The sequence below is a fragment of the Methylobacterium crusticola genome, from assembly GCF_003574465.1.
Lineage (GTDB): Bacteria > Pseudomonadota > Alphaproteobacteria > Rhizobiales > Beijerinckiaceae > Methylobacterium > Methylobacterium crusticola.
The window spans coordinates 1-54,122 of record NZ_QOWC01000025.1 but is presented as its reverse complement, the minus strand read 5'-3'; the positions used below and the strand labels follow the sequence as shown (position 1 = coordinate 54,122).

Sequence of the window (54,122 nt, the reverse complement as noted above, 5' to 3'; positions counted from 1 at the left end):
CCCGGCGCGGTCCCAGGCGTCGATCGACGCGAACGTGATGATCTCGTGGTCCGGAATGGCCTCGGCCAGGCACCGGCTGAAGCACTCGCGCACGAGCTGGCGAGGATCGACAAGAATGATGGCCGGAGCGCGCCGGACCGTCGCTTCGATGGCCTTCAAGTGTCCGCCGCTTCCTTCGATGGCAATCTCTCGACTGCCGGGGATATCCCGGGAAGGAGGCGACTTCTCCATGGCGAAACGCTCCCGGCGTCAGCGCGACTGTGTGCTTTCGTTCTTGATTGCCACCTTATTGGCGGACGGCGTCCGGGTCCTTAATATATATTAAGTGCGACCTGTACGGGATGGAATTTCGCGAACGAGGCGAGCGCGATGTCCTGATTGCAACTGAAAGTTGTTCATCCGACCCGGCAAAGGCAGGCCCGACCCGTCTCGCGGCGGGCGATCGGGGCCGGGCGCGCCCGGCCGGGGCTGCCCTGCGGCCGAGCCAGGTCCCTGCCGCCGCGCGCGGGATGGCCGGGCGGCGCCCGCGGTGATCGACCCGCGCGGGCGAGGCGCGCCGCCCGGACGGCACGGCGGCCTGCGCCCTTAGGGGCCGGCCGACGTCGCCGTCCGCTCGCGCTAGAGCATTTTCCGGCGAAGTGGACACCGGTTCGCCGCAGAACATGCGGCAGAGTCAAAAACCTGGAGCAGCGGCCGATTGCAGCGTGATCGGATGCTGCTCTAAGGATCGTCCGGATGACGCACTCCGACCCGGCTCACACGCGAAATACGCTCCTGATGACGGCTTCGACCTCGGCGGCGTTCGGCAGGGATACGACGTCCTGGATGGCGGAATGTCCGATGGCGCTGACGTCCTGATCGTCGAGCAGGCCCTTCTGGGCGAGCACTCTCAGCATGGTGACCTGCAGGGACAAGGCCGCGACGGCAATGTCTCGGATGTCGTGTTCTGGCATCGGTGTCTCCCGTTCACGGGGAACAACGTCCGGCTGCTGACTTCTATTCCCGGCGCGTCGCCCTCCGGCCGGCGGACCGGGCGCCCGCCGCACCGGCCGTGCGCTCACTCCCGGAGGCGCCGGAGCGGCGCGACGGTGTTGGGCGCCACGACGTTGCCGGTTCCGCCGTCGCTGTTGTCGATGCTGCTGCCGAACGGGTACCCGGCATCCTCCCCGCACGAGAGGCGCCAGCCGTTCCGGGAATTGACCACGATCGGCTCGGCCTGGAACAGGCCGCTGACCCGGAAGGTGTTGCCGGTGACCACGTTGTCGGACGGCGTCTGGTGGCGCACCGTCCCGCCCTCCCCGCAATTGCGGTAGAGGCGCACGCCGCCCCGGCCGTCGAGCGTGAAGCGGTTGCCGGTGATGCGGTTGCGCGCCGAGCCGTCGACCGCGATCGCCTCGCGCCCCGTCTGCGTCGTGACGTCGTTGTTCTCGATGCGGTTCTCCGCGCTCTCGGCGTCCAGGTACAGCGCCGTGGCGACCGAGGTGCCGGCCAGGCGCGAGTCCCGCAGGATCACCCGCGTGACGCCGGGCCCGAGGTAGAGCGGGATCGGTCCGGAGGCCGTGATCGTCGTGCCGGTGATCGTCACGCCCGTCGGCGCGGCGGCCTGGGCCCGCTCCGTATGGCCCAGGCTGCGGGAGGAGGCGCGGACCGGCGGCGCCTGCCCGTTCACGCCCATGCCCCAGATCCGGACGTGGCCGAACACCGCGCAGTCGCGGATCCGGATGTCGGCGGGACGGTCCCAGGGCTCGCCCGGCCCGGAGGGCGGCCGGGAGCGGATCGCGAGCGTGACCGCGTCGAGGCGCGCCGGCGCGTCCGGCCGCCCGATCGCGGCGCCGTCGCAGTCGATCGCGACGCCGGACGCCGCCGACCCCTCCAGCACGATGCGCTTGAGCACCTGATCGCCCCGCTCGAGGCGCAGGCTGCAGGTGAGTGCGACGCTGTCCTCGTCCGCGGTCGGCGGCGCGAGCAGCCGCGCCCGCACCGTCGCGTCGCAGGGCGCGGCGGCGGTCCGGACGAGGGCCGGCGGATCGGGCGGCATCGCGAGCGCGGGCATCGCGCCGGCTTCGCAGCCGAGCCCGGCATTTTCGGGGCGCGGCATCCGGGGGCGACCGGCCCCGCGCCGCACTTCGGTTCGCGCACGCCCCGCACCCGACGCCCGCGCCCGGCCCCCTCGCGCGACGGGCCCACGCCCGCCCGCGACCGCGGCGCGCTCCCACGGGTTCGGGCCGCCGCCGGTTGACGCCGCGCTCCGCGAGGCCATACAGAGGAACGCCCGACGAGGGCGCGCCGGAGCGGTCGCCGGACGGGTCCCCCGGGACCCCGCCGCCTCGGCGGAAAGCCGAACCCTGTCAGCGACTTGGAAGGGTGGCCGAGTGGTTTAAGGCAGCGGTCTTGAAAACCGCCGTGGGGGCGACTCCACCGTGGGTTCGAATCCCACCCCTTCCGCCAAGTTGATGTTTTCTGCTGTGTATCGTCAGTGGTTCAGCCATCTGGTGCGGCTCCCGATTCACGCGTGTGCCCCCAGCAAAACGACGCCGTCTCCCCGATCCCGAACCGGAGAACGTCGGCCTTGAGGGCGGCTGGCATCACGATCGTGCGTCTGTCCGCCCGGTCGTCGCCGTCCCCGTCGCCGTCCTCGTCCCCCGTGTACTGCTCAAGCACGTCCAGCTTGCGGGGCGCTTGGCTGGCGCGCACCGCGGGCGTCGTTGTGAATCAAGCGCGCCTGTTCGTGCTCGCGTGGCCCGTGCCGGCGAGCGTCGTCGTCCGCGAACTCCGCATTGATCCGGTTTGCGTGCCTGGTCAGCCCCTCGGCGCACAGGGCGTCCTGCCGCGGACGCTCCGCGGCCTCGCGGTCCCGCTCTTCGGCTCGGATCGCCTCAAGCTCGGGGTCGGCCGCGGGTGTCGGCTCCTCGACGAGGCTGCGGAGGGCTTGGACGCCCCACGTCAGCGAGGCGGTGGCGGTTTCGTGCCGCACCGTTGCCACCGCGTCATCGCGGCCTGAAGGCGCTCCCGCTAACCTCGGCGGGGCCGCAGGGGAGCGCGAGCCGTGCAGACCATCCGGAACTGCTTCGTGACAATCGCCGCCGATTGTCCGGCGAAGGTCGGCACGGTGCCGGGCGAGCGGGGCGGCGCGCCGAGCGTGCCCGCGATCCAGCACGCACTTCTCACGGCCGAGCCATACCGCTACGACCATGAGGGCCTGATCTGGGAGGTGCACCGGCGGCACAAGGGAGTCGCCGGGGAGGGACTCGAAGCGGCCGCGGCACGCCGCGCGCTGCTGAGCCGATCCCACCCCTGCATGCGGGCCTCAGCGCTCCCAAAGCGATACGGCTGGGGCGTGCACTACGACGACGCTGGTCGGATCGCGATATACGGCGCGGAGACCGAACGGTACCGCGAACTGGCCGCGGGTCCTGCCGTCGTGCCGGCCATGAGGAGCAGGCGAGGCTGACACGACCACTCCGCGCCCGGCAAGGCGGCGGGGGGCCTGCCGTGCCCCTGTCGCGCTCCCGTGGCGCGCGTGCCGGGGGCACCAGCGTCCCGCGGCGGGATGCGGCGCGCTGCTCGCGGTCGCGGGGCTCAGCCCCGTTGCTCCAGCACCAGCCCGACGAACGATGAGGTCGCCGCGTGGACCGCGCTACCCTCTCCGCCCCGCCTGCCTCGGCCGCGAAGACGGGCTTGGACCGGTCCCTGGTCGCGAGCGCGACATCGCCCGCGGACAGCCGCTCGCGGCACCCGCCCCCGACACGATGCGGGCGCTGCTGCCGTTGAGGAAAACCGCGCCCTCGTTGCTCTGACGGTTCTCGGCGCACGCGACACCGCGCCGGTCGGATCGGGACGCTGAGGCGCTCCGGATCCAGAGCCGGTCGCCGCAGCCCTCCCGCATGAGCCGGGATTGTTGGCTTGCAGACAAGATCACGTTGAAAATCAGCGCGCCGACCAGTTCGGTGTGCCAGCGCACATCCGAAAATTAGCCACCACAGTGAAATCGCCTTGCTACCAACTCGGATTTGCGATGGAGGTGCGAAAATGATAAAACTTGAACGTCCCAGCATGGCAATTAATGATCCGCGCTGCGATACGAAATATCAGGCTTGGAATACTTGGTATATACAGGCAACTGAGACAAGAGAACACATTCTGGAGTGGACGCGCAAGGTTGCCGTCGATGCTCCTGGTGGCAAGTTGAAAAACCTCATCATCCACTGTCACGGCTCGCCGGGAAGGATGATGCTCGGTCAAGGCTTTGATCGAAGCAATGTGGGCATGTTCACGAAATTCAATGAAGGCGGCACTCCCGTCGTTGAGAAGATTTGGCTGCACGTGTGCGAAATTGCGAAAATTGGCACCGCCGGTGGTGCCAGCGATGGTAACTTATTCTGCTCGGCGCTCGCAAAATCGGCGAACTGCTATGTCGTTGCAAGCAATCTTGTCCAATCACACAAAGGCAGCCACACCTATCCCCCCGATCAAATCGACTCTTTTGAAGGTTTGGTTATGAGTTACGGCCCGGAGGGCAACGTAACGTGGTCGAGCAGGTATGGAGACTGGAATTCAAATAAGGAATAAGCATAATAATTTTCGGTTGTCTTCTGACATTGGCAGGTCGGGCGTGCGCTTCTCGTTTATCGGCGCGCCCATTCCGTTCTGGGAGCGCCTGCATTCTACCAAGGAAAGCGGGCGAGGCACGATGCCCGTGAGAGGGCCCGCCGCGGCGGCGGCGGGCCCGTACAGATCGGTAGCAGGGTCCGGCACGCCCGGTGCCGTTCGCCCGGTTCAGGTCACCCCGCCCGATCGCTCCTTGCGCATTCCTCAAACCCCTCTCGTTCGCCCGCCCGCGTGCGTTCGCCGTCTGCATGGCCGTGGCCGGGGGGCCGGCCATCGCGGCCCTGCCCTCACGGATGAGACGGACAGGTGTGGGTTGTCTTCCAGGTTGCTGCGGATGCCCTGTTGCTGAGGATGCCATGCGCGGCAAGGGACAGGGAGTGGCCGCCGTCGTTCTTCACGCAGATGATCTGCGTGTACCAGTGCGGGCTTCGTGTATCGCCATTGTGCTCTACGGGTAGAAGCTTGAACGCCTCCCACGCCTTGCGTCGGAGTTCGTGCGATCCAGCGGGCGAGCCTGTCCTGCGTCGCCGCGTCGGACTTCGTCGCGGCTGGATCGGCAGGACGGGCTACCAACTCGCCAGCGCCGCCCGCTTCCAGGTGTTGGCTGTGACGCAAACGTAGACGAACTCCGCGTCGTAGCTGATCTGCCCCTTGGCGCAGGGGGTCGCGGCCGTCGCGGGGACGAGCGGGGTGGTCACGTAGAGGTTTCCGTTGACCGTCGCGCCGCTCATTGTCACGGCGCCCGCCGGGCTCACGTTCCACCCTGTGCCGACGATCTGCGCCCCGGAGTAGATGCCGTTGAGCGCGATCCCATTCGACGACGTCGAATGCTCCACGACCCCCGCGATCGCCTTTGCCCCTCGGATGACGAGGCCGGCCGGCGCCGTCGAGAGATCCTCGATGGCGGCGCTCGTGTAGGAGGCCGGCATGAATGCTCCGACGCCGATCGCGCGGGCGCCGCCAGTATCGATTTCGATGGCCGAGTTGGAGGCGAGTTGGGGGCTGCTGAGTATGATCCCAAAATATGATGCGAACCCGCTCTTGTTTGTGGTAGAGACCGCGACCCCGGCTGTAGATTTGTTGGTGCCAGCAGTAACTACGTACAAATTATTGCAATTCGCCACGCCGACAATGCAATCGCTGCCGCTGTCGTTCTGAAAATCAAACTCAGTGTTGACGTTGAAGGTTGGTGTGTGCCCCGGCCTCAGGTGAAAGTTGTTGGCCTGCGCCCACGAGTGTCCGCCGCCAGCGACGTTCTGAACCTCGTTGTAGAGGCCGACTTTGGCGTTGATCACGGCATCGTTGACCCAAGCCCAGCGCACCGCCCCGTCAACGATGTTGCTGCCCTTGCCGGTCGGGCCGGAACCCGAAGGCGCCGAAGTGCCAGCCTGCACGGCGCGGTAGACGCTGTTGCGGCCATCCTGCATCGACACGTTGTCGCCGGCCGCGTAGGCGGTACTGGGCGCCCAAGTCCGGGAGTAGCCGGTCTTGATGGTGGACAGGACCGCGAGTGTCTGCTCCTCCACCGCGCCGTCGACCTGCGTCTCGGCTGAGACCAGCAGCGAGGCGCGCTGATGGTCCGTTGAGGGAGCGTCGACGCACGACAGCGTCGGGCAGAAGGAGATGCGGTTGCCGCCGCCGAGCATCACGGCATTGGGCGGGTTGTGCCGCCCCGCCAGGCGCCCGGCGGCCGTCGTGTCCAGCCGCGAGAGGCCGGTGAGAGCGAGCCCGGTCGGGGTGAGCCGGAAGCCGGCGCCCGTCTCCTCGAGACAGCCGATCGGCACCATCGCGGCGCTCGCGCGGTCGCGCAGGGCGAGCTGGCGGCACGCACCGCTCGCCTGCAGCCCGATCTCCGGCGGCGCGAAGGTCTGGGCCGCGACGGGCGCCGTCAAGGCAGCGAGCAGGGTGATGGGCGCGGAGCGGATCACGGCAGGGGGTCCCTGAGAGCTGAGGGCGATGAGCGCAACGAGGCCGTCCTCGGATGGGCGTGAGGGGCGAGGGGAGCGGACCGTGCGAGGCGCGAGGCGGGGCGGACGACAACACCTATCCGCTGGAGCCGCGGTGTCGAGGATCCGTGATCAGGCCGCAGCTCGTGCGACGGGGTTCCCGTCCGTCCATCCTCGTCCCGGCTCGAAAGCATGCATCCGGGCGGACTACTTCAGGGGGCGGATCAGGGCAAGATCATCGATGCTCGTCTCAAACCTTACGACCTTGGAGGATGGTCTGCCGCAGCGCTGGCACCCGAATGGTGTGGCCGAGATCGAAAATCGGGCTGCCAACACATGCACCCGCGCAAGATGATCTGCGTCAGGCGGCAGCCGGCATGCGTACGTGCTGATGCGGTCGCCGCGGGGACGAGAGATGAGATCTGGAGTAAACACCGCGCCGCCCTGGCAACTGGTGGCGGCGTGGTACACCGCGGTGGCCGGCCTGCTGCTGATCCTGCCGCACTGGCAGCTCGGATTCCCCATCTGGCAGCTGCCCCGGTTGCAGTGGCTGCCCTTCGGCTGCCTCGCCGCGGCCTTCCTGGCGAGTGCCGGCATCACCACGCTGGTCCCCCCGGTGAGCCCGAGGCGCGGCCTCTGGCGGAACGCCGTGGCGATCACCGCCATCTTCAGCCTCGTCTTCCTGGGCTTCTACGTCACCCGGACGACCTACTCCCGGGCGATCACCCTGACGGTGTTCGCCGCCGCCGTCGCGCTCCTGCCGGCACCCTACCTCGTGCGAACCTCGCGCTCGCTGCGGGTCGCGGTGCGCGCCGCGCTCGTCGTCGCGGCCATCTCGACCCCCCTGGCACTCAGCTTCGCGCGCTACGTCACGCAGCACACCGCGGCCCTGATCAAGACCGAGTACTACAACCTCGACGTCGACATCTACGCGGGCGTCTTCCCCCGGTCCGTCATCCGCGGCGGGGCGCTGGCGCGGATCGGCGACCGCTACCTCCTCCTGACCGCCGACGGCGACCTCCACGCCTTCGCGTGGGATCCGGGAACGGAGCACCTGAAGGTCACGCCGCTCCCCTACCGGGTCCCGATCAACGGCGAGGCCTTCGCGGCGGCGGCCGGCCGGCCCTGGGCGGAGGCGGCGCCCGAGGACCAGCCCCGGGAGGAGCACAAGACGGCGGCGGGCCGCGAGCCCCTCAGCACCGACGCGTTCCGCACCTACAGCCTGCTGGTCCAGGAGATCGGGTCCGAGGCGCGGGTCCTGGTCTCGCACGCCTACTGGCACGCCGCCCGGGAATGCTGGGTCGAGCGGGTGTCGATGCTCCAGGCCGACCGCGCCGCCTTCCTGCGCGGCGCCGCCGCCGGCGGCTGGCGCACGCTCTACGAGACGGCGCCCTGCCTGCCGATCCGCGGCGCGCACAGCCGCCGCGGCCGCCCGTTCGTCGGCTACTTCGGCGGCGGCCGGATGGCGCTGCTCGACGCCGGGACGCTGCTCTTGACCGTCGGCGACTTCGGCTTCGACGGCGTGGCCTCGGACGTCGCGCAGGCCCAGGAGCCCGCGACGTCCTACGGCAAGACCCTCGCGATCAGCCTCGAGGACGGCCGCGCCACGCTCCACACGCTCGGCCACCGCAACCCGCAGGGGCTCTACGTCGATCACGCCGGAACCATCTGGTCGACGGAGCACGGCCCGCAGGGCGGCGACGAGCTCAACCGGCTGGTCGCGGGCACGAACTACGGCTGGCCCTACGCGACCGACGGCACGGATTACGGGTCGTTCTCCTGGCCCCTCAACAAGCCTCGCCCCGAGCCCGGGGAGTACCAGCCCCCGGTGTTCGCCTGGGTACCGTCCATCGGGGTCTCGAACGTGATCGGGGTCGAGCGCGGGCTGTTCCCGCAATGGCGCGGCGACCTGCTCATCGCCTCCCTCAAGGCGCAGACCCTGTTCCGGGCGCGCCTGCGGGACGGGCAGGTCGCGTATCTCGAGCCGATCGCGATCGGACGCGGGATCCGCGACCTCGTCGAGGGCCACGACGGCCGCATCATCCTGTGGACGACGGACGGCAGCCTGGTGTCGCTGCGCCCGAAGGAGGGCGCCACCGGGGAGGGGCTGTTCGCGGAGAAGTGCAGCGGCTGCCACCAGTCGGTCCGGGTGAGCGGGCCCCGGATCGGGCCGCCCCTCCGCGGCGTGGTGGGCCGGCCGGTCGCCTCCGTCAGGGATTACCCGGACTACTCGCCGGCCCTGCGCCAGCTCGGCGGGGTCTGGACCGAGGAGCGCCTCGACGCCTTCCTGCGGGCGCCGCGCGTGGCCTCCCCGGGAACCACGATGGAGTTCGCGGGCGCGGTCAGCGCCCAGGAGCGGGCGGCCGTCATCGGCTACCTCGGCACGCTCCGGTGACCCGGCGGCCTCGCCGCCCCGCGGCCGCCCGCCAGCCGGTGGTGGCGCTCATCGAGCCCCGCCGCCTGCTGCGCGAGTGCCTCGCGACCTGGCTGGCCGGGGCGTTCCCCGACCACCAGGTGGTCGCCCTTCCGTCGATCGAGGAGAGGGACGGCGTCGCCGCGGGTCTGCGCGACGGCGATCTGGTGGTGCTCTCCTGCGACCCCCGCGCCGCGCCGGATGGCGGGATGCGGGCCGCGCTGCGGGCGCGGGTCGCCCCCGGGGCGCGGCTGGTGCTGCTGGGCGACGGCGAGGATCCGGGCGAGGTCGTCGCGCACCTGAGCGAGGGCACGTGCGGCTACATCCCGACGAGCTTCAGCCTCAAGGTGGCGACCGAGGCGATGCGCCTCGTCCAGGCCGGCGGGATCTTCGTCCCTGCGGACTGCCTCCTGCGGCGGCGCGAGCCGGGCGAGCCGGGCGGGCCGACGGCCCCGGTCCCGCCGCCCCGCCCGTTCACCACCCGTCAGGCCGCCGTCCTCGAGCAGCTCAAGACGGGCAAGTCGAACAAGCGGATCGCCCTGGCGCTGGACATGAAGGAGAGCACCGTGAAGGTGCACGTGCGCAACATCATGCGCCGGGTCGGCGCGGCGAACCGGGTGGAGGCCGTGCTCCTCGCTCTGCGGTGAGCGACCGCCGCGGCGCCGGCGTGCCGCCCGGTCGCGGGCCCCCGCACATCGGATCGCCGCGGGGCACCGCCCGGTTCCCGTTCCCCCGGCGCTGAGCGCGCGGGCCGCCCGCCGCCGGCGGGAGGGCGCGCTGGCCTCGTGCCGCTGCATACGAGCCTCGCGACGGCCGTATGGCCGCGGGCGAGGCCGACCTCTATAGGAGCATCATGTCCGACAGCATCCCCCATCCCTACACCATCGAGGTTTCACCTCTCCCCAAGCCCGCCGGGCACTACCAGTGGGCCGTCCGCAGGAGCGGGCGGCTCGTCGAGCGGTCGGACCGGCCGCATCCGACCCAAGCCAAGGCCGAGGCCAGCGCGATCGCCGCCGTGGAGCGGGACATGCACTCCGTCGCGGGCGGCGGGCGGCGGTAGGGGCGCCCTGCCGGGCGATCTCCCGGCCGATCCGGATGCGATCGGCGGGCGAGGCGCCCGGCCGGTCCCCGCACATCCCGGCCGGCGCCCGCGGACCGGGCGCCGCGTCGGGGCGGGGCCGGCCCTGCATCGTTCGCGGCCGCCGCCGCGACGGCGTCGTCATGCGTCCCGTCGGACCATGAAGGCGGGCACCGTCATCTCCCGGAAAGGCTGCATCGGCTCCCCGATGCGGTCGTTCCAGCGGTGCGTGATCATCGTGTGCGCGGAGTTGCGCTGGAGCTGCGTCACCTGGATGAAGCAGCCCACGGTGCAGGGCTCGTCCGGCGTGCCTCTGCCGGAGAAGCGGGCGGCGGCGATCACCCGCTGAAGGTACTCGGCCGGGTTCCCCATGTCGAACTGCATCTGGCCGGTGAAGAGCTCGAGGCCGACCAGGGCGGCGGCCGCGTCCGTCGGGCTGGGGACGAGCACCAGGTTCGGCAATCGCGCGGCGCGGCCGTCGTCGCCCGGCATCGGGCGGCCCGCGGGCGCGCGGGTGCGGATCACGTAGAGCTCCATGCGCTGCCGGTCGTCGCTCCAGCCGGCGAGGAGGAGGCTGAGGCCGAGGCTCGGCTCATGGTGCGTCCGCGCGAGGTCGTCCTCGGCGGCCCGCGCGAGCGGCCCGCTCCCGGCGATCAGCGCGTCGAAGGACGCGATGTTCGCCAACTGCGCCCGCCGCTTGACGGCGGCAGCGGCGGCCCAGCCGGCCCCGCGGGCGGCCAGCACGCAGGACCATTCCGGACACAGCAGGACCTGGCTCGCGGCCTGCGTCAGCCTGAACGTGCGCGGCTCGCAAGCGGCGCCGTCGGACGCGATGAGGACGACCTCCGGCTCCACCAGGATTGCGATCGCGGTCATGCGGCCACCGGGGATTCAGAGGAACACCCCGTCACCATGCCCGCGCCCCGGCGAGAGCACCAGCCCGCCGCCCGGGAGCCCCGTGCGGAGCGCCTCCGGGGCCCGTGAGGACCGCCTTGTCGAACGCGGAACCGACGCGTGCCGGCCCGGCAGGGAAGCGGCGAGCCGGATGCGCCAGGGGACGGGCCGCCTCGCGCGGGGCGCCGGACGCCGCCGCGGCGATCGTGCCGGGCCGAGCCCGCGGGGGCGCCTTCGGGGCGCCCCCGAGCCCCCTCACAGGCTCGCGATCTGAAACCTGTCGACGACCCCGATCAACGCCTCCTCGCCGCGCAGGCGCTGGTGCTGATGTCGTTGCGCCGCCGCCTCGGCATCGCCCCCGAGCAGGACCGCGATCAGGCCCGAGTGACTGCGCGTCGAGGCGGCGCGGTACTCCGGCGTCTGCAGCCGGAGGGCGACCCGGTGGGCGCGCAGCACGAAGTCGCGCATCTGGCAGCCGACCTCGTGGAGCTTGCGATTGCCCGACAGCCGCATCAGCTCGCGGTGGAACGTCTCGTCGGCCTCGCCCCAGGCCCCGACGTCACCGGCCGCGATCGCGGCGTCCATGGCCGAGAGCGCGGCCCGCAGGCCGTCGAGCTCGCCCGACGACGGCCCTCTCCGCACGATCAGGGACACGGCCGTCACCTCCAGCCCGGAGATCACCTGGTACATCTCGCGCAGCGCCGCGCTCGACAGCGGCAGCACCCGGATGCCCTTGCCGCGGCCGATCTCGACGAAGCTCTCCGTCTGCAGGCGCAGCAGGGCCTCGCGGACCGGCGTGCGGGAGATGCCGAGCCGGCGGGCCGTCTCGGTCTCGTCGATCAGGTCGCCCGGCGGGATCGCTCCCCGCTGAATCAGGTCCTTGATGGCCGCGTAAGCTCGATCGGACGCCCGCGTCACCGCCCACCCCTCTGCCGCCCAGGCCCGCCGCGGGCCGGGGACATCCCGTCCCGCCTTTCTGCCGGATCGGCGGCTCCGGATTAGATATATCTGTTGATATATGTAATCGGCCGGGTTAAGTCCCTCCCTGGCGGGCGGCCGCGCTGCGGCGTCCGCGTCGCACGACGAAGGGCGGGAGCGCGATCCATGCGGGTCTACGAAATCGCGGTGGTCGACGGTGACGGGATCGGGCCCGAGGTGTGCCAGGCCGCCCTCAGCGTCGTGAAATCCCTCCCCGGCCTGGACGGCGCCTTCGCGTTCAAGGCCTACCTGGCGGGCGCGCAGGAGTACCGGCGCTCGGGCAGCGCCTATCCCGAGGAGAGCTTCCAGGGCTGCAGGAACGCCGACGCGATCCTGCACGGCGCGGCGGGCCTTCCGGGCGTGACCTATCCCGACGGCACGGAGACCGGCATCGAGTTCGGGTTGCAGACCCGCTTTCGGCTCGACCTCTACGCGAACGTGCGGCCGATCAAGCTCCGCCCGGGCGTCGCCTCGCGGCTGCGCGACCGCGTGCCGGGCGACATCGACTACGTCATCATCCGCGAGAACACCGAGGGCCTGTACGCGGCCCGCGGCAGCGGCGTCGTGCTGCGCGACGAGACGGCCGTGGACAGCCTGGTCGTGACCCGCAAGGGCGTCGAGCGCATCTCCCGCTTCGCCTTCGAACTGGCGCGCGCCCGCAACGGCGCGCCGCGCGACGGCAAGAAGCGCGTCACGCTCTGCGACAAGGCCAACGTCCTGCGCAGCTACGCCTTCTTCCGCAAGGTCTTCAACGAGGTAGCCGAGCAGTATCCCGACGTCGAGGCGGACTACGCCTACGCCGACGCCATGACCTGCCACCTCGTCGAGCGGCCGGAGTTCTACGACGTCATCGTCACCGAGAACATGTTCGGCGACATCATCTCCGACCTGGCGGCCGTGACCGTCGGCAGCATGGGGATGTCGCCCTCCGCCGAGCTCGGCGACCGCAACGGCTTCTTCCAGGCGGCGCACGGCTCGGCTCCGACCATCGCCGGCAGGAACGTCGCCAACCCGTACGGCACCATCCTGTCGGCCGCCGCGATGCTGCGCTGGCTCGGCGAGCGCCACCAGGACGGGCGCCTGGTGCGCTCGGCGGCCGCGGTCGAGGCCGCCGTCGACGCCTCGATGGCCGCGCCGGGCGGGCTCACGATGGATCTCGGCGGCCGGGCGACGACCCGCGACGTCACGCAGCGCGTGATCGACAACCTGTCGCGGGCATCGGCGGCGGCCTGAGGCGGAGCGCGCGGTCGAGGGACCGTCGCGATCCGGCCGCGCGGGCGTGCCGCCGCGCCCGACCCACCAAACCCGGAAGGCGAGGCTGCGATGCTTCCACCACTTCGTGCACGGCTCCGGGACGGGTCGCCGCTGACGGCCGTCTTCTCCATCATCCGCAGCGTCGAGGTGATCGAGATCATCGGCCTGGCCGGCTTCGACCTCGTGATCCTCGACATGGAGCACGGTCCCTACGGGATCGACGAGCTCGGGACCCTGATCCTCGCGGCGCGGGCGCGGGGCGTCCACCCGGTCGTGCGGGTGGCGCGCAACGAGGCCGCGCTGATCGGGTCGGTGCTGGATGCCGGCGCCGCCGGCATCCTGGTCCCGCAGGTGGCCGGTCCGGCCGAGGCGCGGGCCGCCGTGGCGGCGGCCCGGTTCGCCCCCGAGGGCACGCGCGGTGCCAACCCCTGGGTCCGGGCCGCCGATTTCGACGGCTCGTCCGATTGGTTCGCGCGCGCCAACGCCGAGGCCGCGGTGCTCGTCATGATCGAGGGCCGGGAGGGCGTCGAGAACGCGGGGGCCATCCTGGCGACGCCCGGGCTCGACGGCGCCTTCCTGGGGCCGGTCGACCTGTCCCACGCCCTCGGCGTGCCGGGCGAGATCGACCATCCGCTCGTGCACGAGCGGATGCGGCGGGTCCTGGCCGAGGCGCGCGGCCGGTCGCTGGCGGCCGCCGTGTTCGCGCCGACCGCGGAGGGGGCCCGCTCCTGGCTGTCGCGCGGCGCCTCGGTCGTCGCGGTCGGGGTGGAGACGAACCATCTGCTGCGAGCGCTCAGGGATCTCAACGCGGCCGCCCGCGCGGCGGCCTGAGCCCTCGCCCGCTCAACCGCGCACCGGGGCGACGCGGGACGCGCGGATCGCCGGACGCTGCGGACACAGAAGAATGCGAGATCGGGAGGAGAGCTCATGCACAGCACGTCGCTTCGCCGACGGTCGCTGCTGGGAGGCGCCGCGGGCGCCCTCGCCTGCACGATCATCACCCGGGCGGCGAGCGCGGCCGAGGTCGTGCTCAAGTTCGGCAACAACCAGCCGGCCAATTACCCGCTGAACCGGCGCATGCGGGAGGCGGGCGAGCGCATCCGCGAGCGGACGTCCGGGCGGGTCGAGCTGCAGGTCTTCCCGCAGGGGCAGCTCGGCACGGATACGGACATGCTGTCCCAGGTCCGCTCGGGCGCCGTCGAGCTCTACACCGCCTCCGGCCTGGTGCTCTCGACGCTCGTGCCGGTGACGGCCATCAACGCGGTCGGCTTCGCGTTCCCGGGCTACGACAAGGTCTGGGCGGCCATGGACGGCGACCTCGGCGCCCTGATCCGCTCACGGATCGAGAAGAGCGGGCTCGTCGTCTTCGACAGGATTTTCGACATCGGCTTCCGGCAGATCACCAGCGGGCAGAGCCCGATCCTGGCCCCGCGGGATCTCAAGGGCTTCAAGATCCGCATCCCTCCGAGCACGCTCGGCATCTCCATGTTCAAGGCCTTCGGAGCGTCGCCGACCGCCTTGAACTGGTCGGAGACCTACACGGCCCTGCAGACCCGGGTGGTGGACGGCCAGGAGAACCCGCTCTCGATCATCGATACGGGCAAGTTCTTCGAGGTGCAGAAGTGCTGCTCCCTGACGGGTCACATGTGGGACGGGTTCTGGCTGCTCGGGAACGGCCGCTTCTTCCGCACCCTGCCGAGGAACCTTCACGCCATCCTGGCCGAGGAGTTCGCCCGCGCCGCCGACGAGGACCGCGCCGACGTCGCCGCGCTCGAGACGTCGATGCAGGACGTTCTCAGGAGCAAGGGGATGCAGATCGCGCAGGTCGACCCGGCGGCGTTTCGCGACGCCCTGCGGGCGGCCGGGTTCTACAGGGAGTGGCGGGAGAAGTTCGGCGACGAGGCCTGGACCGCGCTCGAGAAATCGACCGGGGAACTGATCTGACGCGATCTCCCGGCGTCGATCCGCCCTCGGGAGCCGGATGGAGGTTGTTCATGGCGCCGGGCCGATCGTGACGGCACCCTCCGCACGCGAACCGGAGGCGATCGTGCCGACACGCTCCGAGTGGCTCGACCGGCACGTCGAGGCGGCGCTCCTGCCCGAGCTCCCGATCGTCGATCCCCACCATCATCTCTGGAGCCGGGGCGGCGCCCCCTACCTGCTGGACGCGTTCCTGGAGGACGCGGCCGCAGGGCACCGGGTCGACGCCACCGTCTACCTCGAGTGTCACGCCCATTACCACCGGGACGGTCCCGAGCACCTGAGGCCGGTCGGGGAGGTCGCGTTCGCGGCCGCGACCGGCGAGGCCTGCGCGGCACGCGGCGGTCCGAGGGTCTGCGCCGGGATCGTCGGCCACGCCGACCTGCGCCTCGGCGATCGCCTCCGGGAGGTGACCGACGCGATGCGCGAGGCGGGGCGCGGCCGCTTCCGCGGGCTTCGCCAGATCGCGGCGTGGCATCCCGATCCCGCCGTGAAGGGGACGGTGGCCAGCCCGCCGCCCCGCCTGCTGGAGGACGCGCGCTTCCGGCGCGGCCTGGCGGTGCTGGCCGCCGAGGGGCTGGGCTTCGAGACCTGGGTGCTGCACACGCAGCTGGCCGAATTGCTGGACGCCGCGCAGGCCGCTCCCGGACTGGGCATCGTGATGAACCATTCCGGCGGTGCGATCGGCATGGGTCCCTACGCCGGCCGTCGCGAGCAGGCCTTCGTGGAGTGGCGCCGCGGGATCGCCGCGCTCGCCCGTGCCGACAACGTCTTCGCCAAGATCGGCGGCTTCGGCATGCGCCTGTGGGGCTTCGGCTTCCACGACCGCCCGACCCCGCCCTCGTCGGAGGAGGTGGCGCGCGCCATCGCGCCCTACGTCGAGACGCTGATCGAGACCTTCGGTCCCGGGCGCTGCATGTTCGAGAGCAATTTTCCGGTCGACAAGGGCTCCTACAGCTACGTGGTGATCTGGAACGCGTTCAAGCGGCTGATCGCCTCGTACGCGCCTGCCGAGCAGCACGCCTTGCTGCGCGGCACGGCGGAGAGGTTCTATCGCCTGGCCGACGGCGACCGGCCCGCGGGGCGCCGCGCGACGCCGGGCGCGGCAGCAGCGCCCCGCGGTTCGTGAGGCCCCCCCGCGCGGCCCGCCATCCGGGGAGCGCCCGCGACGGTCACCGCGGCGTGAGGCGCAGGACCTCGCCTGCCGCCGCCTCGACGGCCGGACGCGTGTAAAGGAGCGGAACGTAGCGGCCCGTCGCCCAGAGCGGGGCGAGGTCGCGGTAGTGCCCGCTCAGCGGGTCGCCCGATTGGCCCGGCGCGTTGATCGCCCGGCTCGCGTCCCAGTTGCCGACGTCCAGGACCATCCGGAACGATGCGCCGGCGGTCAGCCGGTAGTCGCTCTTGCGATAGGACGCCGCGTGCGGAACGTTGCTCGCGCCCGACAGCACGAGGGGCCCCACGGTGAGCTGCGGCCGCATCTGCGCGTCCGCCAGCGGCGCGAGCGCATGATCGAACTGCGCCTTGTGCAGCCTGCCCCAGGCCCAGGTCGCCGGATCGGGCCCGAGGCGCTCCTGCACCTCGCTGACCGCGGCGCCCAGGCTCGCCAGGAGGGCGGCGTCGCGCGCGCCGGACGGATCGTCGCCCGCGAACCATCGCGCCGGCGCCTCGCTCGCGTCGATGACCGTGCCGAGCGCCACGTCGTTGCCGATGATCCCGGCCGCCTTCGGGGCGAGCGCCGCCACGAAGGCCGGCCCGAGGTGCCGGGCGATCCAGACCTCGTAGACCGCCGCGGCCGCGCTGTCGGCCGCGTCGCGGGCGTCCCAGGCCTTCATCAGCTCGAGGCCCCGCGCCTGCGCGGGATCGCTCGACGAGAGCGTCCGCAGGACCGCGACCAGCCGGCGCCCCTGCATCGCGGTGTCGTCGTTCTGCAACGCCATCGCGTCCGCGAGCGTCAGCTTCGCCTTGCGCGAGAGCACCTCCGCGATCCGTTGCCAGCGTGCCTGATCCGACCACTCGAAGCCGACCCGCCTCTGGTCGACGGGGTAGCCCGGCGGCAGGTTCATCTGGTTGGCGGTCGCAAGCCAGCCCGCCTCGGGCTTGTAGGCCCGCGGCAGGTCGTCGAGGCCGAGGAAGCCCTGCCACTCGTAGCGCCCGTCGCCGGGCACCGGCAGCAGCCCGTCGTAGGTCGTGCGCCGCGGCGTCTTCGCGCCGGGAACCCAGCCGATGTTGCCGCTCACGTCGGCGTACACCTGGTTCTCGGACGGGGCGCCCCAGCGGCGCATGGCGGCCAGGAAGCCGTCCCAGTTCTTCGCCGTCATGTAGTCGGACGAGCCGAAATAGGCCGAGGTGCCCGGCTCGAACCAGACCGAGCGGATCGCGAAGGCGCGGTGGTTGGCCTCGTCCACCGCGACGACGGGGCCGTGGCGGGTGAATGCCAGCACGAACGTGCGCGGCGCCTCGCCCTTCACGGCCTCGGGCTCGTGCACGACCCGCATGGCCTCCCAGCCGCCCTGCCACCGGTACTGGTTGGGGTCGTCCGGGTTCAGCTCGTAGACGTAGAGATCCTCCTGGTCGACGTTGAAGATGGTCAGCCCGAACGCGATCGTGCCGTTGTGGCCGATCGAGATCCCCGGCAGCGCCGGCTCGCCGGCACCGACCACGTCGAGACCGGGGGCGTGCAGCCCGACGATGTAGCGCAGCGAGGGCACGCTGTGCTCGCGGTGGGGATCGTTGGCGAGGATCGGGCGGCCCGTGGCGGTGCGCTCGGGCGCGACCACCCAGTTGTTCGAGCCGATCGCGTCGCGCGCCGCGTCGGCGCGCGCCAGGAAGGCGTCGGGGTCGTGCAGCACCGCCTGCTTCCTCGACGGTTCCGCGAAGGAGACCGGCCGCGTCGCAAGGTCGTAGAGCTTGAGCACATCCCTGGGCACCGCGCAGGGATCGAGGCCGTCCGGCACCTTCGGCGTCCAGTCGGGCTCGAGCTTGACGCGCAGGCGGTCGGCGTCGAGGCCGGCCGCACAGGCGACGAGGGCCCGCTTCACCTCCGAGGCGACGTTGCGGGTGAGCCCGTGGGAGCGGATGCGCACCACGTCCTCGGCCGACCACAGGTCGGGCATGGTCGAGGCGAGCTTGAACTCCATCGGCAGCGGCAGGCGCCCGGCCTGCACGTCGGCGACGTAGGCGTTGACGCCGGCCACGAAGGCCTCGGCGTAGCTGCGGGCCTTCGGGCCGTAGGCGGCCCACTCGGCATCCATGTCGCCGCGGTAGGTGAAGAGCCGGAGCGCACGGTCCTGCTCGACGTAGGCCGGGCCGAAATCCTTGGCGAGGCGCCCGAGGCCGCGCTTGCGCCAGAGGTCGATCTGCCAGAGGCGGTCGCGGGCGGCGTTGAAGCCCTGGAGCAGGAAGAGGTCGCGCTCGTCGGCGGCGTAGATGTGCGGGATGCCCCAGACGTCGACGATGATCTCGCCGGGGCCTGCCAGGCCGGGAACGCTGGCCTGGTCGATGCGCGCGGCGGAGGGCAGGCCCCGGCTCGCCCCGATGACCGGGGCGTCCGGCGGCGGGCGGCCCTCCTGCGCCGAGCCCGGCGGCGTCGCGCCAAGCAGGATCGCGATCCCGACCGCCGCGTGCGCGGCGCCACGCCCCCTCGCCATGCCGTCCTCCCGGTCCCGTTTCGGGCAAGGGTAGCCGAACCCGCGGGACGAGCAAGGCGCGGGCGGCGGGGCGGCCTTCGCGTCCCCGGCCGCCGGCGGGGGCCGGATCCGGCCGCGCGCCGCCTTCCGGCCGCCACGCCGCGGCGGCCGCCGCGCGCTCACCCGGTGCGCAGGCTTGAGCCGAGCGGGACGTCCGCGGCGGCCGCGCCCGCGAGGACGCGGCGCAGCAGCTCCGAGCGCACCCTGGCCTGGCTGCCGGGAACCGTGCGGATCAGCACCGCGAGCCGGACGGACGTCTCCGACAGGCCGGTTGCGCCCAGAAACCTCGGGGGCACCGTCAGCACGGCGCTCAGCGCCTCGTCGGCCTCGACGCCGGCGATCGCCGCCTGGATCAGGCCCGCGGCCGCCTCGTAGGCCACGCCGTGGGGCACGTAGACCGGCACCTCCAGCCCCGCCCAGTCCCGTGAGAAGTTGGTCACGGCCTTCAATTCGCCGAACGCGACCGTGTGCATGTGTCCGTTGTCGTCGCGCAGCCGGACGGAGCGCAACGAGAACGCCTCGACCTGACCTTGCAGGTTGCCGCTCTCGATGGTCTCGCCCACCCGGAAGGCATCGTCCAGCAGCAGGAAGAAGCCCGCGATGACGTCGCGCACCAGCGCCTGGGCGCCGAACCCGATCGTCAGGCCGACCACGCCCGCGCCCGCCAGGAGGGGGCCGATCTGCAGGCCGAAGGCGGAGGCGATGCTCAGGGCCGCCGTGACCGAGAGGGCGACGAGCACGACCGTGCGGATGGCGGGCAGGACCGTGGCGAGGCGGTCGGCGCGCGGATCGTCGCCCACGTGGGCGAGGCCCCGGTCGATGAGGCTGCGGATGACCTGCCAGACGAGGTCCGTCCCGAGCAGGATCAGCAGGGCGGACACGACCTCGGCGGTCACGGTCAGGCCCAGGCCCCCTTCCGCCCCGGGAAGGCCCTCGACGAGGAGCAGCAGGGCCGCGATCAGGGCGACGTTGCGGGCGGCCCGCGCGACGATGCGCTCCTCGCGCGTCAGCGCGCCGGTGCGGTTGGGTCCGAACGCGACCGTCCGGGCCGCGTCCCCCAGGGCCAGCGAGACGGCCGGCGCGAGGCCCAGCACCAGCACGGCCCAGGCGGCACTGGACAGGCCGGACTGCGCCAGCAGCCACGAGGAGGCCGGAACGAGCGCCAGGGCGACGGCGACCGGGCGGGGCGAGCGCCGCTCGGCCTCCCGCGACGATCGCACGACCGCGCCCACGACGACCGGCACCAGCAGCGCGGCGACGAGCAGCGTCAGGCTCGTCACCGCGTCGGTCGTCGCCGGCGCCGCGCCGCCCAGCCGCAGCAGGGCCGTCCACAGCAGCCCCGCCGCCACGGTCGCCGCCAGTACGGTGAGCCCGTGCTGGGCACGCCACGCCGCCTTCGTGGGCAGGGCCACGAGACGCAGCCGCGGGCCGCCGGGCGCGAACAGGAAGCGGCCGACGACGCGCGCACTGCGCACGGCCAGGATGGCCAGGAGCGTGTCGAGCGCCATGACGCCCGCCGCGCCCGGCGGCGCGGCGACGAGGTAGGCGAGGCAGGCACCGGCCGCGAAGCTCAGGACGAGGCTCTGGGCGAACAGGAGGCGCCGGGCCTGCGCCCGGAGCCTCTGCCGCGCGCTCTCCAGCGGGCTGTCGACGATCCGGTGCGTCCAGGGGGCGGACCAGCGCCAGAACAGCCGCTCGGACAGCCAGCCGCCGAGCCAGAGGAGGAGAAGGCGCGCGACCAGGCCGGCCGGCGTCGCTCCCTCGTCGGCGACGAGCACCGCCGCCGCCCTGGCGGTCGCCGCGGGGACGTCGGCCGCCGCCGCTGCCAGGTCGTCCGACCGGTCGCGGATCGTCCGCAGGCGCAGGTCGACGTCGCGGCTGAGCGCCAGGCCGCCGAAGCCGGGCGCCGGCGTCTGCGCGCGTGCCGCGGTCGGGAGCGTCGACAGGGCGGCGACCACCGCCAGGCACCCGATGAGCCGGAACCTCACCACGACCGGCTTGCCCGCATGGACTGCGACCCGCACAACGAGAACGACGCGACACCGCCGAGGTGTCGCACCCTCCTACACCACCGTGCGGATCGCGCCACCCGGCGGACCTGCCGGAGCGTGCCGCGCGCGAGGACGGGGACCCGAGCTCTCGACCCGGGATCCTGCTTGCCGGCGCGGGGCCAGGATCCGCACGTCAAGGGGCCGGGGCCGGGGCCGGCATGGCGGGAAGCCGAGGCTAGCGCCGCCGGGCCGGTGCCCGCCGGCCTCGCGGATCGCGACGTCGGGGCGGGGCCGCGCGGTCGCCCGCCCGACGCAGGGTCGCGCAAAAATGCCGCTCGGCGGACCTTGAACCCGCGCGCGGTCCCGCCCGTTCGAGCCGCATGGATCACGATCTGCCGCCGACCCTCGCGAACTGGCGTGAAGCACCCCGCGTCCGCGCCCTGAATGCCGCCCGGCCCGTCAGGGCTTCGCGCTACGTTCTGTGCTGGCTCCAGCAGGCGCTGCGCGCCGTCGACAACCCCGTCATCGACGCCGCCATCCGCCTCGGCAACGCCCACGGCCTGCCGGTCCTCGTCTATCACGGCGTGCGGGAGGATTACCCGTTCGCCTCGGACCGCCTGCACCGCTTCGTCCTCGGCGCATCGCGGGACCTCGGACGCGAGTGCCGCGCCCGCGGGCTCTCCTGCGTCCAGTTCGTCGACCGGGCGGCCAAGCGCGAGCGCGGTCTCGTCTACCGCCTCGCCGAGCACGCCGCCGCCGTGGTGCTGGAGGACCAGCCCGCGTTCGTGGCGCAGTGGCAGGCGGAGCGCTTCGCCGCCCGGGCGCAGGGCGCGGTCTTCGCCGTCAACGCCGCCTGCGTCGTGCCGCCGGCCGCGATCGAGCAGGGGGTCGGCACGACCTCCGCCTTCCGCCGGCGTCACGAGCGGGTCCGTGAGACCTGGTACGGCTGGGTGGACGAGGTCTCCGACGCCGGCCCCTACGCGGGTCCGCTGCCCTACGAGCCCGACCTGCTCGCCGACCTCGACGACCCGGCCCTCGACGCCCTGGTGGCGACCTGCGCGATCGACCACGCCCTGCCGCCATCCGCCCTGTTCCCGGCGACCCGGGCCGAGGTGGCCGCGCGGCTCGTGCGGCTGCGGGACGAGGTTCTGCCGGCCTATGCCGGCGCGCGCAACAATGCGAGCCGGCCCGAGGGCGCGAGCACCCTGTCGCCGTACCTCCATTTCGGCGTGGTCGGCCCGCGGGAGATCGTGGCCGCGGCCCAGGCCGCCGACGTCGAGCCGGACGCCCGCGGCAAGTTCCTGGACGAGCTGGGAACCTGGCGCGAGTGGTTCCACTACAAGGCCCGCACCATGCCCGTGCCGGAGAGCTTCGCCCGCGTGCCGGCCTGGGCCCGCCGCGAACTGGCGGAGCACGCCGGCGACGCGCGACCCGAGCTCGAGACCCTGGCCGCGCTGGTGGCGGGCGAGACCGCCGACGAGACCTGGAACGCGTGCCAGAAGCAGTACCTGCTCGATGGCTGGATGCACAACAACCTGCGCATGTACTGGGCCAAGCGCGTGATCGCGATGACGCCGAGCCCGGAGACGGGCTGGGCGACCGCGTGCTACCTCAATGACCGGTTGAGCCTGGACGGCCGCGACCCCTCGACCTACGGCAACCTGGCCTGGGCATTCGGTGACGCCGCGCCCGGCTACGGCCGGCGGCCGATCTACGGCCTCGTCTCGACGCGGACGGACGCGTCGATCCGCAAGCAGGTGGGCGGCCCTGCCTGGATCGCCCGGGCGGCGGGGCGCGAGACCCTTCGGCTCGCGGTGCCGGCCGAGCCGCCCGTCGATCCCTACCTGAGCGGCGTGGCGCCGATCTGACGACCCGTGCCGATGCCGGCATCGACGCCGTGCCCGGCCGATCGGGGCGCGGGCGGAGGCCCTCCGGGTTGCGAGCGACCCGGCTTCCCGTCCCGCGGCGCGAAACCCGATCGCGGCGCGTTGAGCCCGGTGGGGACGCCTTGGCCCGCGGCCCGCGAGGTGCGTCGCCGCAGGAGGAACGGATGCCCGACATCGCTCTGCCGGACCTCGCGTCCGTCGTCGGGATCGTCGCCGCGGCCTGAGGCGCGCGGAACGGACCGGCAGGAGGCCGTCATCCGCGCCTGTCCGGTCTTCGGCGATGCCGTGCTCCGGCGGGCCCGCGCCGGGTCCAGGCTCGGTGGGACGCCGACGCGGATCGAAGGGATCCGGGACGGGCAGCGGCCGGGGCAGCCGCCGGCGGGTTGGAATCCTCGTCGGGACCGGGGTCGAGGCTGGTCCCGGGCGATCGAGAGCGGCTCCCCGCGCGGGTGCCGGATGTGGAGGATTGCGATGCGGTACTGGCTCGGCCTGTTCGGTCTCTGCGTCTGGAGCGGCGTGTCGGCAGCCGAGCCGCCTCGAACCATCGGGCGTCTCCTCGCCGAGGGCTGGGACGTTGCCGGGTACGTTGGAACCTTCGACAGCCGCTCCACGGTGATCTTGTTTCGCAAGAAGGATGTGAACTTTCTTGTCCAGTGCTCCAATCTGTACGACGTGACGAGAAACCCGCGGGTCATCTCAAACTGCTACGAACTTCATTGAGGGCCGGCGCGACCGCGCAGCCGTCGGCGCGCCTCGGCGGGCATTTCGCTCCCGGCCCCGCGGGATGCGGCCCCGGCCTGCCTCGACACCTTCGTGGACAGGCCGAGGGCGTGCGGCGGGAGCCCGCCGCGGTCGGAGCCGACGGGTGCGGCCTCCCGATCCGTCACTCCCCGACCCGCGCTGCGTCGAAGCCGGCGACGGCGCGCCTGGGCGCCACCTCCCGCCAGCGACGCACCAGGAAGGGCCAGAGCCGCTCAGGCTCCAAGGCCGCCAACCGAGCCAGAACCGCTGGATGCCCGGCGTAGTGGGGCGTGACGTGGAAGACCCGGGGGTCGACCGCCATCAGCACCTCGCGCTCGTCCGGCGGGACGCCGTGGAGAACGAGGCTGTCATCCTCGGTACGCAGGCGCGTCACGAGCCTGCCCCTCACCTTGAGGGCGGGTGTGCCGTAGGAGGTCGAAGCCTCCATGCCGGGCAGCGTCAGGCCGCTTGCGAGCACGTCGTCCCAGGTCATGCCCGAATCCTCGCCGATCGGGGGTGCGGGCGAAAGACCACCCAGGGCCGCCGACCGCTCCCGACGCGGTCCCGTCGGGCGCGGCTGCGCCTGCGCGCCCGGCGCCGTCTCGGCCCCGCCCTGCCCTCCGGCGGGAGGCCGCGCACGCGCATCCGCGCAGCGAGGCTCCGGCTGGCAGGATGCGGGCCGGCGGCGATCCGGCCGGGTGATCGCCTCATACGTCGGGATGATTGATCGGGGATCGGGCCGGTCTATTCTTTCCCGTCGTAGCACAGGCCAGACATTCCGAGGCCCTCCGGCCTCGAACACGCGCGCTTCCGCACACGACCGTCACGCGACATCGCGCCGCCTCTCCGGGCGCGCACCTGCTTGCCGTCCGCGGGTGCGCGCCGCCCGTCCGGCGCGCCGGCCTGCCAGCCCCGGGTCACCCCCGGATAAGGACCTGTCATGGACCCTCTCTCCCGACGCAGCATCCTCGCCCTCGCGGCCACGGGGAGCCTCGCCGCCGCCACGCCGGGCCGCGCCGCCTCCTTCGGGAACCCCGACGCGCCGCCGCAGGGCGCCGTCAACGCGAGCCCCGGGGCCCTCGCCGATCCCGGCCCCCGGAGCCCGCCCCTCGCGGCGCAGTTCCCGTCCGCGCAGAACCCGCCGGCGACCGATGTCGGCGACATGCCGACCTTCTGGTCCTCCTTCAACACGGCCCACAAGCGCATCCAGCGCGGCGGCTGGGCGCGCCAGGTCACGCAGGCCGACTTCGCGATCTCGACCACGGTCTCGGGCGTGAACATGCGGCTCGATGCCGGCGGCATCCGGGAGATGCACTGGCACCTCGCCGCCGAGTGGGCCTACGTGACCAACGGGCGCTGCCGCATCACCGTGCTCGATGCGGGCGGGCGCGCCGTCGTGCAGGACGTCCGCCGGGGCGATCTCTGGTACTTCCCGGCCGGGATGCCCCACTCCCTCCAGGGGCTCGGGCCGGAGGGGTGCGAGTTCCTCATCGTCTTCGACGACGGCAGCCAGTCCGAGTACGGCACGCTGCTCCTGACCGACTGGCTCGCCCACACCCCGCCCGAGGACCTCGCGCTGAACTTCGGCGTGCCGGCTGCCACCTTCGCGTCGATCCCCCTCACCGACCTCTGGATCTTCCAGGGGCGCGAGCCGGGGCCGCTGCCGGCCGACCAGGCGCAGGTGGCCGCGGGCGGCGCGCCGCCCGAGCCCTTCACCTTCTCGCTCGAGGCGAGCACGCCGGTGCGCGAGAACGCGTCCGGGCGCCTGCAGATGGCCGACAGCCGGACCTTCAGGATCTCGAAGACCATCGCGGCCGCCGTCGAGGTGATCAGGCCGGGCGCGATGCGGGAGATGCACTGGCACCCCAACGCCGACGAGTGGCAGTACTACGTGCAGGGCGAGGGGCGCATGACGGTCTTCGACGCAGGCCCGCGGGCGCAGACGGCGGATTTCCGGGCCGGCGACATCGGCTACGTCCGCAAGAGCAACGGCCACTACGTCAAGAACACGGGCAGCACCGACCTGATCTTCCTCGCGGTGTTCCGGACCGGCGAGTACCAGGAGATCAGCCTGTCCGACTGGCTGACCCACACGCCGGCCGACCTCGTCGCCCAGCACCTGAACGTCGATCCGGCGGTGCTGCGCCGCTTCCCCGCCGACCGGCCGGGCCTCGTCCCGGGCTGACGGGCCCGCCTCGCCGACCCCGGGCGGGCGCAGGCCGTGTCCCCGGGGCCGCCCGACCGAGACCGGGCGGCCCCCCTGCCCGGCCGCCGCGGCGGCGGTCCGCCCCGGACGAGGACAGCCCGGTGCGCGCCGCCTCAGCGGGGCAGGAGGTTGGTCCTGGCGAGGTCGACCACCTCGTCGCCGCGCCCGCTCATCACGGCGCGGATGAGCCAGAGGCCGAAGCCCTTGACCTGCTCGAGCCCGATGGTCGGCGGCATCGAGAGCTCCTGCGTGGCCGTGACCACGTCGAGGAGCGCCGGTCCGTCATGGGCCAGCACCGACGCCACCGCGTCCGGGAGATCGCCCGGGTCCTCGACCCGCACGCCGTGGATCCCCATGGCGCGGGCCATGGCGGCGAAGTCCGGGTTCTCCAGCGCCGTGCCGAGCTCGACGAAGCCCGCCGCCTTCATCTCCAGGGCGACGAACCCGAGCGTGCCGTTGTTGAAGATCACGACCTTCACGGGCAGGCTCATCTGCTTCAGCGTGATCAGGTCGCCCATCAGCATGGTGAAGCCGCCGTCGCCCGAGAGCGACACGACCTGCCGCCCGGGCTGCGCCGCCTGCACGCCGAGGGCCTGCGGCAGGGCGTTGGCCATCGAGCCGTGCGACAGCGACCCCACGAGGCGCCGGCGCCCGTTCATCGTCAGGTAGCGCGCCGCCCAGATCGTCGGCGTGCCGACGTCGAAGGTGAAGACCGCGTCGTCCGCCGCCGCCTCGCTCACCAGCCGCGCCAGGTACTGCGGATGGATCGGCGTGCGCCCGGGCGTCCCCTGCGCGAGCTGGTCGAGCCCCTGGCGGGCGCGGCGGTAGCGCGCGAGGCTGTCGTCGAGGTGCGCCCGGTCGGTCCTGGGCGTCAGCCGCGGGAGCAGGCCCGCGATGGTCGCGCCGACGTCCCCGACGAGGCCGAGGTCGAGCCGGCAGCGGCGCCCGAGGTTCTCGGGGCGGATGTCGACCTGGGCGATCCGGGCGTCGGCGGGCAGGAACTGCTTGTAGGGGAAGTCGGTGCCCAGCATCAGGAGCACGTCGCAGGCGTGCATGGCCTCGTAGCCCGACGCGAAGCCGATGAAGCCCGTCATGCCGACGTCGTAGGGGTTGTCGAACTCGACGTGCTCCTTGCCGCCGAGCGCGTGCACGATGGGGCTCTTGAGCGTCTCGGCGAGCCGCATGAGCCCGGCACGGGCGCCGGCGCAGCCGCGGCCGCAGAACAGGGTGACGCGCTCGGCCCCGTCGAGGAGGCGGGCGAGCGCGTCGAGCTCGGCCTCGCCGGGGGTGACGACGGGGACCGGCGGCAGCAGGCCGGCATTGGGGGCGATGCCCCGGCGCGGGGCCGGCCGGAGCGCCACGTCGCCCGGCACCACCACGACGGCGACGCCGCGCCGGCCGACCGCCGCCCGGATGGCGTTCTCCAGGACGTAGGGCATCTGGGCGGGGTCCGACACCAGCTCGCAGTAGACGCTGCACTCCTGGAACAGGGTCTGGGGGTGCGTCTCCTGGAAGTAGCCGCCGCCGATCTCGGCCGAGGGGATCTGCGCCGCGATGGCCAGCACCGGGGTCCGGGTGCGCTGGGCGTCGTAGAGGCCGTTGATGAGGTGCAGGTTGCCGGGCCCGCAGGATCCGGCGCAGACCGCGAGCCGGCCGGTGACCTGCGCCTCGCCGGCCGCCGCGAAGGCGGCGGCCTCCTCGTGCCGGACGTGGACCCAGTCGATGGTGCCGCGCCGGCGCAGGGCCTCGGTGAGCCCGTTGAGGCTGTCGCCCACGATGCCGTAGATGCGCGCGACGCCGACCTGCTGCAGGGTCTCGGCGATCAGGTCGGCGACGGTGCTGGTCGACATGATGTCCTCGCTGAACGGTGTTGGCACGGCCAGCCGGAGCGACCGGGCGCGACGGAGGGCGCGCCGGGGCCGGCCGCGGACCCGGGACCGCCGCGGGCCCGCCGGCGCCGCGGCCCGTCGACCCCGGCGAGGAAGCCACGGTGCGCGTGGCGAACCAACCTATACGTTCGGATGGCGGCGATGCACCCCCGTGCCCGGGTTCCCGGCGCGCCGTGGGCCCGGCGGTCCGTCAGGCGCGGCACCTCGGATCGGCCGGGATCCGCGCCGAGGGCCGGGCTCCGGTTGAACCCACCGTCCGAGAGGCCATCCGACGCGGCGGTCGCGCGGGACGGCGGCAGCGTCCACCGGGCCCCGGCCGACACCTCGGGCATCGGCCGCTGCGCGGTCGTCGCCGATCCGCAGGGCGCGCCGTTCATGCTGTTCGCGCCCCCGGGCGAGGCGCCCGCCCCGGTCGCGCCCGGCCCTCGGCGGCATGATGACGAGGCCCGGGGCCCTCCCGGCGCCGTTCCGGCTCTACGACTTCACCGTCGCCGGGCGCGGTGGAGCGCGTGACCCGGGCGGGCGGCGAGGTGCCGATGGGGTCCCGCCAGGTCCCCGGCGGGAGCTGGGTCGTGCAGTGCCGGGATTCCCGGGGCGCCGCGTTCGCCCTCGTGGCCTCGCCGGCCGCCCGAGCGGCGCCTTCGGGCCGCCTCCCGGCGCTCGAGAACGCGGAGTGCCCGGCGACGTTGCGGCCGGGGCGCGCGCGCTGCGGCCTGATGCGGCGCGCGGCGACCCGCGGCGGCGCTCAGTAGGGATCGTAGGTCGCGCCGCGATCGAGGTTGAGCTTGAGGGTCAGCTCGCGCGTGTCGATGCCGGCTGCGATCTTCGCCTGCGACTTCGGCGGGGAAGTCAGCATCGTCATCCAGAACGCACCCGTTGCCAGCGCAAAGGCGGCCGCGATCAAGCTGAACTTGCGCATGCAACTCTCCACAATGTTTTTCTGAAGTGTGTCCAAGCTCATGCGCCGCCACGCGGCGGCTTGGACTGATCCGGAACCTACCACTTAAGTAGAAGAATGAAAACTCCTATTTTTGAGCATTCTAAGGATGGCAGCGACTGCATGGTGGGCAGGCCACAGTCGTAAGTCAGACAAATCATTGATTTGAATGATACGTCGGACCGCCCGGCATCCTCTGCCCGGCGCTGCCGTCATGGGCGAGACGATCTCGCGATCCCGGGGCGGAGCACCGGCGCCGGACGCCCGGCGTCGGCGCGCCGCCGGCCCCCGATCAGGCGGCCCGCCGCGGCGTCGGCACCTCGAGCCGCGTGATGAAGCGGGCGCGGTCCCACAGCTCGATGGCGTGGTTCTCCATCATCCCGTGGGCGAAGCTCACCGCGTCGTCGTCATCCCGGGCGGCGATCAGTTCGGCCCACACGATCTTGTCGCTCTCATCGAGCAGGTAGGCCCGATAGGTCGGTTCGGTGTGGCGAAAGATCCTGCCGAAGGTCGAAGTCTCTCTCTGGTCAGCCACATCATCCCCCTTGGCTCGAGGTAGCGTGAGCCCGGAAAAAACATTCCTTGTCTGGCGCCAGATCTGCCTCGGGTCGGGCCTAGCCTATGCTCCCGATTTGCGGCCGCGAATAGCGCCGCGGACGGATTAGAGCCCTCATATTACCTCAGTATTACGTCGCCGGCCGGCGCCACGGTGGGCCGGCGCCGCGGCGGGGCGGACGCCGCCGGGAGCCGGCCGGCGCCGCGGCTCTTGACGGCGGCGCGCCGCCGGCCGTTCTGGCCGGCGCCCCACCGAGGAGATCCCCATGACCGAGACCGCCTGGAACCGCCTCTCCGCCGAGGCCCTGCGGGCGCTCGCCGCCCGCGACGCCGTGGTGCTGCTGCCGGTGGCCTCGACGGAGCAGCACGGGCCGCACCTGCCGACCGGCGTCGACGACATCCTGTGCGGCGCCGTGTGCCGGCGGGCCGCGGGCCTCCTCGCCCCGGACCTCCCGGTCGTGGTGGCGCCGACGCTCTGGTGCGGGCTCGCCGAGCACCACGTCGCGCTCGGCGGCACCTTCAGCCTGAGCCTCCCCACCTACCACGCGCTGCTGCGCGACCTGTGCGGCTCGATCCTGCGGGCGGGCTTCCGGCGCATCGTCCTCGTCAACGGCCATGGCGGCAACATCGCCGCGCTCGCCGCGCTCACGGTCGAGCTGACCCGCGAGCTCGACGCGCCGGTCGCCACCGCGACCTACTTCATGGACGGGACCGAGGCGGCGCGCGCACTCCTCGAGGATCAGGACGGCCTGATGCATGCCTGCGAGGCGGAGACCTCGATGATGATGGCGCTCGAGCCAAACCTCGTGGACGGGGCGCGGCTGCCCGAGGCGCACGGGCCGGCCTTCGACGTCGCCGCCTGGCTGCTGCCGACCCTGCGCCGGCCGCGCTCCTTCAGCGAGTTCACCCCGCGCGGCGTCGCCGGCGACGCGCGGCGCGCCGACGCCCGCAAGGGAGAGGCGCTGCTGGCCGTCTACGCCGGCGCCCTCGCGGCGTGCCTGCGGGCCGGCGAGCCCTGGGCGCCCGCCGGCGCGGCCTGAAGGCCACGGCCCGGCCGGCCGGACGCAGGGCCTCCCGGCGGGGTGCGGCCCCGCCAGGGTGCCGCCCCGGCAGGGCGCGGCCCCGGCAGGAGGCCTGCTCAGGCGGGGCGGGCGCGTGTACACTGGCGAGAGTGCAGCGCTTGAGCCGGCCTCATGCTCGACTCCCCCCGGACGCCACCGCCCGCCACCCTCGCGCCGGGCGCTCCCTCTCGCCTCGAGGCCGCGACGCTCGCCCTGGCGGCCCTCGCGCTCGTCGGGGTGCTGCAGGTCCATCTGCTCGGGTCGCTGCTCGCGGGGCTGCTGGTCTACGAGATCGTGCACGCGCTGGCGTCGAGCCGCCTCGGCGCCCGGGTGCATCGCCACACGGCCAAGATCATCGTCGTGGCGGTGCTGGCGGGCATCGTCGTCGCGGCGGTCGCGGCGGCGATCCTCGGCCTCATCGCGGTGCTGTCGGGCGAATCGGACAACCTGTCGGTGCTCCTGCGCAAGATGGCCGAGGTGCTCGAGACCGCCCGCTCCCGCCTGCCCCCCTGGGCCCTCGGCTTCCTCCCCGAGGAATCGACCGAGCTCAAGGCGGAGGCGGTCGCGTGGCTGCGCGAGCATGCCGGCCAGGTGCGCTCCCTCGGCCAGGACCTCTGGCGGGGCCTGATCCACATCGTGTTCGGCCTCGTGATCGGCGGCATGGTCGCGGTGAGCCGCGAGAGCGGGCCCGCCGAGCGCGGGCCGCTGGTGCGGGCCCTGACGGACCGCGTCCGGCTGCTCGGGGCGGCCTTCCGCAGCGTCGTCTTCGCGCAGGTCCGGATCTCGGCCCTCAACACCGCGCTCACCGCCGTCTACCTGCTCGGGCTCGTGCCCTGGCTGGGCATCCCGCTGCCGTTCACGAAGACCATGGTGGCGGTGACCTTCCTCACCGGGCTCCTGCCGGTGATCGGGAACCTGATCTCGAACACGGTGATCGTCCTGGTGAGCCTGAGCGTCTCGCCGGCCCTCGCGGCCGGCTCGCTCGCCTTCCTGGTCGTCATCCACAAGCTCGAGTACTTCGTGAACGCCCGGGTCATGGGCGGCCAGATCCAGGCCCGCGCCTGGGAGCTGCTCCTCGCCATGCTGGTCATGGAGGCGGTCTTCGGCGTGCCCGGCCTCGTGGCGGCGCCGATCTTCTACGCCTACCTGAAGAACGAGCTCTCGGCGCAGCGCCTGATCTGAGGCGCGGGCCGGGCGCCGGGCGCGCCCGCGCTCACCCCTGCCCCGCGCAGGCGAGGCCGAGGAACTCCCGGAAGGCCCGGGCCGCCGGCGCCAGCGCGGCGCCGGCCCGCCAGGCGAGGCCCACGTCCATGGTCGGCACGTCGTCCTCGAGCAGGCGCCGCTCCAGGCGCTGCCCCTCGAGCGACCAGGGCCGGTAGACGAGGTCCGACAGGATGGTCACGCCCATGCCGGCCGCCACCATGCTGCGCACGGATTCGACCGAAGAGGTCCTGAAGATCACCTCCGGCCTGAACGGCGTGCGCGCCCAGTAGCGCCCGGCGGTGTGGCCGGCCTCGTCGACCGTGAGCATGATGTAGGGGTTGCGGGCGACGTCGCTCAGGCCGACGCGGCCTTCCCGGAGCAGCGGGTGCTCGGCGGGCAGCCAGAGCCTGCGGCGCGAGCGGATCAGGGTCTCGGAGGCGAGCTCCCGCCGGGCCTCGAGGTTCGAGACGAGGAGCACCGCGATGTCGAGGGCCCCGTCGAGGAGCGCCCGCTCGATCACGTCCCGGGGCGCCTCGAAGAGGCTGAGGGTCACGTCCGGGAAGCTCGAGGCGAAGCGGGCGTGGTGGCGCGGGAGGAAGTAGCCCGCCACCGTGTAGGTCAGCCCGACCCTGACCGTGCCCGAGACCGCGGCGCCCACCGCCCGGGGCTCGCGCAGGGCCTCGGCCACCGCCGCCGTGATGTTGCGGCCGTGGAGCAGGAAGCGGCTGCCCTCCCGCGTCAGGGCGACGCCCCCCGGGTGGCGCTCGAACAGGCGCACGCCGAGCACCCCCTCGAGGTGCTGCACCGCCGCCGTCACGGCGGATTGCGAGACGTTCAGCTCCACGGCGGCCTGCGAGATCCGGCCCGCCTCCGCCGCCGCGATGAAGTAGCGGATCTGCTTGAGGGAGATCGACACGCCCGCAACCCCCGCGGCCCGACCGGAACCCCGGACCGACGGTATCGGATTTTTCGAACGACGGCACGCGGAATCCCGATTTTACAATGGGAGGCGCCCCTGCGAGTCTCGCCGCGGTGATCCGGCCGGAGGCGTCCCGATGGTGATGGTCAACTGCGACATGGGCGAGGGCTTCGGCATCTGGCGTCTCGGCGACGACGAGGCGATCATGCCCCACATCGACATCGCCAACGTCGCCTGCGGCTTCCACGGCTCCGACTTCAACCACATGCGGGCGACGGTGCGGCTCGCCCGGCGCCACGGCGTCGCGGTCGGGGCGCACCCCTCCCTGCCCGACCTCCAGGGCTTCGGCCGGCGCGAGATGAAGATCGGCCGCGAGGAGCTCGCCAACTGCCTGATCTACCAGATCGGCGCCCTCAAGGGCTTCCTCGACGCCGAGGGCATGACGCTCAACCACATCAAGCCGCACGGCTCCCTGTACGGCATGGCGGCGCGCCAGCGCGACACCGCCGAGGCCATCTGCGACGCCGCCGACATCTTCCGGGTGCCGGTCCTCGGCATGCGCGGGACGCTGCACGAGACCGTCTACCCCGAGCGCGGCCACGCCATGGTGGCGGAGTTCTACGCCGACCTCGACTACGCCGACGACGGCAGCCTGATCATCACCCGGGAGCACCCGCCGGTGGATCCCGAGGCCGGCACCGCCCGCTGCCTGCGGGCGCTGCGCGAGGGCGTGGTGCGCACGGTGGGCGGCCGGGACGTGCCGGTCGGCTCGGAGAGCATCTGCATCCACTCCGACACGCCCGGCGCGGGCGACCTGGCCCGGACCCTGCGACGGGCGCTCCGGCAGGACGGAGGCGAGGCGCCGGCCTGACCGGCCCGCCCGCCGGAACGACGAAGCCGCGAGGGATCCCCAATGGCGCTCAAGACCGTCCACGCCCCGCTCCCGGGCACCTTCTACCGCTCTCCCACCCCCGGCGAGCCGCCCTTCAAGGCCGAGAACGACGCCGTCGCGGTCGGCGACACGGTCGGGCTCATCGAGGTGATGAAGACCTTCACCCCCGTCACCGCCGAGGAGGCCGGCATCCTCAAGGCCTTCCACGTCGGGAACGAGGACGCCGTGATGGCGGGCCAGCCGCTCTACGACCTCGAGGAGGGCTGACGGGATGGCGCTCCGCCGGATCTTCGTCGCCAACCGGGGCGAGATCGCGGTGCGCATCGTCCGCGCCGCCCGCGAGCTCGGCATCGCGACCGTGCAGGCGGTCAGCGCCGCCGACGGCGCCATGCTGGCCGCCCGCCTCGCCGACGCGGTGGCGCCCGTCGGCCCCGCCCACGCGACCAAGTCCTACCTCGACAAGGAGGCGATGCTGCGGGCCGCGCGCGAGAGCGGCTGCGACGCGGTGCATCCGGGCTACGGCTTCCTGTCCGAGAACGCCGACTTCGCCCGGATGGTCGAGGAGGCGGGCCTCGTCTTCATCGGGCCCTCGGCCGACACCATCCGGCAGATGGGCGACAAGGCGACGGCCCGCCGGATGGCCGCGCAGGCCGGCGTGCCGACGCTCCCCGGGAGCGAGGGCCGCGTCGAGGGCCTGGCGGCGGCCCGCGCGGCCGCGGCGGCGGTCGGGTTCCCGGTCATGATCAAGGCCGCGGCCGGCGGCGGCGGGCGCGGCATCCGGGTGGCGGCGAGCGCGGAGGCGCTCGACGCCCTGATCCCCCAGGCCGCCGCCGAGGCCGCGGCCGCCTTCGGCGACGGCGGCCTCTACCTCGAGCGCTTCGTGGCCGAGGCCCGCCACGTCGAGGTGCAGGTGCTGGGCGACGGGCGCGACGCCATCCACCTCTGGGAGCGGGAATGCTCGCTCCAGCGCCGCCGCCAGAAGGTGTGGGAGGAGGCCCCCGCCCCCGGCCTCGCCCCGTCCGCCCGCGAGGCCCTGTGCGCCTCGGCGGTGCGGCTCGCCCGCGCGGTCGGGTACCGCGGCGCCGGCACCCTCGAGTACCTGTACGACGCCGCCACGGGCGCGTTCTACTTCATCGAGATGAACACCCGCATCCAGGTCGAGCACCCGGTGACCGAGATGATCACCGGCCTCGACCTCGTGCGCGAGATGATCCGCATCGCCGGGGGCGAGCCCCTGCGCCTGGCCCAGGGCGACGTCCAGCCCCGCGGCCACGCCATCGAGGTGCGCATCAACGCCGAGGATGCGGCCCGCGGCTTCAGGCCGGCGCCCGGCACGGTGACGGGCCTGACGGTGCCGGGGGGACCGGGCGTGCGCTTCGACGCGATGCTCTACCCCGGCTGCGCGGTGCCGCCCTTCTACGATTCGCTCCTCGGCAAGCTCGTCGTCTGGGACGAGACCCGCGCGGCCGCCCTCGCCCGGCTGGAGCGGGCCCTCGGCGAGCTCGCGGTCGAGGGCGTGCCGACGACCGCCCCCCTCCACCGCGCGCTCCTGCGGGACCCGGCCGTGCGGGCCGGCGCGGTGCACACGCGCTGGCTCGAGGCCTGGCTCGAGTCGAACCCGCTCGCCCCCTGAGAAGGATCCTCGCGACCATGCGCTACACATTCGGTGGCGACGAGCACGTCTTCGTCGAGGTCGACGAGGCGATGTCCCTCGACGCCTTCTTCCGCAGCCTGTCGATCACCAACGCGGTGCGCGACAGCCGCATCCGGGGCGTCACCGAGATCTGCCCGGCCAACGCCTCGTTCCAGATCCGGTTCGATCCCGACCTGATCGCCCCGGACGACCTCCTGGGCGAGCTGCGGCGCCTCGAGGGCGCGGGCGCGGGGGGCGGCGAGCTGCGGACCCGGATCATCGAGATGCCGGTCTACTACGGCGATCCCTGGACGCACGAGACGCTGATGCGCTTCCGCGAGCGCCACCAGGACCCGACGGCGACCGACCTCGCGTACACCGCCCGGATCAACGGCTACCCGGACGTGCCGGCGCTCGTGGCGGCGCATGCGGGCTCGCCCTGGTTCGTCTCCATGGTGGGGTTCGTGGCCGGGCTGCCCTTCCTCTACCAGATGGTCGAGCCGGAGCGGCAGATCCAGGCGCCCAAGTACCTGCGCCCGCGCACCGACACGCCGAAGCTCACGATCGGCCACGGCGGCTGCTTCGGGGCCATCTACTCGGTGCGGGGGGCCGGCGGCTACCAGATGTTCGGCATCACCCCGATGCCGATCTACGATCCCGCGCAGACGATCAGCTACCTGCGCGAGTTCATGATCTTCTTCCGGCCCGGCGACATCGTGAAGTTCAGGCCGATCGGGCGCGAGGCCTACGACGCCGCCGTGGCGGAGGTCGAGGCCGGGCGCTTCTGCCCGCTGATCCGCGAGGTCGATTTCTCGCTCCCGGCGTTCCAGGCCGATCCGGCCGGCACCAACGCCGCGCTGCTGGGGGTGCTCCATGGCTGACGCCCGGCCGCCGCTCGAGATCGCCAAGCCCGGCCTCGCCACCACGGTGCAGGACCTCGGCCGGCCCGGCTACTACCACCTCGGCATCCCGCTCTCGGGGGCGATGGACCGGGAGGCCCTCGTCGCGGCGAACCTCCTCGTCGGCAACCACGAGGGCGACGCGGCCCTCGAGGCGGTGTTCCTGGGGCCGGAGATCCGCTTTGCCGGCGACGCCACCGTGGCGGTGACGGGCGCGGACCTGCCGCCCAGGCTCGACGGCGCGGAGCAGCCGGGCTGGGCCGCCTTCCCGGTCCGGGCCGGGCAGGTCCTGTCCTTCGGCTACCTCAAGGCCGGGGCGCGGGCCTACATCGCGGTCGCGGGCGGCCTCGACGTGCCGGTGGTGCTGGGCTCCCGGTCGACCTACGCCCTCGGCGCCCTCGGCGGCCACGAGGGCCGCGCCCTCAGGGCCGGCGACCGGATCGGCGTCGGGGCGCCCCGGCGCCCGCCGCCCGCCGGGGCGGCCCTGCCGGACGCCCTCCGGCGCAGGGCCGAGCCCGTGCTGCGCGTGCTGCCCGGCCTCTACGACCACCGGGTCACCGCCGAGGCGCGGGAGCGCTTCTTCGCCGACACCTGGAAGGTGGCGCCGGAGGCCGACCGGATCGGCTACCGCTTCCGGGGCGGCCGCCCCCTCGACTTCGTGCCCCGCGAGCCGCCCTTCGGGGCCGGCTCCGACCCCTCGAACATCGTCGACAGCGGCTACCCCTACGGCTCCGTGCAGGTCCCGGGGGGCACCGAGCCGATCGTGCTCCACCGCGACGCGGTCTCGGGGGGCGGCTACTTCATGATCGGCACGGTGATTGCAGCGGACATGGACCTGATCGGGCAGCTCCAGCCCCACCAGCCGATGCGCTTCGCCAGGGTCGACATGGCGCAGGCCCTGGCGGCCCGCCGCGAGTCGGCCGAGCGGCTGGCGCGGGTGCGGGCGGCGCTCGCCTGACGCCGGGCGGCGGGGCCCGGACCGCGCTCGCGGGCAATCCTTCGCGCGCTCGCGGGCAGCACCTCGCGCGCTCGCGGGCAGCACCTCGCGCGCTGGCGACCAAGACTTCGCGCGCTGGCGACCAAGAGTTCGGGGCCTCGATCCCGTCTACTGCGGCGGGTGTGGCGGGAGAGCGGACGACCGGGACAAAAGGGAGGGCCGGGCCCGCGGCGACGCGGCCCGGGGCAGCGAGGAGAGCGGGGCCATGCGAGTCAGATTCTCGACCGCGCACGCCGAGCCGGCGCAGCGCAGGCGCGCCTGGGACGAGGCGGTGAGCCGGACCTACTTCCCCCTCGATCTCGGCTTCGGCTCGGGCCCGGGCTTTGCCGGCGACCTCGACGTCTGGTCGCTCGGCAGCGTCGCCATCTCGCGCAACGTCTCGGACGGCCTCGTCTACCGCCGCCATGCCCGCCACCTGCTGCAGGACCACGACGAGAGCTTCCTGATCACCGTGCCGGAGCGGGCCGAGGTCTCGTTCCGCCAGGACGGCAAGGACGTGCGCTGCCGGCCCGGCGCCTTCCTGATCGAGCGCAGCCACCTGCCCTACGAGTTCGCCTACGCGGACCCCAACGCCCTCTGGGTGCTCAAGGTGCCGAGCGCGGTGCTGCGGGCCCGGATCGGCCGGCCCGAGCGGCTCGCCACCCTGAGCTTCGACGCCACCCGGGGCGTCGGCGCCCTGTTCGTCGACATGCTCCGCCTCTCCGCCCCCCGGGTCGACGAGATGGACGAGGCGGCCCGCGACATGGCCGGCCGCCACCTCGTCGACCTCCTGGCCCTCGCGGTCGAGTCCGACCCGCGGGCGCTCGGCAGCCAGGCCACCTCGGTGCAGGGCGCCCACCTCCAGCGGGCCGAGCGCTACATCCGGGCGAACCTCGCCCGCAGCGACCTGGCGCCGAACCTCGTCGCGCAGGCCTGCGGCCTCTCGGTGCGCTACCTGCACCAGCTCTTCGAGACGCAGGGCACGACCGTCTGCGGCTGGATCCGCCGCCAGCGCCTGCTGCTCTGCGACGAGGCCCTGCGCGACCCCGCCTGCCGGCGCACCATCTCGGAGATCGCCTATCGCTGGGGCTTCGGCGACCAGGCGCAGTTCAGCCGGCAGTACCGGGCCCAGTTCGGCCGCACGCCCCGGGACGCCAGGGCGGCCAGGGCGGCCAGGAGCGCCTGACCGCCGCAGGACAGCGGCCCACCGCGACCCCGAGAGGAGGCTCCAGCCTTGCAGACCCTGCGCGTGGCCGTCGACGTCGGCGGGACCTTCACCGACATCTGCATCATGGACGAGGCCACCGGCCTGATCCGGATCGAGAAGACCGCCTCCTCGCAGGACCCGATCGACGGCATCCTGGCGGGGCTCGGCAAGGCCGGGATCGACCTCGCCGCCGTGGCGCTGTTCTCCCACGGCACCACGGTGGCGACGAACGCCCTCATCACCCGGCGCCTGCCGCGCACCGCCATGGTCTGCACGGCGGGGTTCCGCGACGTGATCGAGATCCGCCGGGCCAACAAGGAGGATCTCTGGGACACCTACAAGGACGTGGTGCGCCCCTACGTCCCGCGGCGCGACCGGCTCACCGTGGCCGAGCGGATCGACGCGCAGGGCAAGGTCGTGACGCCCCTCGACGAGGCCGGCGCCCGCGAGGTCGCCCGCATCCTGCGCCGCCGCGGGGTGGCGGCGGTCGCGGTCTGCTTCATGAACGCCTACGTCAACGGCGCCCACGAGCGGCGCATGCGGGCGATCCTCGAGGAGGAACTGCCCGGCGTGCCGGTCTCGATCTCGTCCGGCGTGCTGCCGGAGATCTTCGAGCACGAGCGCTTCTCGACCACCGTCGTCAACGCCGCCCTGAGCCCGGTGGTGGTCGACTACACGGCGCGCCTCGGCGAGGCCCTGCGGCAGGGCGGCTACGCCCGCGACCTGCTGCTGCTCCACACCGGCGGCGGCGTGATGACGCCCGCCAGCGTCAAGGACTTCGCGGCCCGCCTGGCGGGCTCGGGCATCGCCGCGGGCGCCATCGCCAGCCGCCACATCGCCGGCCTGTGCGGCTACCCGAACGCCATCGGCCTCGACATGGGCGGCACCTCGACGGACGTCTCGCTCGCCTACGAGGGTCAGTCCCGGGTGACCAAGGACTGGCACATCGAGTTCGGCTACCCCATCCGCTTCGCCTCGATCGAGGTCCTGACCATCGGGGCGGGCGGCGGCTCGCTCGCCTGGACCGACGAGGCGGGCTCCCTGCGCAACGGCCCGCAATCGGCCGGCGCCCATCCGGGCCCGGCCTGCTACGGCCGCGGCAACCGCCAGCCCACCAACACCGACGCCAACGTGGTGCTGGGGCGCCTCGGCACGAGCCTCGCCGGCGGCAAGATCACCCTCGAGGCGGGCCTCGCCGCGCAGGCGGTGCGGGAGGGCGTGGCCGAGCCCTTCGGCCTCGCCCTGCCGGAGGCCGCCGACGCGATCCTGCGGGTCGCCAACGCCAACATGGCGGACGCGGTGCGGCTGATCTCGATCAGCCGCGGCTACGACCCGCGCGACTTCGCCCTCGTGGCCTTCGGGGGGGCGGGGGCGCTGCACGGGGTCGACATCGCCCGGGAGCTCGCGATCCCGGTGGTCATCGTGCCGCCGAACCCCGGCGTCACCTCGGCCCTCGGCTGCCTCCTCGTCGACATCCAGCACGACTTCTCCGAGAGCTTCCTCGTCGGCGCCGAGGAGGCCGACCCGGCCGCCACCGAGGCCGAGTTCGGCAAGCTGGAGGCGGAGGCCCTGGAGCGCCTCTCCCACGAGGGCGTGGCGGAGGGGGACATCGTGCTCCAGCGCAGCATCGACATGATGTACCAGGGCCAGTGGCGCTCCCTCGCGGTGCCCGCCCCGCGCCCGATCGGGGCGATCGCGGACCTGACCGAGGCGTTCCACCGCCAGCACGCGCGCGAGTACAATTTCCGCCGCGACGACGCCCCGGTCGGCTTCTTCCGCCTGAACCTCAAGGCCGTGGGCGTGGTGCCCAAGGCGGCCCTCGCCGCCCACGCGCCCACCGGCGCGACGCCCGAGCCGGTGGGCCGCCGGCCGGTCTGGTTCGGGGGACAGGCCCTGGACACCCCCGTCTACGACCGCGCCGCCCTGCCGGCGGCCTTCCGCCTCGCGGGGCCGGCGGTCGTCGAGCAGGTCGATTCGACCGTGCTCGTCCCGCCCGGCACCGTCGCGGAGGTGGACCGCTACCTCAACATCCTGATCCGGGTCGCGCCCGGCGAGGCGCCGTCGGGCGCGACCGGGCCCGGGTCCGGGGACAAGGAGTGAGACCGATGGCCGAGACCCTCGACCCCGTCACCTTCGAGGTCCTGAAGAACGCCTTCATCACCAGCGTCGACCAGATGGGCGAGCAGATCCTGCGGACCTGCTACTCCTTCGTGATCTACAACCGCGACTTCTCGAGCGCGCTGCACGACGCGCAGGGCCACTCGGCGGCGCAGGGCAACCAGGACATCGCGGTCCACGTCGGCACCCTGCACTTCACCTGCCAGGCCGTGATGCGGGCGTTCGAGGGCGACATGCACCCGGGCGACGTCTACGCGGTCAACGACCCCTACGCCGGCGGCACGCATTTCTGCGACGTGCGCCTGATCCGGCCGATCTTCGCCGACGGCAGGGTCATCGCCTTCAGCCAGTCGAACGGGCACTGGTCGGACGTCGGCGGCAGCGTGCCGGGCTCCTTCGACGTCGCGGCCCGGGACATGTTCCGCGAGGGCCTGCGCATCACGCCGGTGCGCCTGTTCGCCCGGGGCCGATTCTGCGCCGACGTCGCCCGCCTCATCGCCGCCAACACCCGCGACCCGGCCTCGATCATCGGCGACATCCAGGCCCAGGCCGAGGCGACGGCGGTGTGCGAGCGCGAGATCCTGCGCCTCGTGGCGAAGTACGGCCGCGACACGGTCGAGACCGGGCTCGCCGCCGTGCAGGACTACGTCGAGCGCGCCGTGCGCCAGCGCGTCGCGGCCCTCCCGGACGGCGAGTGGGAGACCGTGGACTTCATCGACCGCGACCCCGCCGGGAGCGAGGGCCTGATCCCGATCCGGGTCAGGATGACCATCCGGGGCGACAGGGTCACGTACGACTTCACCGGCAGCCACCCGACCATCGGGTCGATCTACAACTCCGCCTTCGGGGCCACCTTCTCGGCCGTGGCGGCCGGGATGAAGACCTTCTTCCCCGACCTGCCGCTCAACAGCGGCTTCTACCGCGCCTTCGAGATCGTGGCGCCGGAGGGCTCGATCGTCGACGCGCGCTGGCCGGTGGCGGTCACCGGCTTCCTGATGCCGTTCGAGAAGATCATGAACGCCATCTACGAGATCTGGTCGGGCATCATGCCCGAGCGGGCCATCGCGTGCGCGTTCAACCTCGAGTACCTGCTCACCGGGGGACGCGACGGGCGCCGGCCGGACAAGCCGATCTACATGTTCTACGACTGGCTGCCCGGGGGCTGGGGCGGCCGCAACGGCCGCGACGGCAGCAACGTCACCACCGCCTGCTTCGGCACCGGGCTGATGTCCCAGCCCGTCGAGGGCCAGGAGCGGGCGAACCCGATCCTGACCACGCAGTACGAGATCCTGACCGATTCCGCCGGGCCCGGCCGCTGGCGCGGCGGCGCGGGGGTGCGCAAGACCTCGGTGATGCTCGAGGCGGAGGGCAGCGTCATCTCGTACATCTGCGACCGCGAGCGGGCGATCGTCTGGGGGATCGAGGGCGGCCTGCCGTCCATGCCCCACGGCCTCTCCCTGACCCGGGCGGGGGGGCGCGAGGAGTGGCTGGGCTCCGTCTTCTCCGACGTGCCGATCGGCCCGGGCGACACCTTCAGCCGCCCCACCGCCGGCGGCGGCGGCTTCGGCGATCCCCTCGAGCGCGACCCCGCGCGCGTGGTCGAGGACGTGGCCGACGACTACGTCTCGGTCGCGCGCGCCGCCAAGGATTACGGCGTGGTGCTCCGGGTGGTCGACGCCGACCTCTGCCGCTACGAGGTCGACGCCGCGGCGACCGAGGCCCTGCGCGCCGAGATCCGGGGCCGGCGCCGGGCCTGGCTGGCGCAGGACCCCGAGACGGTCGCGGCGGAGTACCGGGCCGGGCGCATCGACGCCCTCGACGCGGTGCGCCGCTACGCCGTGCTGCTCGACTGGGACAAGGGCACGCTCCTGCCCCGCTCCACCGCGCAGTTCCGCGAGATGTTCGCCAGGCGCTCCGCCGCCAAGTGGCGGGACGCCTGAGCGTCCCGGGGCCGGTCCGGAGCGGGCGCGGGCAACTGCCCAAGGGTTGTGCGGGCGCCTGCTCAATATTCCCTCACCGGACGCGTTGACACCTCTAGGACAGTTTTTAAACTGTCCACTGTCTGCAGTTCATGTATTCGAAGGCAGGCACGAGGTTTTCGATCCGTCTGAGCGTCGCAACGCCCGCACGAGGAAGACCGTTCATGCAGGTAGCGCCGGAGAGATGTGCCGTGCAGAGGCTGATCGACACGTTGAGCCTGTCCGATCAGGTCCGCCATTATCTTCTGGAGGCGCTCACGTCCGGGCGCCTGCGGCCCGGCGACCGCATCAACGAGGCGGAGCTGGCGCGCACCCTCGGCATCAGCCGCAACCCGGTCCGGGAGGCGGTCTCGGGGCTCGCGCAGCGCGGCTTCCTGGTCTCGGCGCCGCGCCGGGGGCACTTCCTGCGCCGCTTCACCCCGCAGGACGTGGACGACGTGTTCTCGTTCCGCATCTGCGTGGAATCCTTCGCGGTCCGCCAGGCCCTGCCGCGGATGCGGCCGGGGGACCACGACGACCTCGCGCGCCTCGTCGAGCGCATGGTGGCGGCGGCCCGCGGCGGGCGCCTCGCCGACCTGCACCAGGCCGACATGGCCCTGCACCGGCGGATCTGCGAATTGTCGGGCAACCGCCAGACCCTGCGCGCCCACGAGGGCATCGACACCGAGGTGCAGATGCTCATCGCCTACGTTGACCTCGAGCGCGAGCCGCCGATGCACTCCGCCCTCGCCCACCTGCCGGTGGTCGAGGCCCTGGCCTCGGGCGACGTCGAGCGCGCGGTCGCGGCGATGCGCCACCACCTCGAGACGACCTGGGCCTTCGTCCACCGGATGTACGGGCGGGCGGGCCGCGGCGAGCCCCCGGGGGAGGCCGACGAGCGGGCGGGCGCGGTCCGGAGGGCGCGGGCATGAAGTTCGCCCCCAACCGGCTCTACGTCGAGAGCTACGCCAAGTGCCCGAACTGCGGCATCCTCCTCTACGAGAAGCCCGCGAACGAGGCGCCCGACACGGTGACCGCGCAGGGCCGGACCTACTGCTCGGACTGGTGCGTGACCTGGGAGGCGGAGCGCGAGGCGCGCCGTCGGGCCGAGGACGCCCGGGCCTGAGCGCGGCCGGACCGCCGGGGCGTCCGGCGATCCGGCCGGGCGCTGCCAATCGAGCCCACGACGGCGGCCGGCGCATCCGGCCATGCGGCAGGAGGACAGCGTGACAGCGAAACGAGTGATCGGCGCGGTACTGGCCGGCGCCCTCGCCCTCGGGCTGCGGCCCGTCGCGGCCGCCGACGGCATCACCATCGGGCTGGCGGTCGCCTTCTCGGGCTGGATGGAGGCCTATGACGGCGAGGCCGCCAAGATGGCCCAGCTCTGGATCGAGCAGACGAACGGGAAGGGCGGCCTCCTCGGCAAGCCGATCCGGGTCGTCACCGCCGACACCAAGACCGACCGCGTCGAGGGCGCCAAGGTCGGCAAGCAGCTCATCGACCAGGGCGCGAACCTGCTCCTCGTCTCCGCCGACTACGATTACGGCGCGCCCGCGGCCCTCCAGGCCCAGAAGGCCGGGGTGGTCTCGGTCTTCATGGGCGCCTCCGACCCGAAGGCGGGCGTCCTCGGCGTCGGGCCCTACGCGTTCACGGCCAACAACGCCGGCCAGCTCGAGGGCGCCGTGATGGCGGGCTGGGGCTACGCCCGCAAGGGCGTGCGCAAGGGCTACATGCTGGTCGACGAGACCATCGAGTACAACAAGTCCGTCTGCGCCGGCTACGAGTGGAACTTCCCCACCGTCGGCGGCAAGATCGTCGGGCAGGACACCTTCAAGGGCCTCGACCCCACCATCAGCTCGCAGATCACGCGCCTCAACGACGCGGTCCGCACCGCGGGCGTCGATCACGTGATGCTGTGCTCGACGAACCCGGGCGCGGCGAGCGCCGTGCGCCAGCTCCGGGCCGCCGGCATCGCCCTGCCGGTGTTCAGCGCCACCGCCATGGACGGCACCTACTGGCTCAACTCGACGCCGGGCCTGAAGGATTTCTACCTGCCGGTGCAGGCCCTCACGGTCAGCGACCCGCGCCCGCCCGTGAACGACCTGACCGCCGCCTACGCCAGGAAGTACGGCAAGCCGCCGACGACCCAGTACGCCTACCCGATCTACGCCTACCTCGACCTCTGGGCGAAGGCCGTGACCAGCGCGGGCACGACCGACGCCGCCAAGGTCGTGGCCGAGCTCAACAAGTCCGACAACGCCCCGACCATCCTGGGGCCCCGCACCTTCACGCCGAAGCTCCACATCCAGACCCGGATGCCGATGATCGTGGTGTCGTACGCCGACGACAAGGAGAGCCCGGTCGAGGAGTGGACCATCACGGAGACGATCCCCGACGCGGTGCTCTACCGCCTCAAGAAGTAGCGCGCCCCGCGCCGGCCATGCGCCGGCGCACCCCCCGCCAGGACACCCATCCCGATGCAGCACGCCTACACCGAGCCGGCGGCCCGCGGCGTCGACCGGGGCCTGACCAACGCCGCCGCCCTCGCGGTGGACGGGCTCTCGGTGCGCTTCCAGGGCCTCGCGGCGATCTCCGGCGTGAGCCTCGCGCTCCAGCGCCACGAGGTCTTCGGCCTCATCGGCCCCAACGGTGCCGGCAAGACGACCCTCGTCAACTGCCTCACGGGCTTCCAGCGCCCGACGCAGGGGCGGGTGCTCCTCGGCGCGGCGGACACCGCGGGCTGGAGCGCGGCGCAGTTCCGCCAGCGCGGCGTCGCCCGCACCTTCCAGGCCGGGCGGCTGTTCCGCGACATGAGCGTGATCGAGAACGTCGAGGTCACGGGGGCGGGGCTCGGCCTCAGCCTGCGCGCCGCCAAGGAGCACGCCCGGGCGCTGCTGCACTGGATCGGCCTCTCCGACAAGGAGCGCCTGCCCGCCGGGGCCCTCGCCTACACCGACCAGCGCCGGCTCGGCATGGCCCGGGCCCTCGTGCTCTCGCCGGCCTTCGTGCTCCTCGACGAGCCGGCCGCCGGGATGTCGGACGCCGAGTGCGAGGACCTGATGGAGCTCGTCGCCTCGATCCCCCGCACCTTCACCTGCGGGGTGCTGCTGATCGAGCACAACATGCGGGTCGTCATGGGCATCAGCCGGCGCATCCACGTCCTCGACGGCGGGCGCACCCTGGCGGAGGGCACCCCGGAGGAGATCCAGCGCCACGAGGCCGTGATGGCCGCCTATCTCGGCCTGGAGGCGTAGGGATGGCGGCGCTGCTCTCCGTCGAGGACATCCAGGTCCGCTACGGCGACCTCGTGGCCCTGCGCGGCGTCTCGCTGTCGGTCGCCGAGGGCGAGGTCGTCTGCATCATCGGGCCGAACGGGGCCGGCAAGTCGACGGCCCTCGCGGCGGTGGCGGGCGGCGTCGTCCCGCATGCCGGCGACGTTCGCCTGGCGGGCCGCAGCATCCTGGGCGAGCGCCCGGAGCGGATCGCCCGCCTGGGCGTCTCCCTGGTGCCGGAGGGCCGGCACGTCTTCGGCACGCTCACGGTCGCGGAGAACCTCGCCATCGGCGGCCACCTGCGGGGCGACCGCGCCGCCGCCAGGGCCGACCGCGAGCGCATCCTCTCCCTGCTGCCGCGCCTCGGCGAGCGCCTGCACGGCCCGGCCGGGCGGCTCTCGGGGGGCGAGCAGCAGATGCTGGCGGTGGCCCGCGCCGTGATGACGCGGCCCCGCCTCCTCCTGGTGGACGAGCCCTCGCTCGGCCTCGCGCCCAAGATCATCGACCAGATCTACGAGATCCTGCTCGACCTGCGCCGGGAGGCCGCGCTGACGCTCCTCATCAACGAGCAGAGCTCGAACCGCATCCTCCGGCACGCCGACCGCATCTACGTGATGCGCGGCGGCCGGATCCAGCTCGAGGGCCGGGCCGCCGACCTGCGGGACGGCGAGGCGATCCGGCAGGCCTATTTCGGCTTCGGCGAGCGGGCGGCCCAACCGGCGGAGGCGCCCGCGTGATCCCGTTCCTGCAGAACCTCGTCGACGCCGTCAGCCTGGGGAGCCTCTACGCCCTCGTGGCGCTCGGCATCGGGCTCCTGTTCGGCATCCTGCGGCTGATCAACTTCGCGCACGGGGACTTCATCACGGTGGGCGCCTACGCGCTGATCGTGCCCTCGGCGGACGTGACCGCGCGCCTGCTCATCGGCGGCTGGCCCTGGCCGGTGCTGATCCCGGCGATCTGCCTCATCGTCATCGTGGCGGCGCTCCTCACCGACGCCCTGGTGTTCCGGCCCCTGCGGCGGGCCTCCTCGCCGACCCTGATGATCGCCTCCTTCGCGGTGAGCTACATCATCCAGAACGGCGTGCTCATGGCCTACGGCTCGCGGCCCAAGGCCGTCGACCTCTGGAGCGCGGCCAACAGCCAGATCCTGATCGGCGACCTGCGGGTGCCGATGCTCCAGCTCATCACGCTCGTCGTCACCCTGGTGCTGATGGCGGGGCTGACCCTCTTCCTCAAGAGGACGCCCTACGGCGTGCAGATGCGCGCGGCGGCCGAGGATTTCCGCATGGCCCAGTACCTCGGCGTGCGGGGCAACCTCGTGATCGGCCTCGCCTTCGCGATCAGCGGCGTCCTCGCCGGCGTGGTGTCGCTGCTCTACACGACCCAGTCCGGCTCGCTCAGCCACACGATGGGCGTGCCCCTGGCGCTGTTCGCCTTCGTGGCGGTGGTGGTCGGGGGCATGGGCAGCCTCGTCGGCGCCGTGGTGGGGGGCTTCGCCATCGGCCTCATCGTGACGATGCTCCAGGCCTACCTGCCGCCGGACCTGCGCGCCTTCCGGGACGCCTTCGCGTTCGCCTTCGTGATCCTGGTGCTGCTGGTGCGCCCGAGCGGGCTCGTGCCGGCCCGCAGCGCCGTCGAGCGCGTCTGAGGAGCCCCATGCGCCGCCTTGCCCGCCACCAGACGCCCGTCCTCCTGATCCTGGTCCTCGGGCTCGTCGCCTGCGCGGGCCTCGCCGGGGGCGACGCCGTGCAGGTGACCCTGACCGAGATGTTCATCCGGGTGGTCGTCGTCGTCGGGCTCTCCGTCTTCATCGGCAATTCCGGCATCATCTCGTTCGGCCAGGTCGGCTTCATGTGCATCGGCGCCTACGCGGCGGCCTGGTCCACGGCCGAGCCGGCCTTCAAGCAGATCATGCTCTCCGGGCTCCCGGCGGTGCTCCAGGAGAACCAGCTCCCGTTCTGGGCCGCGATCCTGGGGGCGCTCGCCCTGCCGGCCCTGGTGGCGTTCCTGCTCGGCCTCGCGATCATGCGCCTGTCGGGCACGGCGGCCTCCATCGCCACCTTCGCGTTCCTGATCATCGTCAACAGCGTCTACGCCAACTGGGACTCGGTCACCGCCGGCGTCAGCTCCATCGTGGGGATCCCGACCGTGGTCGGCCCCTGGACGGCCTGCGCCTTCGCGGGCCTCGCGGTGCTGGCCGCCTACCTGTTCCAGGTCTCGCGCTTCGGCCTGATGCTGCGGGCCTCGCGGGACGACGAGGTCGCGGCGAGCGCCTCGGCGGTGCGGATCGTGCGGGTGCGGCTCGTCGCCTTCGTGCTCAGCGCGGCGCTCACCGGGATGGGCGGCGGGCTCTACGCCCAGTTCCTCGGCATCCTGACGGTCGACCCGTTCTACCTCAGCCTGTCCTTCATCACGATCGCCATGCTGGTGGTCGGCGGCCAGGCGAGCCTCACGGGCGCCGTCACGGGCGTCCTCGCCGTCACGGCGGTGGTGGAGGCCCTGCGCCTCCTCGAGCGCGGCCTGTCCGTCGGGGGCCGCACCCTCGCCCTGCCGTCCGGGAGCCAGGAGATCGGGCTCGGCCTCGTGATGGCGCTGATCCTGATCTTCCGCCCGAACGGCCTCAGCCGCGGGCGCGAGCTCGCCCTCCTCCCGGACGGGCCGGCCGCCCCCGCCGCCCCGCCGGTCGACCTCGCCGCGCGGCCCGAGACGGCCTCCTAGAGGACAATCCATGACCGACGCGTCCCCCTGGGCGGCCGGCGCCGCCTACATCGACGGCCGCTTCATGCCGGTCGGCGAGGCGGCGATCCCCATCACCGACTGGGGCTACCGCCGCTCCGACGTGACCTACGACGTGGTGGGCGTGCGCGACGGCGCCTTCTTCCGCCTCGACGACCACGTCCGGCGCTTCCGCGCCTCGATGGACTCCTTCCGCCTCCGCCCGCCCGAGAGCGACGCGGCCATCAAGGCGGTGCTGCACCGCTGCGTGGCGCTCGCGGGGCTGCGCGACGCCTACGTGGCCATGGACTGCCTGCGCGGGCGCCCGCCCGCGGGCGCGCCCTACCACCCGGCCCATGCCCGCAACTACCTGGCGGCCTTCGCGCTGCCCTGGATCTCCCTGGTGCGCCCCGAGGTGATGGAGCGCGGCGCCCACCTCGTCGTGGCCGAGACCCTGCGCATCCCGGCCCGCTCGGTCGACCCGCGGGCGAAGAACTTCCACTGGGCCGACCTCACCCGCGGCCAGTTCGAGGCCCACGACCGGGGCGCCGACTTCTGCGTGCTCCTCGACGAGGACGGCCACGTCACGGAGGGCCCGGGCTTCAACGTCTTCCTGGTCGCCGGCGGCCGCCTCGCGACGCCGGACGCCGGCGTGCTCGAGGGCATCACCCGCGACTCGGTGATCGCGCTCTGCGGCGAGCTCGGCCTGCCGGTGGCGGTCAGGCCCGTCGCGGCGGCCGAGCTGCGGGACGCCGACGAGATCATCCTCGTCACGACCGCGGGCGGCGTGATGCCGGCCGCGCGCATCGACGGCCGCATCCTGGGCAACGACCGTCCCGGGCCGGTCTACCGGCGCCTCCACGACGCCTTCTGGGCCAAGCGCGCCGCCGGCTGGCACGCGACCCCGGTGGACTACGCGGGGGCGTGACGCAGCCAGAGGAGCACGCGATGGCCTACAGGCTCGGCATCGACATCGGCGGGACCTTCACGGACTTCGTGGCCTACGACGAGGCCAACCGGACCCTGAGCGCCTGGAAGAACCTCTCGACGCCCCACGACCCGATCCGGGGCATCATCACGGGCCTGCGCACCTTCGGGGACATCGCCGGCATCCGGGGCATCCGCCTCGGCACCACGGTGGCCACGAACGCGCTCCTCGAGGGCAAGGGCGCCCGGGTCGCCTACGTGACCACCCGGGGCTTCCGCGACGTGCCCTTCATCGGCCGCGGCAACCGGCGCCACCACTACGACCTCGCCTGGGTCAAGCCGAAGCCCTTCGTGCGGCGCCGGGACGCCCACGAGGTCGACGAGCGCGTCGGCGCCTCCGGGGACGTGCTCGAGCCCCTCGACGAGGCGCAGGTCGAGGCCCTCGCCGACCGGCTGAGGCACGAGGGCGGGATCGAGGCCGTCGCCGTGGTGCTGCTGCACTCCTACCTCGCCCCCGCCCACGAGCAGCGCGTCAAGGCGATCCTGGCCGAGCGCCTGCCCGGCGTGCCGGTGTCGATCTCCTACGAGGTGCTGCCGAAGTGGAAGGAGCACTTCCGCTCCTCCACCACCCTCTGCGACGCCTTCATCAAGCCCGTGGTCGGGCGCCAGCTCGGCACGATGCGCCGCGCGCTCGACGCCGAGGGCGTCGCCGCCGGCCTCGTGGTGATGCGCTCGAACGGCGGCGAGATGAGCCTCGAGGCCGCCGTCGAGCAGCCGATCCAGATCGCCGTCTCGGGGCCGACCGGCGGCGTGATCGCGGCCAAGCGCGTCGCCGAGCGCCTCGGCCTGCCGAACCTCGTCACGCTCGACATGGGGGGCACCTCCACGGACGTCTCGACGGTGGTGGACGGCCAGGAGAAGTTCACCACCGACTTCGAGATCGCCTGGGGCCGCCCGATCCAGGTGCCGATGATCGACATCCGCACCATCGGGGCGGGGGGCGGCTCGATCGCCCGGATCGACGCCGGCGGGATGCTGGTGGTGGGGCCTGAGAGCGCGGGCGCCGACCCGGGCCCGGCCTGCTACGGGCGCGGCGGCACCCTGGCCACCGTCACCGACGCCAACGTGGTGCTGGGCCGCATCGCGGCCGGCAACTTCCTGGGCGGCGCCATGGCGCTCGACGCGCAGGCCGCCCGCCGGGCGGTGGCCCCGCTCGGGGCCGCCCTCGGCCTCGCCGTCGAGGAGGCGGCCCTCGCGGTCGTGCGGATCGCGAACAACACCATGGTGGGGGCGCTCCACACCGTGCTGACCGAGCGGGGCCTCGACCCGCGCGACTTCGTCCTCGTCGCCTTCGGGGGCGCCGGTCCGCCCCACGTCGCCGACCTGATGAGCGAGGCCTCGATCCCCCGGGGCCTGGTGCCGTGCTTCCCGGGCCAGTTCTCGGCCTTCGGCTTCACCATGGCGGATGCCCGGGTCGACCGCTACCGCACGGTGCAGCTCACCTCGCGCGCCTTCGACCGCGGGCGCGCCGCCGCCGCGATGGGCGCCCTCGTGGCCGAGTGCCGGGCGGAGCTGGCGCGCCAGGGCCACCGGGAGGTCGCGATCCGCCGCAGCGTCGAGATGCGCTACCTCGGCCAGAACTACGAGCTCGAGATCGCCACCGAGGCGGAGGCCTTCACGGACGCGGAGATCGCGGGCCTGCTCGCGACCTTCCACGCCCAGCACGAGGCCCGCTTCGGCTTCCGCCTCGACGACCCGATGGAGATCGTGAACTTCCTCGTCACCGGCATCGCCCGCACCGGGGCGCTCGACTTCCCGGTCGTCCCGGAGGCCGCGGGCCCGGCCGAGCCGCGCTCCCGCCGCCCGGTCTGGTTCGCCCGCGGCTTCGTCGAGACGCCGGTCTACGCCCGCGCCGACCTGCGCTGCGGCCACGCCATCGCCGGCCCGGCCCTCGTCGAGGAGGCCGCCTCCGTCACGGTGCTCGACCCGGGCAAGTCGCTGGCGGTCGACCAGTACGGCAACCTCCTGATCTCGGCCTGAGAGGAGCACCCGATGGACATGGTCTCGCTCAACATCGTCGGCGGCATCCTGGTCTCGATCTGCCGCGACATGGGGGTGACACTGATGCGCACCTCCTACTCGACGATCTTCTCGGAATCCCTCGACTTCACCTGCGGGCTGGCGCTGCCCACCGGCGAGCTCGTCGCCACGGGCGACTTCTGCCCCTCGATGATCGGCGGCATGCCGCTCCTCCTGCGCTCCTGCGTGCAGGAGATCGCCCTCGCCGAGCTCCAGGAGGGCGACGTCCTGGTGCACAACGACCCCTACCGGGGCGGCCTGCACACGCCCGAGCACACCTTCTTCAAGCCCGTCTTCGTGGACGGGGCGCTGATCGGCTTCGCGGTGGCGATCGGCCACGTCTGCGAGGTCGGCGGGATGGCGCCGGCGGGCTTCGCCGGCGAGGCCACGGAGGTGTTCCACGAGGGCCTGCGGGTCCCCCCGGTCAAGATCAAGCGGGCCGGCCGGGACGTCGACGACGTCTGGCGCCTGCTGCTCGCGAACGTGCGCACGCCGCGCTACAATTACGGGGATTTCCGGGCCCTCATCGCGGCCATCGACCTCGGCGAGCGCCGCATGGCCGACCTCGTGCGCAAGCACGGCGTCGCGGCCTTCCGCGAGAACGTCGCGGCGCTGATGGACTACGCCGAGCGCCGGATGCGGGCCGAGATCGAGAAGATCCCGGACGGCCGCTACGTCTTCGAGGATTGCATGGAGGACGACGGCATCGAGGACCGGGCCTACACCATCCGGGCCGAGGTGACGGTCGCGGGCTCCGACATCGTGGTCGACTACCACGGCTCCTCGCCCCAGGCGAAGGGACCCATCAACGGCACCCTCGGGGTCGCCCACGGCGCGGCCTACAACGCCATCCTGCAGCTCACCGACGCGACGATCCCGAAGAACCAGGGCTGCTTCCGGCCGATCCGGGTGCTCGCCCCGCCGGGCTCCGTGGTGAACGTGGACTTCCCCGGGCCGTCCGTCGGCGGCAACACCGAGACCCACTGCCGCATCGCCAACTGCGTCATGGGCGCGCTGGCGCCCGGCCTCAAGGCCCGCTCGGCCGCCACCGACGGGGCGAGCCACAGCAACTTCCTGTTCGGCGGCACCGACCCGCGCAGCGGCGAGTTCTTCTGCTGCTACGACCTGACGCCCGTGGGCTGGGGCGGCCGCAGCTTCGCGGACGGCAACGACGCGGTGGGGGGCATCAACGGCAACTGCCCGCACATCCCGGTCGAGGTCTTCGAGTACCGCTTCCCCTGGCACGTGGAGGAGTTCCGGCTCGTCGACGGCTCGGGGGGGCCGGGCACGTTCCGGGGCGGGCTCGCGCTCTCCAAGACCGTGCGCTGCACCGACACGCCGATGACCTTCAGCTACATGAGCGACCGCCAGAAGGTCAGCCCCTGGGGCGTCCACGGCGGCCACCCGGGAGCGCGGGCCGAGCTCCTGATGCAGCGGGCCGGCAGCGCGGACTGGCTCACCATCAGCCAGGCCTTCGGCAAGGTCTCGCCGAGCAAGTTCGCCAACGTCCCGATCGCGCCGGGCGACCGCATCCGCATCCGCTCGCCGGCCGGCGGCGGCTGGGGACCGCCGCAGGCCCGCGACCCGGACCGGGTCCGCGAGGACCTGCGCGACGGCTTCATCACCGAGGCCCAGGCCCGCACCGTCTACGCCGCCGGCTGACCAGCCCCGGCCGCGCGCCGCCCCCGAACCCGGATCGAGAGCCGATGACCGTCCTGCCGAACTCGCTGCACGCCCGCGACGTCGCCTACCACTTCCACCCCTACACCAACGCGCGCCGGCACGAGCGCGTCGGGCCGATGATCATCGAGCGGGGCGCGGGCATCCACGTCTACGACGACCAGGGCCGCGAATACATCGAGGCCATGGCGGGCCTGTGGAGCGTGGGCGTCGGCTTCGGCGAGGGCCGGCTGGTCGAGGCCGCCGCCCGGCAGATGAGCCGCCTGCCCTACTACCACACCTTCACCCACAAGGCGCACGAGCCCTCGATCCTGCTCGCCGAGCGGCTCGTGCGCCTGTCGCCCGAGGGGCTCGACCACGTCTTCTTCACCAACTCGGGCTCGGAGGCCAACGACACGGTGGTGAAGCTCGTCTGGTACTACAACAACGCCCTCGGGCGGAGTGCCAAGAAGACGTTCATCGCCCGCCAGGGCGGCTACCACGGCATCACCGTGGCGGCCGCGAGCCTCACGGGCCTGCCCACCAACCAGCGCGGCTTCGACCTGCCGCTGCCCTTCGTGCGCCACGTCACCTGCCCGCACGCCTACCGCCACGCCCGTGCCGGCGAGAGCGAGGAGGCCTTCGCCGACCGGCTCGCCGCCGAGCTCGAGGCGGTGATCCTGGAGGAGGGCCCCGAGACCGTCGCGGCCTTCATCGGCGAGCCGCTGATGGGCGCCGGCGGCGTGCTGCCGCCGCCCCGCACCTACTGGGAGAAGGTCCAGGCGGTGTGCCGCCGGCACGACGTGCTGGTGGTGGCCGACGAGGTCATCACCGGGTTCGGGCGCCTCGGCACCCTGTTCGCCTGCGAGCATTACGGCATCCGGCCGGACATGATGGTGGTCTCCAAGCAGATCACCTCGTCCTACCAGCCGCTCGCCGCCGTCCTGTTCAGCGACGCGATCTACCAGGGCCTCGCCGACCACAGCGAGGCGATCGGGAATTTCGGCCACGGCTTCACCGGCAGCGGCCACCCGGTCGCGACCGCGGTGGCGCTCGAGAACCTCGCCATCATCGAGGAGCGCGGCCTCGTCGCCAACGCGGCCCGCTCCGGCGCCCGCCTGCAGCAGGCCCTGGCGCCCTTCGCCGAGCACCCGCTCGTCGGCGAGGTCCGCGGCGTCGGCCTCATCGCGGCGGTCGAGATCGTGGCCGACAAGGCCAGCCGGGCGAAGTTCGACCCCCCGGGCAGGGTGGCGTTCCACCTGTTCGAGCGCGCCCAGGCGCACGGCCTCATCGTCCGGGCGATCCAGGACACGGTCGCGTTCTGCCCGCCGATGATCATCACGCAGGCCGAGGTGGACGAGCTCGTCGCCCGCTTCGCCCTGGCCCTCGAGGAGACCGCGGCCTGGGTCGGGGCCGGGATGCCGGCGGCCTAAAGGCCGCAGGGCGCGCCGGCCTCGCCGCGCGTCCGCGCCCGGCCACGCTCTGGACGCCGCGGCGCGCGCGCCGCGGCCTTTAGAGCTTGGCCGCGAGCGCGGGCGGTCGTATCCCGGACCGGACGCGGG

The 54,122-nt window shown here is 72.9% G+C and carries 46 protein-coding genes, 1 tRNA gene and 1 pseudogene; 34 read left to right on the top strand and 14 right to left on the bottom strand.

The window, feature by feature from the left end; translation table 11 throughout:
• From DT057_RS14205 to DT057_RS14195, 3 genes and pseudogenes are all read right to left on the bottom strand, one after another.
• A pseudogene (locus DT057_RS14205) lies at positions 1 to 231 on the bottom strand (hypothetical protein); the annotation flags it as partial.
• A 524-nt stretch (positions 232 to 755) separates the two neighbouring features.
• Entirely contained in the window at positions 756 to 953 is a 198-nt protein-coding gene (locus DT057_RS14200) for a hypothetical protein (RefSeq protein WP_128562756.1), read from the bottom strand.
• Positions 954 to 1,057: 104 nt separating this feature from the next.
• Complete coding sequence (locus DT057_RS14195; protein ID WP_162501409.1) at positions 1,058 to 2,053, bottom strand: right-handed parallel beta-helix repeat-containing protein; 996 nt, start codon at positions 2,051 to 2,053, stop codon at positions 1,058 to 1,060.
• A gap of 305 nt (positions 2,054 to 2,358) precedes the next feature.
• On the opposite strand from DT057_RS14195, the gene DT057_RS14190 reads away from it, so the two are divergent.
• Positions 2,359 to 2,448: transfer RNA gene (locus DT057_RS14190), tRNA-Ser, on the top strand.
• 205 nt (positions 2,449 to 2,653) lie between these two features.
• Here DT057_RS14190 and DT057_RS14185 read toward each other — a convergent pair.
• Entirely contained in the window at positions 2,654 to 2,983 is a 330-nt protein-coding gene (locus DT057_RS14185) for a hypothetical protein (RefSeq protein ID WP_128562754.1), read from the bottom strand.
• A 63-nt stretch (positions 2,984 to 3,046) separates the two neighbouring features.
• Here DT057_RS14185 and DT057_RS14180 point away from each other — a divergent pair, with 63 nt between their 5' ends.
• On the top strand, positions 3,047 to 3,451 hold the full coding sequence (locus DT057_RS14180; protein ID WP_128562753.1) for a DUF6157 family protein: 405 nt from the start codon (positions 3,047 to 3,049) through the stop codon (positions 3,449 to 3,451).
• 578 nt (positions 3,452 to 4,029) lie between these two features.
• Positions 4,030 to 4,569 (top strand): hypothetical protein, encoded by a 540-nt coding sequence (locus DT057_RS14175; RefSeq protein ID WP_128562752.1) that lies wholly within the window; start codon positions 4,030 to 4,032, stop codon positions 4,567 to 4,569.
• Between the two features lie 605 nt (positions 4,570 to 5,174).
• Here DT057_RS14175 and DT057_RS14170 read toward each other — a convergent pair.
• Entirely contained in the window at positions 5,175 to 6,536 is a 1,362-nt protein-coding gene (locus DT057_RS14170; protein ID WP_128562751.1) for a hypothetical protein, read from the bottom strand.
• A gap of 433 nt (positions 6,537 to 6,969) precedes the next feature.
• On the opposite strand from DT057_RS14170, the gene DT057_RS14165 reads away from it, so the two are divergent.
• The 3 genes from DT057_RS14165 (at position 6,970) to DT057_RS14155 (ending at position 10,027) form a co-directional block, all read left to right on the top strand.
• Positions 6,970 to 8,949, top strand: a complete 1,980-nt coding sequence (locus tag DT057_RS14165; RefSeq protein WP_128562750.1) for a PQQ-dependent sugar dehydrogenase — start codon at positions 6,970 to 6,972, stop codon at positions 8,947 to 8,949.
• On the top strand, positions 8,946 to 9,614 hold the full coding sequence (locus DT057_RS14160) for a response regulator transcription factor (protein WP_128562749.1): 669 nt from the start codon (positions 8,946 to 8,948) through the stop codon (positions 9,612 to 9,614). Before DT057_RS14165 ends, DT057_RS14160 begins: the two co-directional genes overlap by 4 nt.
• Before the next feature lie 206 nt (positions 9,615 to 9,820).
• Entirely contained in the window at positions 9,821 to 10,027 is a 207-nt protein-coding gene (locus DT057_RS14155) for a hypothetical protein (RefSeq protein WP_128562748.1), read from the top strand.
• Between the two features lie 159 nt (positions 10,028 to 10,186).
• On the opposite strand, the gene DT057_RS14150 is transcribed toward DT057_RS14155, so the two are convergent.
• Together DT057_RS14150 and DT057_RS35485 are read right to left on the bottom strand one after the other, a co-directional pair.
• The gene (locus DT057_RS14150; protein ID WP_128562747.1) at positions 10,187 to 10,921 is read right to left on the bottom strand and encodes a hypothetical protein; all 735 of its coding nucleotides are present in this window, start codon (positions 10,919 to 10,921) and stop codon (positions 10,187 to 10,189) included.
• Between the two features lie 273 nt (positions 10,922 to 11,194).
• Positions 11,195 to 11,857, bottom strand: coding sequence for a GntR family transcriptional regulator (locus DT057_RS35485; RefSeq protein ID WP_162501408.1), 663 nt, complete (start codon positions 11,855 to 11,857; stop codon positions 11,195 to 11,197).
• Between the two features lie 186 nt (positions 11,858 to 12,043).
• On the opposite strand from DT057_RS35485, the gene DT057_RS14140 reads away from it, so the two are divergent.
• The 4 genes from DT057_RS14140 to DT057_RS14125 all read left to right on the top strand — a co-directional run bounded on the left by DT057_RS14140 (position 12,044) and on the right by DT057_RS14125 (position 16,280).
• Positions 12,044 to 13,150 carry an isocitrate/isopropylmalate dehydrogenase family protein gene (locus DT057_RS14140; protein WP_128562745.1) on the top strand — a complete coding sequence of 369 codons (1,107 nt, stop codon included), beginning with the start codon at positions 12,044 to 12,046 and terminating at the stop codon, positions 13,148 to 13,150.
• A 90-nt stretch (positions 13,151 to 13,240) separates the two neighbouring features.
• Complete coding sequence (locus DT057_RS14135) at positions 13,241 to 14,002, top strand: HpcH/HpaI aldolase family protein (RefSeq protein ID WP_128562744.1); 762 nt, start codon at positions 13,241 to 13,243, stop codon at positions 14,000 to 14,002.
• 96 nt (positions 14,003 to 14,098) lie between these two features.
• Positions 14,099 to 15,115 carry a TRAP transporter substrate-binding protein gene (locus DT057_RS14130; protein ID WP_128562743.1) on the top strand — a complete coding sequence of 339 codons (1,017 nt, stop codon included), beginning with the start codon at positions 14,099 to 14,101 and terminating at the stop codon, positions 15,113 to 15,115.
• A gap of 103 nt (positions 15,116 to 15,218) precedes the next feature.
• Positions 15,219 to 16,280 carry an amidohydrolase family protein gene (locus DT057_RS14125; RefSeq protein ID WP_238312993.1) on the top strand — a complete coding sequence of 354 codons (1,062 nt, stop codon included), beginning with the start codon at positions 15,219 to 15,221 and terminating at the stop codon, positions 16,278 to 16,280.
• A gap of 43 nt (positions 16,281 to 16,323) precedes the next feature.
• On the opposite strand, the gene DT057_RS14120 is transcribed toward DT057_RS14125, so the two are convergent.
• On the bottom strand, positions 16,324 to 18,798 hold the full coding sequence (locus tag DT057_RS14120) for a penicillin acylase family protein (protein ID WP_128562741.1): 2,475 nt from the start codon (positions 18,796 to 18,798) through the stop codon (positions 16,324 to 16,326).
• Between the two features lie 158 nt (positions 18,799 to 18,956).
• Positions 18,957 to 20,825, bottom strand: coding sequence for a mechanosensitive ion channel family protein (locus DT057_RS14115; RefSeq protein WP_128562740.1), 1,869 nt, complete (start codon positions 20,823 to 20,825; stop codon positions 18,957 to 18,959).
• A 383-nt stretch (positions 20,826 to 21,208) separates the two neighbouring features.
• Here DT057_RS14115 and DT057_RS14110 point away from each other — a divergent pair, with 383 nt between their 5' ends.
• Positions 21,209 to 22,696 (top strand): deoxyribodipyrimidine photo-lyase, encoded by a 1,488-nt coding sequence (locus DT057_RS14110; RefSeq protein WP_128562739.1) that lies wholly within the window; start codon positions 21,209 to 21,211, stop codon positions 22,694 to 22,696.
• 489 nt (positions 22,697 to 23,185) lie between these two features.
• The gene (locus DT057_RS14105) at positions 23,186 to 23,434 is read left to right on the top strand and encodes a hypothetical protein (RefSeq protein WP_128562738.1); all 249 of its coding nucleotides are present in this window, start codon (positions 23,186 to 23,188) and stop codon (positions 23,432 to 23,434) included.
• A 163-nt stretch (positions 23,435 to 23,597) separates the two neighbouring features.
• Here the strand turns inward: DT057_RS14105 and DT057_RS14100 are convergent, their stop codons facing one another.
• Complete coding sequence (locus DT057_RS14100; RefSeq protein WP_128562737.1) at positions 23,598 to 23,948, bottom strand: MmcQ/YjbR family DNA-binding protein; 351 nt, start codon at positions 23,946 to 23,948, stop codon at positions 23,598 to 23,600.
• Positions 23,949 to 24,395: 447 nt separating this feature from the next.
• Between DT057_RS14100 and DT057_RS14095 the strand changes: the two genes are divergently transcribed.
• Positions 24,396 to 25,640, top strand: coding sequence for a cupin domain-containing protein (locus DT057_RS14095; RefSeq protein ID WP_128562736.1), 1,245 nt, complete (start codon positions 24,396 to 24,398; stop codon positions 25,638 to 25,640).
• 134 nt (positions 25,641 to 25,774) lie between these two features.
• On the opposite strand, the gene poxB is transcribed toward DT057_RS14095, so the two are convergent.
• The 3 genes from poxB to DT057_RS14085 all read right to left on the bottom strand — a co-directional run bounded on the left by poxB (position 25,775) and on the right by DT057_RS14085 (position 29,022).
• A complete protein-coding gene (gene poxB, locus DT057_RS14090) occupies positions 25,775 to 27,511 on the bottom strand; it encodes a ubiquinone-dependent pyruvate dehydrogenase (RefSeq protein ID WP_128562735.1) in 1,737 nt (578 codons plus the stop codon).
• 784 nt (positions 27,512 to 28,295) lie between these two features.
• A complete protein-coding gene (locus DT057_RS36150) occupies positions 28,296 to 28,469 on the bottom strand; it encodes a hypothetical protein (RefSeq protein ID WP_203236276.1) in 174 nt (57 codons plus the stop codon).
• Positions 28,470 to 28,779: 310 nt separating this feature from the next.
• The gene (locus tag DT057_RS14085; RefSeq protein ID WP_128562734.1) at positions 28,780 to 29,022 is read right to left on the bottom strand and encodes a hypothetical protein; all 243 of its coding nucleotides are present in this window, start codon (positions 29,020 to 29,022) and stop codon (positions 28,780 to 28,782) included.
• A gap of 286 nt (positions 29,023 to 29,308) precedes the next feature.
• Here DT057_RS14085 and DT057_RS14080 point away from each other — a divergent pair, with 286 nt between their 5' ends.
• Both DT057_RS14080 and DT057_RS14075 read left to right on the top strand, forming a co-directional pair.
• Positions 29,309 to 30,082, top strand: coding sequence for a creatininase family protein (locus tag DT057_RS14080; RefSeq protein WP_128562733.1), 774 nt, complete (start codon positions 29,309 to 29,311; stop codon positions 30,080 to 30,082).
• 153 nt (positions 30,083 to 30,235) lie between these two features.
• A complete protein-coding gene (locus tag DT057_RS14075) occupies positions 30,236 to 31,285 on the top strand; it encodes an AI-2E family transporter (protein ID WP_128562732.1) in 1,050 nt (349 codons plus the stop codon).
• 31 nt (positions 31,286 to 31,316) lie between these two features.
• Here DT057_RS14075 and DT057_RS14070 read toward each other — a convergent pair whose 3' ends face one another.
• Positions 31,317 to 32,222 carry a LysR family transcriptional regulator gene (locus DT057_RS14070; RefSeq protein WP_128562731.1) on the bottom strand — a complete coding sequence of 302 codons (906 nt, stop codon included), beginning with the start codon at positions 32,220 to 32,222 and terminating at the stop codon, positions 31,317 to 31,319.
• A gap of 139 nt (positions 32,223 to 32,361) precedes the next feature.
• Here DT057_RS14070 and DT057_RS14065 point away from each other — a divergent pair, with 139 nt between their 5' ends.
• The 19 genes from DT057_RS14065 (at position 32,362) to DT057_RS13975 (ending at position 53,993) form a co-directional block, all read left to right on the top strand.
• The gene (locus DT057_RS14065) at positions 32,362 to 33,096 is read left to right on the top strand and encodes a LamB/YcsF family protein (protein ID WP_128562730.1); all 735 of its coding nucleotides are present in this window, start codon (positions 32,362 to 32,364) and stop codon (positions 33,094 to 33,096) included.
• 42 nt (positions 33,097 to 33,138) lie between these two features.
• Complete coding sequence (locus tag DT057_RS14060; RefSeq protein WP_128562729.1) at positions 33,139 to 33,384, top strand: acetyl-CoA carboxylase; 246 nt, start codon at positions 33,139 to 33,141, stop codon at positions 33,382 to 33,384.
• 4 nt (positions 33,385 to 33,388) lie between these two features.
• Positions 33,389 to 34,750, top strand: a complete 1,362-nt coding sequence (locus tag DT057_RS14055; protein WP_128562728.1) for an acetyl-CoA carboxylase biotin carboxylase subunit — start codon at positions 33,389 to 33,391, stop codon at positions 34,748 to 34,750.
• 17 nt (positions 34,751 to 34,767) lie between these two features.
• Positions 34,768 to 35,631 carry a 5-oxoprolinase subunit B family protein gene (locus DT057_RS14050; protein ID WP_128562727.1) on the top strand — a complete coding sequence of 288 codons (864 nt, stop codon included), beginning with the start codon at positions 34,768 to 34,770 and terminating at the stop codon, positions 35,629 to 35,631.
• Positions 35,624 to 36,607, top strand: a complete 984-nt coding sequence (locus DT057_RS14045; protein ID WP_128562726.1) for a 5-oxoprolinase subunit C family protein — start codon at positions 35,624 to 35,626, stop codon at positions 36,605 to 36,607. Before DT057_RS14050 ends, DT057_RS14045 begins: the two co-directional genes overlap by 8 nt.
• A 244-nt stretch (positions 36,608 to 36,851) precedes the next feature.
• Positions 36,852 to 37,811, top strand: coding sequence for an AraC-like ligand-binding domain-containing protein (locus tag DT057_RS14040; protein WP_128562725.1), 960 nt, complete (start codon positions 36,852 to 36,854; stop codon positions 37,809 to 37,811).
• Positions 37,812 to 37,859: 48 nt separating this feature from the next.
• Positions 37,860 to 39,932, top strand: coding sequence for a hydantoinase/oxoprolinase family protein (locus DT057_RS14035; protein WP_128562724.1), 2,073 nt, complete (start codon positions 37,860 to 37,862; stop codon positions 39,930 to 39,932).
• Positions 39,933 to 39,937: 5 nt separating this feature from the next.
• Positions 39,938 to 41,890, top strand: coding sequence for a hydantoinase B/oxoprolinase family protein (locus tag DT057_RS14030; protein ID WP_128562723.1), 1,953 nt, complete (start codon positions 39,938 to 39,940; stop codon positions 41,888 to 41,890).
• Between the two features lie 230 nt (positions 41,891 to 42,120).
• The gene (locus DT057_RS14025) at positions 42,121 to 42,840 is read left to right on the top strand and encodes a GntR family transcriptional regulator (protein WP_162501407.1); all 720 of its coding nucleotides are present in this window, start codon (positions 42,121 to 42,123) and stop codon (positions 42,838 to 42,840) included.
• Complete coding sequence (locus DT057_RS14020) at positions 42,837 to 43,034, top strand: hypothetical protein (protein ID WP_128562721.1); 198 nt, start codon at positions 42,837 to 42,839, stop codon at positions 43,032 to 43,034. The genes DT057_RS14025 and DT057_RS14020 overlap by 4 nt, the downstream gene beginning before the upstream one ends.
• Before the next feature lie 100 nt (positions 43,035 to 43,134).
• Positions 43,135 to 44,331: an ABC transporter substrate-binding protein gene (locus DT057_RS14015; protein WP_162501406.1), complete on the top strand. Its 1,197-nt coding sequence runs from the start codon at positions 43,135 to 43,137 to the stop codon at positions 44,329 to 44,331.
• Positions 44,332 to 44,385: 54 nt separating this feature from the next.
• The gene (locus DT057_RS14010; RefSeq protein ID WP_128562719.1) at positions 44,386 to 45,162 is read left to right on the top strand and encodes an ABC transporter ATP-binding protein; all 777 of its coding nucleotides are present in this window, start codon (positions 44,386 to 44,388) and stop codon (positions 45,160 to 45,162) included.
• Positions 45,163 to 45,164: 2 nt separating this feature from the next.
• A complete protein-coding gene (locus DT057_RS14005) occupies positions 45,165 to 45,917 on the top strand; it encodes an ABC transporter ATP-binding protein (RefSeq protein WP_128562718.1) in 753 nt (250 codons plus the stop codon).
• A complete protein-coding gene (locus tag DT057_RS14000) occupies positions 45,914 to 46,828 on the top strand; it encodes a branched-chain amino acid ABC transporter permease (RefSeq protein ID WP_128562717.1) in 915 nt (304 codons plus the stop codon). The genes DT057_RS14005 and DT057_RS14000 overlap by 4 nt, the downstream gene beginning before the upstream one ends.
• Positions 46,829 to 46,836: 8 nt before the next feature.
• On the top strand, positions 46,837 to 47,898 hold the full coding sequence (locus DT057_RS13995) for a branched-chain amino acid ABC transporter permease (protein ID WP_128562716.1): 1,062 nt from the start codon (positions 46,837 to 46,839) through the stop codon (positions 47,896 to 47,898).
• Between the two features lie 10 nt (positions 47,899 to 47,908).
• On the top strand, positions 47,909 to 48,823 hold the full coding sequence (locus tag DT057_RS13990) for an aminotransferase class IV (protein ID WP_128562715.1): 915 nt from the start codon (positions 47,909 to 47,911) through the stop codon (positions 48,821 to 48,823).
• A 20-nt stretch (positions 48,824 to 48,843) separates the two neighbouring features.
• Positions 48,844 to 50,862 carry a hydantoinase/oxoprolinase family protein gene (locus DT057_RS13985; protein WP_128562714.1) on the top strand — a complete coding sequence of 673 codons (2,019 nt, stop codon included), beginning with the start codon at positions 48,844 to 48,846 and terminating at the stop codon, positions 50,860 to 50,862.
• A 12-nt stretch (positions 50,863 to 50,874) separates the two neighbouring features.
• Positions 50,875 to 52,563 (top strand): hydantoinase B/oxoprolinase family protein, encoded by a 1,689-nt coding sequence (locus DT057_RS13980; RefSeq protein WP_128562713.1) that lies wholly within the window; start codon positions 50,875 to 50,877, stop codon positions 52,561 to 52,563.
• Between the two features lie 44 nt (positions 52,564 to 52,607).
• Complete coding sequence (locus DT057_RS13975; RefSeq protein ID WP_128562712.1) at positions 52,608 to 53,993, top strand: aspartate aminotransferase family protein; 1,386 nt, start codon at positions 52,608 to 52,610, stop codon at positions 53,991 to 53,993.
• Positions 53,994 to 54,122: the final 129 nt, after the last annotated feature.

Coding starts and splice junctions, on each gene's coding strand:
- DT057_RS14200 (WP_128562756.1), bottom strand. CDS start 953: ATGCCAGAACACGACATCCGAGACATTGCCGTCGCGGCCTTGTCCCTG.
- DT057_RS14195 (WP_162501409.1), bottom strand. CDS start 2,053: ATGCCCGCGCTCGCGATGCCGCCCGATCCGCCGGCCCTCGTCCGGACC.
- DT057_RS14175 (WP_128562752.1), top strand. CDS start 4,030: ATGATAAAACTTGAACGTCCCAGCATGGCAATTAATGATCCGCGCTGC.
- DT057_RS14165 (WP_128562750.1), top strand. CDS start 6,970: ATGAGATCTGGAGTAAACACCGCGCCGCCCTGGCAACTGGTGGCGGCG.
- DT057_RS14155 (WP_128562748.1), top strand. CDS start 9,821: ATGTCCGACAGCATCCCCCATCCCTACACCATCGAGGTTTCACCTCTC.
- DT057_RS14150 (WP_128562747.1), bottom strand. CDS start 10,921: ATGACCGCGATCGCAATCCTGGTGGAGCCGGAGGTCGTCCTCATCGCG.
- DT057_RS14140 (WP_128562745.1), top strand. CDS start 12,044: ATGCGGGTCTACGAAATCGCGGTGGTCGACGGTGACGGGATCGGGCCC.
- DT057_RS14135 (WP_128562744.1), top strand. CDS start 13,241: ATGCTTCCACCACTTCGTGCACGGCTCCGGGACGGGTCGCCGCTGACG.
- DT057_RS14130 (WP_128562743.1), top strand. CDS start 14,099: ATGCACAGCACGTCGCTTCGCCGACGGTCGCTGCTGGGAGGCGCCGCG.
- DT057_RS14120 (WP_128562741.1), bottom strand. CDS start 18,798: ATGGCGAGGGGGCGTGGCGCCGCGCACGCGGCGGTCGGGATCGCGATC.
- DT057_RS14110 (WP_128562739.1), top strand. CDS start 21,209: ATGGATCACGATCTGCCGCCGACCCTCGCGAACTGGCGTGAAGCACCC.
- DT057_RS14105 (WP_128562738.1), top strand. CDS start 23,186: ATGCGGTACTGGCTCGGCCTGTTCGGTCTCTGCGTCTGGAGCGGCGTG.
- DT057_RS14100 (WP_128562737.1), bottom strand. CDS start 23,948: ATGACCTGGGACGACGTGCTCGCAAGCGGCCTGACGCTGCCCGGCATG.
- DT057_RS14095 (WP_128562736.1), top strand. CDS start 24,396: ATGGACCCTCTCTCCCGACGCAGCATCCTCGCCCTCGCGGCCACGGGG.
- poxB (WP_128562735.1), bottom strand. CDS start 27,511: ATGTCGACCAGCACCGTCGCCGACCTGATCGCCGAGACCCTGCAGCAG.
- DT057_RS36150 (WP_203236276.1), bottom strand. CDS start 28,469: ATGCGCAAGTTCAGCTTGATCGCGGCCGCCTTTGCGCTGGCAACGGGT.
- DT057_RS14080 (WP_128562733.1), top strand. CDS start 29,309: ATGACCGAGACCGCCTGGAACCGCCTCTCCGCCGAGGCCCTGCGGGCG.
- DT057_RS14075 (WP_128562732.1), top strand. CDS start 30,236: ATGCTCGACTCCCCCCGGACGCCACCGCCCGCCACCCTCGCGCCGGGC.
- DT057_RS14065 (WP_128562730.1), top strand. CDS start 32,362: ATGGTGATGGTCAACTGCGACATGGGCGAGGGCTTCGGCATCTGGCGT.
- DT057_RS14060 (WP_128562729.1), top strand. CDS start 33,139: ATGGCGCTCAAGACCGTCCACGCCCCGCTCCCGGGCACCTTCTACCGC.
- DT057_RS14055 (WP_128562728.1), top strand. CDS start 33,389: ATGGCGCTCCGCCGGATCTTCGTCGCCAACCGGGGCGAGATCGCGGTG.
- DT057_RS14050 (WP_128562727.1), top strand. CDS start 34,768: ATGCGCTACACATTCGGTGGCGACGAGCACGTCTTCGTCGAGGTCGAC.
- DT057_RS14045 (WP_128562726.1), top strand. CDS start 35,624: ATGGCTGACGCCCGGCCGCCGCTCGAGATCGCCAAGCCCGGCCTCGCC.
- DT057_RS14040 (WP_128562725.1), top strand. CDS start 36,852: ATGCGAGTCAGATTCTCGACCGCGCACGCCGAGCCGGCGCAGCGCAGG.
- DT057_RS14030 (WP_128562723.1), top strand. CDS start 39,938: ATGGCCGAGACCCTCGACCCCGTCACCTTCGAGGTCCTGAAGAACGCC.
- DT057_RS14020 (WP_128562721.1), top strand. CDS start 42,837: ATGAAGTTCGCCCCCAACCGGCTCTACGTCGAGAGCTACGCCAAGTGC.
- DT057_RS14010 (WP_128562719.1), top strand. CDS start 44,386: ATGCAGCACGCCTACACCGAGCCGGCGGCCCGCGGCGTCGACCGGGGC.
- DT057_RS14005 (WP_128562718.1), top strand. CDS start 45,165: ATGGCGGCGCTGCTCTCCGTCGAGGACATCCAGGTCCGCTACGGCGAC.
- DT057_RS13995 (WP_128562716.1), top strand. CDS start 46,837: ATGCGCCGCCTTGCCCGCCACCAGACGCCCGTCCTCCTGATCCTGGTC.
- DT057_RS13990 (WP_128562715.1), top strand. CDS start 47,909: ATGACCGACGCGTCCCCCTGGGCGGCCGGCGCCGCCTACATCGACGGC.
- DT057_RS13985 (WP_128562714.1), top strand. CDS start 48,844: ATGGCCTACAGGCTCGGCATCGACATCGGCGGGACCTTCACGGACTTC.
- DT057_RS13980 (WP_128562713.1), top strand. CDS start 50,875: ATGGACATGGTCTCGCTCAACATCGTCGGCGGCATCCTGGTCTCGATC.
- DT057_RS13975 (WP_128562712.1), top strand. CDS start 52,608: ATGACCGTCCTGCCGAACTCGCTGCACGCCCGCGACGTCGCCTACCAC.